At 47.1% G+C, this 56751-nt stretch carries 58 protein-coding genes and 1 other RNA gene (1 of these 59 only partly in view); 46 read left to right on the top strand and 13 right to left on the bottom strand.

Going from position 1 to position 56751, the window contains the following annotated elements; all coding sequences use genetic code 11:
- Positions 1–128: the end of a NanQ anomerase/TabA/YiaL family protein gene (locus ACZM6M_RS12770; protein WP_066543071.1), read on the top strand. 325 nt of this gene lie to the left of the window's left edge; 128 of the gene's 453 nt are visible here — the last part of the coding sequence; its start codon lies beyond the left edge, outside the window; the stop codon is at positions 126–128.
- Positions 129–143: 15 nt separating this feature from the next.
- Positions 144–1172: a zinc-binding alcohol dehydrogenase family protein gene (locus ACZM6M_RS12765; protein WP_066543070.1), complete on the top strand. Its 1029-nt coding sequence runs from the start codon at positions 144–146 to the stop codon at positions 1170–1172.
- A 50-nt stretch (positions 1173–1222) separates the two neighbouring features.
- Here the strand turns inward: ACZM6M_RS12765 and ACZM6M_RS12760 are convergent, their stop codons facing one another.
- From ACZM6M_RS12760 to ACZM6M_RS12750, 3 genes are read right to left on the bottom strand one after another with little or no spacing between them, the layout of a single operon-like run.
- On the bottom strand, positions 1223–1903 hold the full coding sequence (locus tag ACZM6M_RS12760) for a GntR family transcriptional regulator (protein WP_066543067.1): 681 nt from the start codon (positions 1901–1903) through the stop codon (positions 1223–1225).
- A gap of 27 nt (positions 1904–1930) precedes the next feature.
- Positions 1931–2620: a zinc-binding dehydrogenase gene (locus ACZM6M_RS12755; RefSeq protein ID WP_484074117.1), complete on the bottom strand. Its 690-nt coding sequence runs from the start codon at positions 2618–2620 to the stop codon at positions 1931–1933.
- Between the two features lie 30 nt (positions 2621–2650).
- Positions 2651–2953: an alcohol dehydrogenase catalytic domain-containing protein gene (locus ACZM6M_RS12750; protein ID WP_484074116.1), complete on the bottom strand. Its 303-nt coding sequence runs from the start codon at positions 2951–2953 to the stop codon at positions 2651–2653.
- Positions 2954–3212: 259 nt separating this feature from the next.
- Here ACZM6M_RS12750 and uxuA point away from each other — a divergent pair, with 259 nt between their 5' ends.
- From uxuA to ACZM6M_RS12705, 9 genes are all read left to right on the top strand, one after another.
- A complete protein-coding gene (gene uxuA, locus ACZM6M_RS12745; RefSeq protein ID WP_066543063.1) occupies positions 3213–4286 on the top strand; it encodes a mannonate dehydratase in 1074 nt (357 codons plus the stop codon).
- A 2-nt stretch (positions 4287–4288) separates the two neighbouring features.
- Positions 4289–5899 (top strand): mannitol dehydrogenase family protein, encoded by a 1611-nt coding sequence (locus ACZM6M_RS12740; protein ID WP_337433468.1) that lies wholly within the window; start codon positions 4289–4291, stop codon positions 5897–5899.
- Positions 5900–6050: 151 nt separating this feature from the next.
- Positions 6051–7040, top strand: coding sequence for a DNA polymerase III subunit delta' (gene holB, locus ACZM6M_RS12735; protein ID WP_066543061.1), 990 nt, complete (start codon positions 6051–6053; stop codon positions 7038–7040).
- A 26-nt stretch (positions 7041–7066) separates the two neighbouring features.
- A complete protein-coding gene (locus tag ACZM6M_RS12730; protein WP_317438443.1) occupies positions 7067–8002 on the top strand; it encodes a PSP1 domain-containing protein in 936 nt (311 codons plus the stop codon).
- The gene (locus tag ACZM6M_RS12725; RefSeq protein ID WP_066543054.1) at positions 7992–8762 is read left to right on the top strand and encodes a tRNA1(Val) (adenine(37)-N6)-methyltransferase; all 771 of its coding nucleotides are present in this window, start codon (positions 7992–7994) and stop codon (positions 8760–8762) included. Before ACZM6M_RS12730 ends, ACZM6M_RS12725 begins: the two co-directional genes overlap by 11 nt.
- A 14-nt stretch (positions 8763–8776) precedes the next feature.
- Complete coding sequence (rsmI, locus tag ACZM6M_RS12720; RefSeq protein ID WP_296037555.1) at positions 8777–9622, top strand: 16S rRNA (cytidine(1402)-2'-O)-methyltransferase; 846 nt, start codon at positions 8777–8779, stop codon at positions 9620–9622.
- Between the two features lie 33 nt (positions 9623–9655).
- Positions 9656–10447 carry a threonine/serine exporter family protein gene (locus tag ACZM6M_RS12715; protein ID WP_417045382.1) on the top strand — a complete coding sequence of 264 codons (792 nt, stop codon included), beginning with the start codon at positions 9656–9658 and terminating at the stop codon, positions 10445–10447.
- Entirely contained in the window at positions 10444–10926 is a 483-nt protein-coding gene (locus ACZM6M_RS12710; RefSeq protein ID WP_066543046.1) for a threonine/serine exporter family protein, read from the top strand. Before ACZM6M_RS12715 ends, ACZM6M_RS12710 begins: the two co-directional genes overlap by 4 nt.
- 5 nt (positions 10927–10931) lie before the next feature.
- Positions 10932–11285 carry a class Ib ribonucleoside-diphosphate reductase assembly flavoprotein NrdI gene (locus tag ACZM6M_RS12705; protein ID WP_066543044.1) on the top strand — a complete coding sequence of 118 codons (354 nt, stop codon included), beginning with the start codon at positions 10932–10934 and terminating at the stop codon, positions 11283–11285.
- An 83-nt stretch (positions 11286–11368) separates the two neighbouring features.
- On the opposite strand, the gene ACZM6M_RS12700 is transcribed toward ACZM6M_RS12705, so the two are convergent.
- Complete coding sequence (locus ACZM6M_RS12700) at positions 11369–11635, bottom strand: AbrB/MazE/SpoVT family DNA-binding domain-containing protein (RefSeq protein ID WP_066543042.1); 267 nt, start codon at positions 11633–11635, stop codon at positions 11369–11371.
- A gap of 318 nt (positions 11636–11953) precedes the next feature.
- Between ACZM6M_RS12700 and ACZM6M_RS12695 the strand changes: the two genes are divergently transcribed.
- The 12 genes from ACZM6M_RS12695 (at position 11954) to ACZM6M_RS12640 (ending at position 23496) form a co-directional block, all read left to right on the top strand.
- Positions 11954–12916 carry a beta-ketoacyl-ACP synthase III gene (locus ACZM6M_RS12695; RefSeq protein ID WP_337433470.1) on the top strand — a complete coding sequence of 321 codons (963 nt, stop codon included), beginning with the start codon at positions 11954–11956 and terminating at the stop codon, positions 12914–12916.
- 140 nt (positions 12917–13056) lie between these two features.
- The gene (gene acpP / locus ACZM6M_RS12690) at positions 13057–13290 is read left to right on the top strand and encodes an acyl carrier protein (protein WP_066543036.1); all 234 of its coding nucleotides are present in this window, start codon (positions 13057–13059) and stop codon (positions 13288–13290) included.
- A 97-nt stretch (positions 13291–13387) separates the two neighbouring features.
- A complete protein-coding gene (gene fabK / locus ACZM6M_RS12685; protein WP_066543034.1) occupies positions 13388–14314 on the top strand; it encodes an enoyl-[acyl-carrier-protein] reductase FabK in 927 nt (308 codons plus the stop codon).
- A gap of 3 nt (positions 14315–14317) precedes the next feature.
- Positions 14318–15244 (top strand): ACP S-malonyltransferase, encoded by a 927-nt coding sequence (gene fabD, locus ACZM6M_RS12680; RefSeq protein WP_337933655.1) that lies wholly within the window; start codon positions 14318–14320, stop codon positions 15242–15244.
- 2 nt (positions 15245–15246) lie between these two features.
- Positions 15247–15987 (top strand): 3-oxoacyl-[acyl-carrier-protein] reductase, encoded by a 741-nt coding sequence (gene fabG, locus ACZM6M_RS12675; protein WP_337433471.1) that lies wholly within the window; start codon positions 15247–15249, stop codon positions 15985–15987.
- A gap of 30 nt (positions 15988–16017) precedes the next feature.
- Positions 16018–17256 (top strand): beta-ketoacyl-ACP synthase II, encoded by a 1239-nt coding sequence (gene fabF / locus ACZM6M_RS12670; protein ID WP_337433472.1) that lies wholly within the window; start codon positions 16018–16020, stop codon positions 17254–17256.
- A gap of 19 nt (positions 17257–17275) precedes the next feature.
- Positions 17276–17806 (top strand): acetyl-CoA carboxylase biotin carboxyl carrier protein, encoded by a 531-nt coding sequence (accB, locus tag ACZM6M_RS12665; protein ID WP_296037572.1) that lies wholly within the window; start codon positions 17276–17278, stop codon positions 17804–17806.
- Between the two features lie 24 nt (positions 17807–17830).
- Positions 17831–18256 (top strand): 3-hydroxyacyl-ACP dehydratase FabZ, encoded by a 426-nt coding sequence (gene fabZ / locus ACZM6M_RS12660; RefSeq protein WP_066543024.1) that lies wholly within the window; start codon positions 17831–17833, stop codon positions 18254–18256.
- A gap of 14 nt (positions 18257–18270) precedes the next feature.
- Entirely contained in the window at positions 18271–19623 is a 1353-nt protein-coding gene (locus ACZM6M_RS12655; RefSeq protein WP_489490461.1) for an acetyl-CoA carboxylase biotin carboxylase subunit, read from the top strand.
- A gap of 26 nt (positions 19624–19649) precedes the next feature.
- On the top strand, positions 19650–21410 hold the full coding sequence (locus tag ACZM6M_RS12650) for an acetyl-CoA carboxylase carboxyltransferase subunit alpha (RefSeq protein WP_418762497.1): 1761 nt from the start codon (positions 19650–19652) through the stop codon (positions 21408–21410).
- Positions 21410–22546, top strand: coding sequence for an NAD(P)H-dependent flavin oxidoreductase (locus tag ACZM6M_RS12645; protein ID WP_418762496.1), 1137 nt, complete (start codon positions 21410–21412; stop codon positions 22544–22546). The genes ACZM6M_RS12650 and ACZM6M_RS12645 overlap by 1 nt, the downstream gene beginning before the upstream one ends.
- Positions 22547–22671: 125 nt before the next feature.
- Entirely contained in the window at positions 22672–23496 is an 825-nt protein-coding gene (locus tag ACZM6M_RS12640) for a MerR family transcriptional regulator (RefSeq protein ID WP_337933664.1), read from the top strand.
- Between the two features lie 359 nt (positions 23497–23855).
- On the opposite strand, the gene ACZM6M_RS12635 is transcribed toward ACZM6M_RS12640, so the two are convergent.
- Entirely contained in the window at positions 23856–24518 is a 663-nt protein-coding gene (locus tag ACZM6M_RS12635) for a YitT family protein (RefSeq protein WP_066543011.1), read from the bottom strand.
- A gap of 142 nt (positions 24519–24660) precedes the next feature.
- Here ACZM6M_RS12635 and ACZM6M_RS12630 point away from each other — a divergent pair, with 142 nt between their 5' ends.
- Positions 24661–25263 carry a nucleoside recognition protein gene (locus ACZM6M_RS12630; protein ID WP_337933668.1) on the top strand — a complete coding sequence of 201 codons (603 nt, stop codon included), beginning with the start codon at positions 24661–24663 and terminating at the stop codon, positions 25261–25263.
- A 36-nt stretch (positions 25264–25299) separates the two neighbouring features.
- On the opposite strand, the gene ACZM6M_RS12625 is transcribed toward ACZM6M_RS12630, so the two are convergent.
- The 3 genes from ACZM6M_RS12625 to ACZM6M_RS12615 are packed head-to-tail and all read right to left on the bottom strand — an operon-like array spanning position 25300 to position 28189.
- Positions 25300–25656 (bottom strand): cupin domain-containing protein, encoded by a 357-nt coding sequence (locus ACZM6M_RS12625; protein WP_066543009.1) that lies wholly within the window; start codon positions 25654–25656, stop codon positions 25300–25302.
- Positions 25657–25710: 54 nt separating this feature from the next.
- On the bottom strand, positions 25711–27273 hold the full coding sequence (gene lsrK, locus ACZM6M_RS12620) for an autoinducer-2 kinase (protein ID WP_337433479.1): 1563 nt from the start codon (positions 27271–27273) through the stop codon (positions 25711–25713).
- Positions 27274–27277: 4 nt separating this feature from the next.
- Positions 27278–28189, bottom strand: coding sequence for a sugar-binding transcriptional regulator (locus tag ACZM6M_RS12615; protein ID WP_337433480.1), 912 nt, complete (start codon positions 28187–28189; stop codon positions 27278–27280).
- A 284-nt stretch (positions 28190–28473) separates the two neighbouring features.
- Between ACZM6M_RS12615 and ACZM6M_RS12610 the strand changes: the two genes are divergently transcribed.
- The 5 genes from ACZM6M_RS12610 to lsrF all read left to right on the top strand — a co-directional run bounded on the left by ACZM6M_RS12610 (position 28474) and on the right by lsrF (position 34371).
- On the top strand, positions 28474–30042 hold the full coding sequence (locus tag ACZM6M_RS12610) for a sugar ABC transporter ATP-binding protein (RefSeq protein ID WP_489490460.1): 1569 nt from the start codon (positions 28474–28476) through the stop codon (positions 30040–30042).
- A 1-nt stretch (position 30043) separates the two neighbouring features.
- A complete protein-coding gene (locus tag ACZM6M_RS12605) occupies positions 30044–31072 on the top strand; it encodes an ABC transporter permease (protein ID WP_489490459.1) in 1029 nt (342 codons plus the stop codon).
- Entirely contained in the window at positions 31069–32085 is a 1017-nt protein-coding gene (locus ACZM6M_RS12600) for an ABC transporter permease (protein ID WP_317439449.1), read from the top strand. The genes ACZM6M_RS12605 and ACZM6M_RS12600 overlap by 4 nt, the downstream gene beginning before the upstream one ends.
- A 102-nt stretch (positions 32086–32187) precedes the next feature.
- On the top strand, positions 32188–33375 hold the full coding sequence (locus tag ACZM6M_RS12595) for a substrate-binding domain-containing protein (protein WP_418494241.1): 1188 nt from the start codon (positions 32188–32190) through the stop codon (positions 33373–33375).
- Between the two features lie 111 nt (positions 33376–33486).
- Positions 33487–34371 carry a 3-hydroxy-5-phosphonooxypentane-2,4-dione thiolase gene (gene lsrF, locus ACZM6M_RS12590; protein ID WP_337933679.1) on the top strand — a complete coding sequence of 295 codons (885 nt, stop codon included), beginning with the start codon at positions 33487–33489 and terminating at the stop codon, positions 34369–34371.
- Between the two features lie 85 nt (positions 34372–34456).
- Here lsrF and ACZM6M_RS12585 read toward each other — a convergent pair whose 3' ends face one another.
- Positions 34457–35803, bottom strand: coding sequence for a sensor domain-containing diguanylate cyclase (locus ACZM6M_RS12585; RefSeq protein WP_489490458.1), 1347 nt, complete (start codon positions 35801–35803; stop codon positions 34457–34459).
- A 236-nt stretch (positions 35804–36039) separates the two neighbouring features.
- On the opposite strand from ACZM6M_RS12585, the gene cysK reads away from it, so the two are divergent.
- From cysK to ACZM6M_RS12555, 6 genes are all read left to right on the top strand, one after another.
- Positions 36040–36978: a cysteine synthase A gene (gene cysK / locus ACZM6M_RS12580; RefSeq protein ID WP_340277275.1), complete on the top strand. Its 939-nt coding sequence runs from the start codon at positions 36040–36042 to the stop codon at positions 36976–36978.
- 86 nt (positions 36979–37064) lie between these two features.
- Complete coding sequence (locus tag ACZM6M_RS12575) at positions 37065–37592, top strand: spore maturation protein (protein ID WP_066542994.1); 528 nt, start codon at positions 37065–37067, stop codon at positions 37590–37592.
- A 149-nt stretch (positions 37593–37741) separates the two neighbouring features.
- Entirely contained in the window at positions 37742–39172 is a 1431-nt protein-coding gene (locus tag ACZM6M_RS12570) for a MurL-like N-terminal domain-containing (protein ID WP_417046099.1), read from the top strand.
- An 18-nt stretch (positions 39173–39190) separates the two neighbouring features.
- Complete coding sequence (murD, locus tag ACZM6M_RS12565; RefSeq protein ID WP_489490457.1) at positions 39191–40627, top strand: UDP-N-acetylmuramoyl-L-alanine--D-glutamate ligase; 1437 nt, start codon at positions 39191–39193, stop codon at positions 40625–40627.
- 86 nt (positions 40628–40713) lie between these two features.
- Entirely contained in the window at positions 40714–41172 is a 459-nt protein-coding gene (locus ACZM6M_RS12560; protein WP_417046101.1) for a MarR family winged helix-turn-helix transcriptional regulator, read from the top strand.
- Between the two features lie 16 nt (positions 41173–41188).
- On the top strand, positions 41189–41740 hold the full coding sequence (locus ACZM6M_RS12555) for an LptM family lipoprotein (RefSeq protein ID WP_340277281.1): 552 nt from the start codon (positions 41189–41191) through the stop codon (positions 41738–41740).
- 91 nt (positions 41741–41831) lie between these two features.
- Here ACZM6M_RS12555 and nagB read toward each other — a convergent pair whose 3' ends face one another.
- A complete protein-coding gene (nagB, locus tag ACZM6M_RS12550; protein ID WP_066542987.1) occupies positions 41832–42557 on the bottom strand; it encodes a glucosamine-6-phosphate deaminase in 726 nt (241 codons plus the stop codon).
- A gap of 192 nt (positions 42558–42749) precedes the next feature.
- On the opposite strand from nagB, the gene ACZM6M_RS12545 reads away from it, so the two are divergent.
- Positions 42750–44051 (top strand): DUF6128 domain-containing protein, encoded by a 1302-nt coding sequence (locus tag ACZM6M_RS12545; protein ID WP_081422789.1) that lies wholly within the window; start codon positions 42750–42752, stop codon positions 44049–44051.
- Positions 44052–44066: 15 nt separating this feature from the next.
- Here ACZM6M_RS12545 and ACZM6M_RS12540 read toward each other — a convergent pair whose 3' ends face one another.
- On the bottom strand, positions 44067–44762 hold the full coding sequence (locus tag ACZM6M_RS12540; protein ID WP_337933690.1) for an anaerobic ribonucleoside-triphosphate reductase activating protein: 696 nt from the start codon (positions 44760–44762) through the stop codon (positions 44067–44069).
- A 100-nt stretch (positions 44763–44862) separates the two neighbouring features.
- Between ACZM6M_RS12540 and tadA the strand changes: the two genes are divergently transcribed.
- Positions 44863–45444: a tRNA adenosine(34) deaminase TadA gene (gene tadA / locus ACZM6M_RS12535; RefSeq protein ID WP_337433491.1), complete on the top strand. Its 582-nt coding sequence runs from the start codon at positions 44863–44865 to the stop codon at positions 45442–45444.
- Positions 45445–45452: 8 nt separating this feature from the next.
- On the opposite strand, the gene ACZM6M_RS12530 is transcribed toward tadA, so the two are convergent.
- Both ACZM6M_RS12530 and ACZM6M_RS12525 read right to left on the bottom strand, forming a co-directional pair.
- Entirely contained in the window at positions 45453–46556 is a 1104-nt protein-coding gene (locus ACZM6M_RS12530) for a CdaR family transcriptional regulator (RefSeq protein WP_337433492.1), read from the bottom strand.
- Positions 46557–46569: 13 nt separating this feature from the next.
- Positions 46570–46749, bottom strand: coding sequence for a DUF6472 family protein (locus ACZM6M_RS12525; RefSeq protein WP_337433493.1), 180 nt, complete (start codon positions 46747–46749; stop codon positions 46570–46572).
- 184 nt (positions 46750–46933) lie between these two features.
- On the opposite strand from ACZM6M_RS12525, the gene ACZM6M_RS12520 reads away from it, so the two are divergent.
- From ACZM6M_RS12520 to ACZM6M_RS12480, 9 genes are all read left to right on the top strand, one after another.
- Positions 46934–48082: a glycerate kinase family protein gene (locus tag ACZM6M_RS12520; RefSeq protein WP_066542979.1), complete on the top strand. Its 1149-nt coding sequence runs from the start codon at positions 46934–46936 to the stop codon at positions 48080–48082.
- A 79-nt stretch (positions 48083–48161) separates the two neighbouring features.
- Positions 48162–48423, top strand: an RNA gene (ffs, locus tag ACZM6M_RS12515) — signal recognition particle sRNA large type.
- A gap of 206 nt (positions 48424–48629) precedes the next feature.
- Positions 48630–49709 carry a 6-phosphofructokinase gene (locus ACZM6M_RS12510; RefSeq protein ID WP_066542978.1) on the top strand — a complete coding sequence of 360 codons (1080 nt, stop codon included), beginning with the start codon at positions 48630–48632 and terminating at the stop codon, positions 49707–49709.
- A gap of 12 nt (positions 49710–49721) precedes the next feature.
- A complete protein-coding gene (gene dnaX / locus ACZM6M_RS12505) occupies positions 49722–51413 on the top strand; it encodes a DNA polymerase III subunit gamma/tau (RefSeq protein ID WP_418926395.1) in 1692 nt (563 codons plus the stop codon).
- A 58-nt stretch (positions 51414–51471) separates the two neighbouring features.
- Positions 51472–51828, top strand: a complete 357-nt coding sequence (locus ACZM6M_RS12500; protein ID WP_337434542.1) for a YbaB/EbfC family nucleoid-associated protein — start codon at positions 51472–51474, stop codon at positions 51826–51828.
- Entirely contained in the window at positions 51828–52424 is a 597-nt protein-coding gene (recR, locus tag ACZM6M_RS12495) for a recombination mediator RecR (protein ID WP_066542971.1), read from the top strand. The genes ACZM6M_RS12500 and recR overlap by 1 nt, the downstream gene beginning before the upstream one ends.
- A gap of 30 nt (positions 52425–52454) precedes the next feature.
- Positions 52455–54566, top strand: coding sequence for a hypothetical protein (locus tag ACZM6M_RS12490; protein WP_337933711.1), 2112 nt, complete (start codon positions 52455–52457; stop codon positions 54564–54566).
- On the top strand, positions 54563–55393 hold the full coding sequence (locus tag ACZM6M_RS12485) for a Cof-type HAD-IIB family hydrolase (protein WP_340277314.1): 831 nt from the start codon (positions 54563–54565) through the stop codon (positions 55391–55393). Before ACZM6M_RS12490 ends, ACZM6M_RS12485 begins: the two co-directional genes overlap by 4 nt.
- Positions 55394–55415: 22 nt before the next feature.
- On the top strand, positions 55416–56132 hold the full coding sequence (locus ACZM6M_RS12480) for a CvpA family protein (RefSeq protein WP_337434545.1): 717 nt from the start codon (positions 55416–55418) through the stop codon (positions 56130–56132).
- Positions 56133–56751 lie beyond the last annotated feature (619 nt).

Genomic DNA, 56751 nt, shown 5'->3' with positions numbered 1-56751 from the left:
TAAGCGGAACCGTTCTTTTGGAAGAGGGAGATATGATCATCGTTGCTCCTGAAGATGCTCATAAACCAAGATGCCAGGCTGGCGGGCCATGCTTTGTTAAAAAGGTTGTCGTAAAAGTCGCACTTTAATAATGGAGGAGAAAAATGAAAGGAATTAAACTGGAAGAGCCCAGAAATGTAGATTGTGTAGAGCTGGAAAAGCCTGTTCCGGGACCGGGCGAGGCGCTGATCCGTATTGTTACAGCTGGTATTTGCGGAAGTGATATAGGTGCTTTCCGCGGAACCAATACACTGGTATCCTACCCAAGGATCATTGGACATGAGCTGGCTGGTATCGTAGAGGAAATTCCGGCAGATAATCCTAAGGGATTAAAACCAGGCGATAAAGTTATTGTTGATCCATACATTTACTGCGGAGAGTGCTATCCATGCTCTATCGGACGTACAAACTGCTGTACAAGCCTTAAGGTTTTGGGTGTACATATTGACGGCGGCATGGCAGAGTATTTTTGCCATCCGGCAGATATGCTGGTAAAGATGCCGGAAGATATGGATTGGACAGATGCTGCAATGGCAGAACCTCTTACTATTTCTCTTCACGGAATCCACAGAGGCGGATTAAAGGCAGGGGAGTACTGCGCGATCATCGGAGCAGGACCTATTGGTCTGCTGGCAGGTATGATCGCACAGGCTTACGGTGCACATGCAATTCTTCTGGATCTTGTTCAGGAGCGTCTGGATTTTGCAAAGGAGCTGGGTATTGAGTATGTAATCAATTCCGGAGAAGAAGATGCGGCTGCAAGAGTCAGTGAAATTACAGGCGGAATGATGGCTCAGCAGGTTATGGAGTGCAGCGGATCCAATGCAGCAATTCGCTCCAGCCTTGATCTTGTCAGCAACGCAGGAAGAATTACTCTTACCGGCTGGCCTCCAAGAGAGACCTCAATTCCTACCGATATCATAACGCGTAAGGAAATTGATATTCGCGGAGCACGTACAAGTGCAGGAGAATTTGAAGAGGCGATCGAGCTGATTTACACAAAGAAGGTAGATGTGGCTAAGATTTTAACCAAGACTATTTCTCTGGATGAGGCACCGGAGACGATTCGGGATATTGAAAAGAATCCGGGTAACTACATGAAGGTAGTTGTAAAAGTAGATAAAACCGTATAAAACAGAAACGGGCGTGTGAGAAAACGTAAGTTTTTCACACGCCCGTTTTATTACAGCGTAAAGTAATCAGGATAACGTTTGGTCAGCTCTGCTTTTTCTACTTGAAACCGTGTCAAGTGGCGGGTGATAAGCATTTCCGCCAATTCAGAATCTTTTTGACGGATGGCATACAGAATATTCTGATGGTCTTTTACTACCCGCGCATCCTGCCAGGATTTTAAAGACAGAATACGGAGACGGTCAAAATGGATCATCTGGGAATAGATAATGTCAAAGGTTCTGGATTTTCCTACAGATTCAAAAAGAAGCTGATGAAAATGATTGTCAAGCTCCAGCTGGACTGAGAAATCCTGTGTATTGGACAGAGAAGATTCCTGTCGGAGATTTTTCTCTAACAGCTCCATATAATAGGATGAGATTCCCTGTTCGCATGCAAGCTTCACAATTGCTGTCTCAAGTACGAGACGCATAAAACGAGATTCTTCAATCAATCCATAATCGATTTTGGAAATAAAACTGCCCCGTTTGGGAAGAATATCTACAAGATCCATGCGGGAAAGCTCGATAAGAGCTTCCCGCACAGGGGTTCGGGATATGTTCATGACAGAAGATACTTCGTTTTCGCTGACGGAACTTCCCGGAGGCAGTTCCAGGGCAGTGATGTTGTAGAGAAGTACGCGTATAGCGTAGGAACGAGCCTTTTCAGAAGGCTGCCGTTCTAAAATTTTCATGATGTATCCCTTCTTTAAATGTGATAATTAGAAATCAAAGGTAAGGGCAATCTTGCGGATGGAAGGATCATGGCTGTCATTAAAGTCAAAGGCTTCCTGAGCGCGGATCAGAGGGAAGGTATGTGACACAGTACCGTTCAGATCAAGCTTTCCTTCGTTGATCAGTTCAATTGCTTTGCCGAACATATGATTCTGAAGTCTGGAACCGCGGACATCCAGTTCCTTGGAGGTGATCAGGAACTGATTTACCTCGGTAGGAGCTACTGAAAAGCCCATGGTAATTACTCTTCCGGCATTTCCAGTTGCCTTTAAAAGAGTAATGAGGGAATCCTTGGTGCAGGCAGAGTCGATGGAAACGGTGCTTCCATGGCCTTCTGTATATTCTTTTATTTTTTCTGTAAGATCCTCTTTCAGCGGATTGATGGTGTATTTAGCACCGTTCTGTCTGGCAAGTTCCAGCTTGTCATCCATGATATCAGCTACGATGATATGGTCGCAGAGAAGACGGGCTACCTTTAAGATCGTGCTGCCCAGTGCTCCGGATCCATAGATCAGAAGCATATCATCTTTTTCCAGCTGAGCCCGTGTACAGGACTGGATCCCGATGGTAGTAGGCTCGATCATAATGGCGTCCGTATCAGAAAGGGAATCGGGTAAAACATAGCAGTCGCTTTCAGGAACAGCTATAAATTCGCGGTAGCCTCCGTCAATATGCACGCCACGGATAGCAAGATTATCGCATACATTTCAGCGTCCTTTGCGGCAGGGATAGCAGTGGCCGCAGCTGGTTACCTGATTGATGATTACACGGTCTCCTACTTTCAGATTTTTGACATTTGATCCAACCTGGTCAACACGGCCTACCATCTCGTGTCCGATGATACGTGGATAGGTTGCTGCAGCATTTGTACCATGGTAGATACCCATGTCAGAACCGCAGATGCCGGCAGCGGTCATTTTTACAAGAACATTGTTTTTTTCGTCAATAACAGGCTTTTCAATGTCGATTACTCTCAGGTCTTCAGGCTTTACGATTTGTACAGCTTTCATTAACACACACTCTCCTTTTGAAATATAGCAGGTTTTATTAAACAACTTACATACTACCTATACTAAAACCCTATGGGACAAAAGTCAATATAAGAGAGGCATAAAAAATAATATGTACAGAATTAATAAACTAAAAGGTTAATTTTTATAAAAAATTACATATTGAACAAATTGAAATTTTATACTACCATACAAGTAAGAGCGTTATCAGGCCCAAAATGATGAAGCAACAAAATTTAACATATGGAGGTAGAACATTATGAACATGACATTACGTTGGTATGGACCAGGCTATGACAGTGTAACTCTGGAGCAGATCCGCCAGATTCCGGGAGTAAAGGGAGTTATCACAACTCTTATGGGAAAGATGCCTGGAGAGGTATGGGAAGAGGCAGAGATCGCAGAGTTAAAGAAGACTGTTGAGGATGCAGGCCTGTCTATTATGGGTATCGAGTCCGTGAACGTTTCCGATGATATTAAGATCGGAACTGAAAAGCGTGACGAGCATATTAAGAACTATATTACAACCCTTGAGAACCTGGGAAAAGCAGGCATTCACATGGTATGCTACAACTTTATGCCTGTATTTGACTGGACCCGTTCTGATCTTGCAAGAAAGAGACCGGATGGCTCTACAGTTCTCGCATATAATCAGGACGTAATTGATCAGATCGATCCTGAGCATATGAGAGAGTCTATTGAAAAGATGTCCAATGGCTTTGTGATGCCAGGCTGGGAGCCAGAGCGTCTTGAAAAGCTGAAAGCATTATTTGATGCATATAAAGATGTAGATTCAGAGAAACTGTTCAACAATCTGGTATACTTCCTGGAGGCAATCGGCCCTGTATGTGAGAAATACGATATCCATATGGGTATTCATCAGGATGATCCCGCATGGCCTATTTTCGGACTTCCAAGAATCGTGAGAAATAAGGAAACCATTGAGCGTCTGTTAAAGGCAGTAGACAAGCCATACAACGGCTTAACTCTGTGTACAGGTTCCCTGGGTTCCAATCCTGAAAATGATATCTGTGAGATTATCCGTATGGCAAAGGGCAGAATCCCATTTGCCCATGTAAGAAATGTAAAGTATAACAGCGACAGAGATTTCGAGGAGGCTGCTCACCTGTCCTCTGACGGCTCTAAGGATATGTATGAGATCATGAAGACCTTATACGACACCGGATTTGACGGCTGCATCCGTCCTGACCACGGAAGAATGATCTGGGGCGAAGTTGCTATGCCGGGATATGGTCTGTATGACAGAGCGCTGGGAGCCTGCTATCTTCAGGGTCTTTGGGAAGCAATTGACAAGAACGCAAAGAGGGGTTAAGAATGAAATTAACATTAAACGGCTTAAAAGAAAAAGAACAGTGGGAGAAAGCGGGAGTCGCTCTTCCTGCATATGACATTGCAGCAGTTGCAGAAGAAACAAAGAAGTCTCCGGTCTGGGTTCATTTTGGAGCCGGAAATATCTTCCGTATCTTTATCGGCGGCATTGCAGATACTTTAATTGCAAATGGCGAAGCTTCAAAGGGAATTACCTGTGTTGAAACTTTCGATTTTGATGTTGTTGACAAGATTTATGCACCCTATGACAATCTGGTTCTGGCCGTTACCTTAAAGGCTGACGGTTCAACTGATAAGAGAGTGCTGGGCTCTCTGACAGAGGCAATCAAGGCACAGTCTAATGACGCATCCCAGTGGAACCGTCTGAAGGAAATTTTTGTAAATCCTGGCCTGCAGATGATTTCATTTACCATTACAGAGAAGGGATATGCTTTAAAGGGAGCAGATGGCTCTTATTTCCCGTTTATTCAGGCAGATATTGACAATGGACCAGACAAAGCCGGTTCTGCTATGGCAGTTGTATGTGCTCTGCTTTATGAGCGCTATAAGGCAGGAAAGTATCCTCTGGCAGTAGTTTCCATGGATAACTGCTCTCATAATGGCGAGAAGCTTCAGAGCTCCATCGTAACTATGGCAAAAGAGTGGAGCAAGAAGGGCTTTGTAGAAGAAGAGTTTGTGGCTTATATCACAGATGAGGCACAGGTTTCCTTCCCATGGTCTATGATTGATAAGATTACCCCAAGACCTGCTGATTCTGTATGCCAGGAGCTGGAAAAGGCCGGAATTGAGGATATGGCTCCGGTTATTACTTCCAAGAAGACCTATATTGCACCTTTTGTTAATGCAGAGGGACCTCAGTATCTGGTAATCGAGGACAAATTCCCCAACGGAAGACCTGCACTTGAAAAGGCCGGCGTATATATGACAGACCGCGATACAGTAAATAAGGTAGAGCGCATGAAGGTAACAACCTGTCTGAATCCGCTCCATACTGCTCTTGCCGTTTACGGCTGTGTACTGGGATATGATCTGATTGCAGATGAGATGAAGGATGAGCAGCTGAATAAGCTTGTACATCAGATTGGTCCTGTAGAGGGTATGCCGGTTGTTACGGATCCAGGCATCCTTTCTCCTGTAGATTTTGTAAATGAAGTAATTCAGGTAAGAATCCCTAATCCATTTATGCCTGACACACCTCAGCGTATCGCAACTGATACATCCCAGAAGGTTGGTATCCGTTATGGTGAGACCATCAAGTCTTATGTAGCACAGTATGGCGATGCGAAGAAACTGACTGCAATTCCGCTGGCAATCGCAGGCTGGTGCCGTTACCTTCTGGCAGTCGATGATGAAGGCAAGGCATTTGAGCTGTCTGCAGATCCTATGGTTCCTGAGCTGACAAAGCAGCTGGAGGGAATTGTGGTAGGAAAGCCGGAGACCTATACCGGCCAGTTAAAGAGCATTTTATCAAATGCAAATATTTTCGGAATTGATCTTTATGAAGCAGGTATCGGAGAGCGGATCGAAGAGATGTTCTTAGAAGAAATTGCAGGCCCGGGAGCTGTCAGAAACGTTCTGAAGAAGTATCTGGCATAGTTTAAGGTTAATAAAAACAGTCGGAAAGCCGGTACAGGCCGCCAATAAGCGCGGCCTGTACCGGCTTTTGCCATATGAAAAGGCTATACATCAAAATTAACTTATGTTATACTGGTTAAAGCATAAAAAGCAACCAAAGGGGGTATGGCAGATGCTGGTTTTTAAGGATATTCTGGGACATGAGCAGATCAAGGAGCATTTTAAAAATGCAGTGGAAACAGGCAAGGTCTCTCATGCGTATATACTCAGCGGCGAAGCGGGAATGGGGCGAAAATCCCTTGCAAATGCCTTTGCACTGAGCCTTTTGTGTGAAAAGGGAAAGCCGGAGCCCTGTATGCAGTGTCATGCCTGCAGACAGGTGCTTTCGGGTAATCACCCGGATCTGATTTATGTGACTCATGAAAAGCCAGCTAGTATTGGCGTAGATGAGATCCGGGAGCAGATTAATAATACCATTATGATCCGGCCCTACAGCAGCTATTATAAGATCTACATCGTAGATGAAGCGGAAAAAATGACGGTTCAGGCTCAGAATGCCCTTCTTAAGACTATTGAAGAGCCGCCCTCTTATGCGGTAATTCTGCTTCTTACCACGAATCAGGACGCCTTTCTTCCCACTATTCTTTCCAGATGTGTGCAGTTGAAGTTAAAGCCCCTGCGTGATTCGGTGGTAAAAGAATATCTGATCCAGTCGCTGAAGGTGGAAGAAGCACAGGCTGAGATCTATGCTGCATTTGCCAGGGGAAATCTGGGAAAGGCGATTCATCTGGCAGATTCGGAGGATTTTAAGATTATGTATGAGGAAATTCTTCATCTCTTAAAGCATCTGAAGGATATGGATATCTCTGAGCTGTTAAATTATATCCGTAAATTAAAGGATGATAATCTGGATCTTCATGACTGCCTGGATTTTATGCAGATGTGGTACAGGGATATTCTGATGTATAAGACAACTAAGGACATTAACCTTTTGATCTTTAAGGATGAATTTTCTACTGTAAAGCAGGTTGCGGCTTTAAGCGGATATGAGGGTCTGGAACGGATACTGGCAGCCATTGACAAGGCCAGAGTACGTCTGGATGCCAATGTAAATATGGAGCTTGTGATGGAACTGATGCTCCTTACCATGAAAGAGAATTGAGAGTAAGCGTAAATACAGGAGGAATGATGTTGACAGTTATCGGCGTTCGTTTTCGGACTGCGGGCAAAATCTACTATTTTGACCCTGCGGGCCGTGATATAAAGACCGGCGATCATGTGATCGTTGAAACAGCCAGAGGGATTGAGTACGGCTATGTAGTGCTTGGAAACCGTGAGGTGGAGGAAGGAAAGGTTGTGCCTCCGTTAAAACCGGTGATCCGGATGGCTACCGATGAGGACCGGGCAGTGGAAACCCGGAACAAGGAAAAGGAAAAAGAGGCATTTAAGATCTGTCAGGAAAAGATCCGCAAGCACAAGCTGGATATGAAGCTGATTGATGCGGAATATACCTTTGATAATAATAAGGTGCTGTTTTACTTTACAGCAGACGGAAGGATTGATTTCAGAGAACTTGTAAAGGATCTTGCAAGCGTATTTAAGACAAGGATTGAGCTGCGCCAGGTAGGCGTGAGGGATGAAACAAAGATCATGGGCGGAATCGGAATCTGCGGAAGGCCCCTGTGCTGCCATTCTTATCTGTCCGAGTTTATTCCGGTGTCCATCAAGATGGCAAAGGAACAGAATCTTTCCTTAAATCCCACCAAGATTTCCGGCGTCTGCGGCCGCCTTATGTGCTGCCTGAAAAATGAGGAAGAGACATACGAGGTATTAAACAGCAGGCTCCCGGCCATTGGAGACTATGTGACAACGGCAGACGGCTTAAAGGGAGAGGTACACAGCGTCAATGTACTGCGTCAGCTTGTAAAGGTTGTGGTAGTGGTTGACCGGGACGAGAAGGAAATCCGCGAGTACAAGGTAGAGGAGCTGAAGTTTAAGCCCAGAAAGAAAAAGGGCAAAAACGGGGAGCGGCCGTCTAAAGACAGCGCAAATACGGATACAGAGCTGAAAAAACTGGAAGCACTGGAGAAAAAGGAAGGAAAGTCAAAGCTCAATGATAAATAAGGAGCATACCTGGACTGAAACAGGCGGGATCCGTCTGCGGGATGACGAGCGGATTGATGATCTGCAGAGGAATCATTATGGAATTATCCAGAGAAAAGGCGCATTCTGTTTTGGAATGGATGCGGTGCTTCTTTCTGGCTTTGCGGCGGTAAAGAAGGGGGAACGGGCTTTGGACCTGGGAACGGGAACAGGAATCATTCCTATTCTTTTAAGCGCCAAAACAGAGGGAGAACATTTCACAGGACTGGAAATCCAGGAGGAATCCGCTGATATGGCCCGCAGAAGCGTGTCATACAACCATCTGGAGGAACGGGTGGATATTGTAACAGGTGATATAAAGGAGGCCGGGACGCTCTTTGCCCGGGCTTCTTTTGATGTGGTGACCAGCAATCCGCCCTATATGAATGACGCTCACGGCATCAAGAACCCTGGAGATGCCAAGGCCATTGCCCGCCATGAGGTGCTGTGTACCCTGGAGGATGTGGTGCGGGAGGGAACCTGCCTGCTGCGTCCTGGGGGACGTTTTTACATGGTGCACAGGCCAAGACGGCTGATTGAGATCATTCAAACCATGAAAAAACACGGTCTGGAGCCCAAACGGATGAAGTTTGTCCACCCGTACAGGGACAGAGAGGCCAATATGGTGCTGATTGAGGCAGTCCGCGGAGGCGGCGCTCTCTTAAAGGCAGAAGCGCCGGTGATCGTGTTTGACGAAAACGGAGAATATTCCGAAGAAATACGGACTACCTACGGATACTGAAAGGAGCTGTGATCATGGCAGGAATTTTATATTTGTGTGCAACGCCTATTGGAAATCTGGAGGATATCACCTACCGGGTTGTGCGGACGCTGGAAGAGGCGGATCTGATCGCGGCAGAGGATACCCGCCACAGCATTAAGCTGTTAAACCATCTGGGGATAAAGACACCTATGACCAGCTATCACGAATACAATAAGGTAGACAAGGCAAAATATCTGGTGGAAAAGCTGAAGGAAGGGGTAAATATTGCCCTGATTACCGATGCGGGAACACCGGGTATTTCCGATCCGGGAGAAGAGCTGGTACGCCAGTGCTATGAGGCCGGGATTGCAGTGACCTCCCTTCCGGGACCTGCTGCCTGTATTACGGCTCTTACCATGTCGGGGCTTCCCACCCGCCGTTTCTGCTTTGAGGCTTTTCTGCCTGCGGAAAAGAGCGACAAAAAGGAGCGCCAGAGGATTTTGGAAGAACTGAAAAATGAAACCAGGACCATTATCCTGTATGAAGCGCCCCACCATTTAAAGAGTACCCTTAAGGATTTGTACGAGGCAATGGGAGACAGGGATATCACCATCTGCCGAGAGCTGACAAAGCGGTTTGAAAGTGCCTGGAGAACGTCATTTACGGAGGCTTTGGCCGTATATGAGGAGGAAGAACCTAAGGGTGAGTGCGTAATCGTTATCCGGGGGCGTTCTGTTCAGGAAATTCAGGAAGAAGTAAGGCAGTCCTGGGAAGCCCTGACGCTGGAAGAGCATATGGAGCATTATCTGGCTCAGGGGATGGATAAAAAAGAGGCCATGAAGGCGGTTGCAAAGGACCGGGGGATATCGAAAAGGGACGTGTATCAGGGATTGCTGTAACCGGAAGCTCGGCTGTCTGAGGATGATATAAAGATGAGCAGAGAAATGATTTTCAGTGAAAATGAGTATGACCGGATGAATTATCTTATGACAGCGATTATGGATGCAGGAGAACTGCTTGCCATGCACGGTGCAGAGGTAAGCCGGGTAGAGGATACGATTACCAGACTGTGCAAGGCATACGGCTTTGTGCGGGCAGATGTATTTACCATTACGTCCAGTATCATTGTCACAGCCATGCTTTCAGATGGAAGGACCATGACCCAGACAAGGCGCATCCGGACGAGAACCACAGATCTTGAAAAAGTGGCAAAGGTAAATGAGTTGTCCCGCAGAATCTGCGCCGATCCGGCAGGACTGAATGAACTGAAGGCAGGACTGGACGCGATAAAAAACGGAAAAAGGATTTCCGTAAGCCTGGAGCTGGCAATGCATATGATGATTGCTTCCTCCCTGTCAGTCTTTTTCGGAGGTACTCTGATGGACGGCATAGCGGCAGCTCTTTCAGGCGCCATTTTGTATGCTACCCTTCACGGAAGTGCAGTTTTAAGGCTGAATACCATTATTCAGAATATGTTCTGCAGTGCAGTAACAGCAATATCGGTACTTCTTTTGGTAAGGGCGGGAATCGGTGTGCAGCCGGATAAAATTATGATTGGCGATATTATGCTGGTAATCCCCGGACTTCAGCTGACCAACTCTCTGAGAGATATGATAAACGGAGATATGATCAGTGGGCTGCTGAATATGAGTGAGGCGCTTTTAAAAGCAGTTGCAGTAGCCATAGGCTTTGCCGGTGTTATCATTTTGGGAGGGGCAATATGAGCTTTTCGGTAATTCAGACCATTATGGGAATGATCGGTTCCGTTGGTTTTGCAGTCCTTTTTGGCGTCCGGGGCAGAAAGCTGGCTGTGATCGCCCTTGGAAGCGGCGCCGGCTGGGCGGTATACCTTGTATGCAGGGCGATGGGATGCAGTATATTTACCGGTCTTCTGGCAGCCAGCCTTTTTGTGGCGGCCTTAAGTGAGGTTCTTGCCAGAATGCTGCGCACGCCGGTCATTCTTTTGCTTGTGCCCATGCTGATTCCGGAGGTTCCGGGAGAAGCCCTTTACTATACCATGTATTATCTGGTGCAGGGATATCAGGAAGAATTTGGAACTTACTCAGGGCTGGTGCTCACAGAGGCAGGAGCCATTGCTCTGGGGATCATACTTGCTTCCCATATGGCAAGATTTTTTATAAGCCTGAAGAGTCATTTGCGAAGCAGGGGAAATAAAAAAAGAGAATCGAACAGGAGGATTTAGAATTTATGAAATACGTATATGCGTCACGCAGTGGAAATGTAGAGGAACTGGTTCACGTTCTTGGATTAGAGGCGATGAAGATAAAGGATGGTACGGAAACCATGGATCAGGACTTCATTCTTTTTACCTATACGGATGGCAGAGGCGTTGTGCCGCCTGTTGTGACAGCGTTCTTAAAAGAGAATCATTCTTATTTAAAGGGCGTGATCGTATCCGGAAATATGCAGCGTCACGGTGATACCTTCTGTGGAGCGGGCAGGATCATTTCAGAAATGTATGGTGTTCCTGTGATCGCTCAGGTAGATGGAGTGGGAGACTCCTACGACCATAGGGCGATCCGGGGGAAGCTTTCCCTGTAATTAACAAAATATCCCCCTGCATATCGCATTCAGCGTGCACAGGGGGATATTTTTATATAGTTTTGAAAGACTGCCGCTTTCTGTCAGGCTTCTGATACATTCAGCCCGGCCAGCTTCGCCAGAGCTAAAATGGAGCTTCGGGAAACTTTCTTTCCCTCGTATTCCAGCAGATCTTCGGTGCTGCCGGTAAAGATATCTGCGCTTTCCGCTTTTTTAAGGATAATACAGTCATCCTGAACGGTTATCTCAAGTCCATCTTTGACATCCAGGTCAAGACTTCTCCTTAATTCAATAGGGAGCGTGATTCTGCCCAGCTCATCCAGCTTGCGGATTACTCCTGTGGTTTTCATCATATGACCTCCTCGCTTTACAGGTATAATTTATAGACTTCTATGATTTTAAAGTAACAAAATACAGAAATAAAGTCAATAAATGGAAAAGTGTAAATTGGTAAATTGTGGTATAATATAGTAAATTTTCGGAATATTCTTTTTGAAGAAATGGGGTAAAATGCGACGATTTAAGGTATGTCATTGGAGAAAATTGCTTGACAAAAAACACGCAATCCTGTAGTATTACTTTGAGATTCAAAGTATTTTGGCAAAGGAAGGTACAGCCCTCAGGCAGCGGAGGTTTTGAACCGCTCATTCAGGGCCGGGTAAATAAAAATGACAACCAGAATAATAGGAACCGGCTCGTATGTGCCGGAGCAGATCGTGACAAACGATGATCTGTCAAAGATCGTTGACACAAATGATGAGTGGATCCGTAGCCGTACAGGCATAGGGGAAAGACGGATCGCCACAGAGGACAGTACATCTGATATGGCGGCAAAAGCGGCAGCCAGAGCCATTGAGCAGGCCGGAATTGCTCCGGAGGAGATTGACCTGATTCTCTTAGCTACTTCATCACCGGATTCCTGCTTTCCCAATGGGGCCTGTGAGGTACAGGCAAAGATCGGAGCCATTCATGCGGCCTGCTACGATATCAGCGCAGCCTGCACCGGCTTTGTTTTTGCCCTCAGTACAGCCCACGCCTTTATTTCCTCCGGAATATACCGGACTGCCCTTGTGATCGGAGCAGATGTGCTCAGTAAGCTGGTTGACTGGACAGACCGCGGAACCTGCGTCTTGTTCGGAGACGGAGCAGGTGCAGCTGTGGTAAGCGCAGACGAGACAGGCGTTCTGGGATTAAATATGCATTCAAACGGTGCAAAGGGTGAAGTGCTTACCTGCGGCTCCCGTTCCAATGGAAACTTCCTTCTGGGAAGAAAACCGGAGCTTGGATATATGGCTATGGACGGACAGGAGGTCTTTAAGTTCGCGGTAAAGAAGGTTCCGGAGTGCATCAGCCAGGTACTGGAGGACACGGGATATATTACCGGCGATATTGACCATTTCATTATCCATCAGGCCAATTACAGAATTATCGAATCCATTGCAAAACGCCTGAAGGTTGATATCGAAAAGTTCCCTGTGAATATGGAACATTATGGAAATACGTCCGGAGCTTCTGTTCCTATCCTTTTAGACGAGCTGAACCAGGCAGGTAAGTTAAAGCGCGGAGAGCGGATTGTATTATCAGGATTTGGAGCAGGTCTTACCTGGGGAGCTCTGCTTTTGGAGTGGTAAGACGGTAAAAAATCACCAAAATGCTTAAAAAAAGATAAAAAATGTAAAGCCCTGTAAAAAGGGCATGGACATTTCGTGAATATAATGGTAAATATTTAAATTGTAATATAAAACTTATATGTCAGAAGGAGACAAAGATTATGTTAGAGAAGATGAAAGAAATTATTGCAGAGCAGTTAAGTGTAGACGCTGAGTCCGTAACAGAGGCTTCCTCTTTTAAGGAAGATCTGGGCGCTGATTCCCTGGATCTCTTTGAGCTGGTAATGGCTTTAGAGGATGAGTATTCTGTAGAGATCCCGGCAGAGGAGTTAGAGAAGATGTCTACAGTTGGCGATGTTATGGAGTACTTAAAGAACCACGGCGTAGAGGCATAAGATCCTCAAGGTCAGAGTGTAAAATTGCATAAGCAAATGAGAGGGACGGCGTGTGGATGGATTGAAGTACGCTGTTTCCTCTATTGGAAGGAAGACAATGAAAACAAGAATTACAGAAATGTTAGGAATTGAATACCCCATTATCCAGGGCGGTATGGCCTGGGTGGCAGAGCATAACCTGGCAGCAGGCGTGTCCGCAGCAGGCGGCCTGGGGCTGATCGGCGGGGCAAACGCACCGGGAGAGGTGGTTCGTGAGGAAATCCGCAAGGCAAGAGCGCTCACAGACCGCCCTATCGGCGTTAATGTAATGCTTTTAAGTCCTCATGCAGATGACGTGGCAAGAGTTGTAGTGGAGGAAGGCATTAAGGTAGTCACCACCGGAGCCGGAAATCCTGAGAAATATATGCAGATGTGGAAGGAAGCAGGCGTTAAGGTAATCCCAGTGGTAGCTTCTGTGGCACTGGCCCGCCGTATGGAAAAATATGGGGCTGATGCAGTAATCGCAGAGGGAACAGAGTCCGGCGGCCACATCGGTGAGGAGACTACCATGACCCTGGTTCCCCAGGTAGTGGATGCAGTTTCCATCCCTGTCATTGCGGCAGGCGGTATTGGAGACGGAAGAGGCATTGCCGCGGCATTTATGCTGGGAGCAGAGGCGGTTCAGATGGGAACCCGCTTTGTAGTGGCAAAGGAATCGACCGTACATGAAAACTACAAGCAGCGCATCATCAAGGCAAAGGATATTGACTCCGTAGTAACCGGAAGAACCCACGGCCATCCCGTAAGAGGTCTGAGAAATCAGATGACAAGAGAGTATACAAAGTTAGAGCAGGAAGGAAAGTCCTTTGAGGAGCTGGAGTACCTGACGTTAGGAGCTTTGCGCAAGGCCGTACAGGAAGGCGATGTAATGAACGGTACTGTAATGGCAGGCCAGATCGCCGGAATGATCTCCAAAGAGCAGACCTGTAAGGAAATGATCGACGAGATGATGGAGCAGGCAAAGAAACTTTTAAACAGGGAGTAAAAAATGAGCAGGATCGCATTTATTTTCCCAGGTCAGGGCGCACAGACCTGCGGTATGGGAAAGGATTTTTATGAGCAGACAGAGACTGGAAGAAAGGTATTTGACAGAGCCTCAGATCTTTTAGGCTTTTCTGTTCCCGAGCTGTGCTTTGAGCCTAATGACCGTCTGGATATTACCGAATATACCCAGGCAGCTATGGTGACAACCAGTATTGCCATGATGAAGGTGCTGGAGAAAAGAGGGATCCATCCGGATGTGGCGGCAGGCTTAAGCCTGGGAGAATACTGCGCTCTGGCAGCAGCAGGCGTGATGAGCGAGGATGACGCCATCCGCACAGTGCGCCAGAGAGGAATCCTGATGCAGGAGGAGGTTCCGGCAGGAGAAGGCGCTATGGCGGCTGTTCTGGCATTGGATGCCTCTGTGATCGAGGAAATCACTTCTTCTATGGAAGGCGTATGGATTGCCAACTACAACTGTCCGGGCCAGATCGTTATTTCTGGTAAGAAGGCTGCGGTAGAGGAGGCCTGCGAGCGCTTAAAGGCAGCAGGAGCCAAGAGAGCCATTTTACTGAATGTAAGCGGTCCCTTTCACTCCGGTATGCTCACAGGAGCCGGAGAAAAGCTGGGAGAGGTACTTTCAGGAGTAGAGGTAAATGCTCCCAGGATCCCGTATGTTGCCAACGTAACCGCAGAGTATGTGACAGAGGCAGCTCCGGTAAAGGAGCTTCTGACCCGTCAGGTATCTTCTTCTGTAAAATGGCAGCAGAGCGTAGAGGCTATGCTGGCAGATGGCGTGGATACCTTTATCGAGATTGGACCGGGACGTACGCTGACTGGCTTTATGCGTAAGATCAACCGCAGTGTAAAGAGCCTGAATGTAGAAAAATTAGAAGATATTGACAAAGTAATCGAAGCTTTAAAGGAGAACTAGATATGCTGGAAGGAAAGATCGCACTGGTAACGGGCGCAAGCCGCGGAATTGGCCGCCAGATTGCAAAGACACTGGCTGCAAAAGGCGCTACAGTAATTGTAAATTATAACGGCTCTGCTGCAAAGGCAGAGGAAGCAGTACAGGAGATCCGGGAGGCCGGAGGCATCGCGGAAGCAGTGCAGTGCAATGTTTCCGATTTTAACAGCAGCAAGGAGATGCTGGACGGGATCGTGGCAAAGTACGGCCGTCTTGATATCCTTGTAAATAACGCGGGCATCACAAGGGACAATCTGGTGATGAAGATGTCCGAGGAGGACTTTGACGCAGTGATCCAGACCAACTTAAAAGGTGTATTTAACTGCATTCATCATATCTCCCGTCAGATGTTAAAGCAGAGATCCGGAAGGATCATCAATATCTCATCCGTATCCGGCGTTCTTGGAAATGCAGGACAGGCCAATTACTGTGCTGCAAAGGCAGGTGTGATCGGAATTACAAAAAGTGTGGCAAGAGAGATGGCAAGCCGCGGGATTACCGTAAATGCTATTGCTCCAGGCTTTATCCGCACAGAGATGACGGATGTGTTAAAGGATGACATTAAAAAAGCTCTGATGGAGCAGATTCCCATGAAGAACTTCGGGGAAGTAGAAGATATTGCCAATACAGTCGCATTCCTGGCATCTGAGGACGCCAGATATATCACAGGCCAGGTCATCAGCGTAGACGGCGGAATGGCTATGTAATTCAAACCGGAAAGAGAAGGAGCGGATCATATGAAGACAAGAGTAGTAGTAACAGGTATGGGAGCCATCACGCCCATCGGAAATGATGTGGAGAGCTTCTGGCAGGCCTTAAAGGATAAGACACTGGGCATTGGCCCCATTACCTATTTTGACACGGCAGATTTTAAATGCAAGCTAGCGGCTGAGGTAAAGGATTTTGACGCTAAGGCGTACATGGATCCAAAGACTGCCCGCCGTATGGAGCCATTTTCCCAGTTTGCGGTAGCTGCGGCAAAGCAGGCCTTAGACCAGTCCGGCATTGACATGGAAAAGGAGGATCCCTTCCGTGTGGGCGTCAGCGTAGGTTCCGGTATCGGTTCCCTCCAGGCCATGGAGCGCAGCGAGAAGAAGCTTCTGGAAAAAGGCCCCAGCCGTGTAGAACCTCTGTTAGTTCCTCTGATGATCTGCAATATGGCTGCCGGAAATGTAGCCATCCAGTTTGGGCTTAAGGGCAAATGCATCAATGTGGTAACTGCCTGTGCAACGGGTACCCACTCCATCGGAGAAGCCTTCCGTGCCATCCAGTACGGAGAGGCAGACGTGATGGTAGCAGGAGGAACCGAGGCCAGCATTACTCCCATCGGCATTGCAGGCTTTACCTCCCTGACTGCGTTAAATACAACAGACGATCCAAAACGCGCTTCCATTCCTTTTGATAAGGACAGAAACGGCTTTGTAATGGGCGAAGGCGCCGGCGTTGTTGTATTAGAGTCTTTAAAGCATGCAAAAGCCAGAGGCGCAAATATCTTGGCAGAGGTAGTGGGCTACGGCGCAACCTGTGACGCATACCACATCACCTCCCCTGCTGAGGACGGAAGCGGCGCTGCAAAGGCCATGGAATTTGCCATGAAGGACGCAGAGATCATGCCGGAGCAGGTAGATTATATCAATGCTCACGGCACCAGCACTCATCATAATGACCTCTTTGAGACAAAGGCCATCCGTCTGGCACTGGGCGATCAGGCAGAGAAGGTGAAGATTAATTCTACCAAGTCTATGATCGGTCATCTTCTGGGAGCAGCAGGCGGCGTAGAGTTCATTACCTGTGTAAAATCCATTCAGGACGGTTATGTTCATGCTACTCTTGGTCTTGAGGAGCCGGGCGAGGGCTGCGATCTGGATTACACTCAGGGTGACGGCGTAGAAATGAATGTAAATTATGCTATCAGCAACTCACTGGGCTTTGGCGGACACAATGCCAGCCTGATCGTAAAGAAATTTACAGAGTAAGGAACAGGAGGACATGAACATGAATATCGACGAGATCCTTACACTGGTTCAGGCGGTGTCTGATTCCAGTTTAACCAGCTTTAAGCTGGAGCAGGGAGATACGGTTATTTCCCTGAGAAAAGAAAAGGAAGAGGCAAAGATTGTGACCGTAGGCGCTCCCGCAGCCCCGGCTGTATTTGCGGCCTCCGCCCCGGCCCACGTTCTTCCGGCTCCCGAGACAGTGGCCGCCTCTGGCGTACAGGTTCCGGCAGGTGTGCCCGCAGGACAGACATCAGCTCCGGCAGAGGCGAAGGATGCAGGAACGGACATTGGTTCTGATAAAGTAATCACTTCTCCGTTAGTAGGTACTTTCTATAGCTCCTCTTCCCCGGATGCAGAGCCTTATGTTAAAGCAGGCGATACCGTGAAAAAGGGACAGATCCTCGGCATCATCGAAGCAATGAAGCTGATGAATGAAATTGAGAGCGAATATGACGGCGTAGTAGAGGCAGTTCTTGTAAACAACGAGGATGTGGTAGAGTACGGCCAGCCTCTGTTCCGCATTAAATAAAGCATACATCAGGAGGATTACGATATGTTAATGGGTATTAAAGAGATTCAGGAAATCATTCCCCACCGCCATCCATTCCTGCTGGTGGACTGCATTGAGGAGCTGGAGCCCGGCGTCAGAGCCGTAGGCTACAAGGCCATCACCTATGATGAGTCCTTCTTCAGAGGCCATTTCCCACAGGAGCCCGTTATGCCGGGAGTTTTGATGGTAGAAGCTCTGGCTCAGACTGGCGCAGTGGCTATCCTGTCTCAGGAAGGCTTTAAGGGAAAGACCGCTTATTTCGGCGGAATTGACAAGCTGAAATTCAAGCACAAGGTAGTTCCGGGAGACCGTCTGCGCTTAGAGTGCGAGATCATCCGCCAGAAGGGCCCGGTAGGCATCGGAAAGGCCACAGCTACGGTAGACGGAAAGGTAGCTGTTACCGGAGAGCTGACCTTTATGATCGGCTGATAGGGAGAAATAGAATGTTTAACAAGATTTTGATTGCAAACAGAGGTGAGATCGCAGTCCGCATCATCCGCGCCTGCCGTGAGATGGGGATTCAGACGGTAGCTGTGTACTCTGAGGCAGACAGAGACTGCCTTCACACTCTTTTAGCAGACGAAGCCATCTGTATTGGCCCGGCTCCATCTACTCAAAGCTATCTGAACATGGAGCGGATCCTGTCGGCAACTGTAGCCATGAAGGCAGACGCCATTCATCCGGGCTTTGGCTTCCTGTCTGAAAATGCCCGTTTTGCAGAGCTGTGCAGCAAGTGTAATATTACTTTTATCGGCCCCTCCGCAGAGATCATCAACCGGATGGGAAATAAATCCGAGGCAAGAAAGACCATGATCGAGGCCGGAGTTCCGGTGGTTCCCGGAAGCAAGGAGGCTGTATACACAGCAGAAGACGGACTTGTCATGGCAAAGGAAATAGGTTTTCCTGTGATGATCAAGGCATCCTCCGGCGGCGGCGGAAAGGGAATGCGCATTTCCAGAAGCGAAGAGGATTTTACAGAGTTCTTCAATGCTGCCCAGCTGGAGTCTGTAAAGGGCTTTTCCGATGATACTATGTACATTGAAAAATATATTGAAAAGCCCCGCCATGTGGAATTCCAGATTATGGCAGATAAGTTTGGAAATGTGATTCATCTGGGAGAGAGAGACTGCTCCATTCAGAGACGCCACCAGAAGGTTTTAGAGGAAGCACCCTGCAGCGTCATTTCTCCGGAGCTTCGCAGACAGATGGGTGAGACAGCTGTACGGGCTGCAAAGTCTGTTGGCTATGAAAATGCGGGAACCATAGAATTCCTTTTGGATAAGGACAAGAATTTCTATTTTATGGAAATGAACACCCGTATCCAGGTGGAGCATCCTGTAACAGAGATGGTATCCGGCCTTGATCTGATCAAGGAGCAGATCCGCGTTGCAGCGGGAGAACCCTTAAGCGTGACTCAGGATCAGGTAGAGATCCGCGGCCATGCCATTGAGTGCCGTATCAATGCAGAGAACCCCCAGAAGCATTTCATGCCCTGTCCGGGACGGATCCAGACCGTACATCTTCCGGGAGGAAACGGCGTCCGGGTGGATACCCATATTTACAGCGACTACAAGGTTCCGGCAAACTATGATTCCATGCTTATGAAGCTGATCGTATACGATAAAGACCGTGAAGCTGCTATTGCCAAGATGCAGAGCGCCCTTGGCGAGGTGATCATCGAGGGAATTGAGACGAATATCAACTTCCAGTATGAAATTCTGGAAAATGAAGCGTTCCGAAGCGGTGATACAGATACGGGATTTATCGAGAAATATTTTCCGGAGTATGTAAAATAATCAGAGATTAGAAAGGAAGTAGCCTTATGCTGCGTAATATGTTCAAAAAAACGTATACCAAGATCGATACGATCTACAGGCCGAAAGCCGGAGACAGCGAAGAGCCCTCCATTCCTCAGGGATTGTGGCGCAAGTGCAATAAGTGCGGGCAGCCGATCTATGTGGAGGATGTAGTGAACAATTATTACGTCTGTCCGAAATGTGACGGCTATTTCCGCATTCATGCATACCGCCGGATTGAAATGCTCGCCGATGAAGGCACCTTTGAGGAATGGAACCAGGAAATGCCCTTCTCCAATCCCCTGGATTTTCCAAATTATGAGAAAAAGGTGGCTGCTGCCAGAGAAAAGAGTCATTTAAACGAAGCAATCGTCACAGGTAAGGCCATGATTGAGGGAAATCCTGCCGTCATCGGCGTCTGTGACGCCCGGTTTATTATGAGCAGTATGGGCCATGTGGTAGGAGAAAAGATTACCCAGGCAGTAGAACAGGCTACGAAGGAAAAGCTTCCGGTGATCCTCTTTGCCTGTTCCGGAGGAGCCAGAATGCAGGAGGGGATCGTTTCTCTGATGCAGATGGCAAAGACTTCCGCTGCCTTAAAGCGCCACCATGAGGCCGGACAGCTCTTTATCAGCGTACTTACAGATCCAACCACAGGCGGAGTGACTGCAAGCTTTGCCATGCTGGGCGATATTATTATCGCAGAGCCTCATGCCCTGATCGGCTTTGCAGGCCCCAGGGTCATCGAGCAGACCATCGGACAGAAGCTGCCCGAGGGCTTTCAGAGAGCAGAGTTCCTTTTGGAGCACGGTTTTGTAGATATGATACTGGAGAGAAAAGATCAGAAGCGTGTGATCGGCCAGATCCTTTATATGCACAGAAAGCACGGGATGACCGCTGTGGAGCCGGGGATGCTGAGGCAGGAAAGTGAGCCTGAGGCGCAGAAAACTCATGCAGCCGGTTCTGAATCCTTTGGTCATCGTTCAAAAGCAGGAGAACACCATGAAAAAACAGCCTGGGATACGGTTCTTCTCTCCAGAAAAGCCGACCGTCCTACGGCTCTTGACTATATCAACGCTGTATTTGACGAGTTTATCGAATTTCACGGAGACCGTTATTTCAAGGATGACGGGGCGATCGTAGGCGGTATTGCCATGTTCCACGGTATGCCGGTTACGGTAATCGGTCAGCAGAAGGGAAAAAATACCAAAGACAATATTAAACGCAACTTTGGTATGCCTTCCCCGGATGGCTACCGCAAGGCCCTGCGTCTGATGAAGCAGGCAGAAACCTTTGGACGTCCCATTGTGTGCTTTGTGGATACACCCGGAGCCTTCTGTGGCCTGGAGGCAGAGGAGAGAGGACAGGGAGAAGCCATTGCAAGGAATCTCTTTGAAATGTCAGATCTGAAGGTTCCCATTCTTTCCATCGTGATCGGAGAAGGCGGAAGCGGCGGCGCTTTGGCTATGGCTGTGGCAGATGAGGTATGGATGCTGGAAAATGCGATCTACTCCATCCTGTCTCCCGAAGGCTTTGCCTCCATTCTCTATAAGGACAGCAAAAAGGCCCCTGAAGCAGCGGAGGTCATGAAGGTAACAGCGGCAGATTTAAAGCAGCTGGGGCTGATTGAGCAGATTATTCCGGAAAAAGATCCCGCAAGTACAGATACCCTGTATCGTATTGCCGGATTTATGGATCAGGCCATGGCAGGCTTCTTTGAAGCCTATCAGGCTATGACAGAAGAGGAACTGGCAGAACACAGATATCAGAGATTTAGGAGAATGTGATGAGTAATTTCAAACCATTGGTAATTGGTGATCTTAAAATAGAAAAACCGGTGATCCAGGGTGGAATGGGGGTTGGAATCAGCCTCCACCGTCTGGCCGGAGCCGTGGCAAAGGCCGGCGGAATGGGGATTATCTCCACTGCTCAGATCGGTTTTAGAGAGCCGGATTTTAAAACGAACTTTGTTGAGGCCAATCTGCGTGCGATCCGTAATGAGTTTAAAAAGGCCAGAGAAATTGCTCCTGAGGGAGCAATCGGCTTTAACATCATGGTAGCCACAAAACACTACGATATGTGGGTGAAGGAGGCCGTGAAGGCAGGAGCCGACGCCATTATATCGGGAGCAGGACTTCCCGTATCTTTGCCGGAATATGCAGAAGCAGCTTATGAGGAAATGAAGGCAGTGGGCAAAAAGCTCCTTCGCCGTACCAAGCTGGCTCCCATCGTATCGACTGCAAAGGCTGCTATGGTGATCTGTAAGATGTGGGACAGAAAGTATCACAGGGTTCCTGATTTTGTAGTGGTAGAAGGTCCTCTGGCAGGAGGCCATCTGGGCTTTACAAAGGAGCAGCTGACGCAGTACGGAGCGGACAGTGCAGATGTGGAGAAGACCTATGACCAGGCCGCTTATGATGAGGAAGTAAAGGCAATTATGAAGGTGGTAAAGGGATATGAGGAGAAATACGATACCCATATCCCGGTGGTTACTGCCGGAGGCATTTACACCCATGAGGATGTAAAGCACCAGTTTGAGCTGGGAGCAGAGGGAGTCCAGGTCGCTACCCGCTTTGTGACAACGGAGGAATGTGATGCGCCGGATGTCTATAAACAGGCGTATATTCAGGCTTCAAAGGAGGATATCGTCATCACTCAGAGCCCGGTAGGTATGCCCGGAAGAGCGATTTTAAATCCCTTCTTAAAGAAGATCAAAGAAGGAGAACGTCCTGCCATCAGAGCCTGCTTCCAGTGTCTGGAGCACTGTGATATTAAGACGATCCCATACTGCATTACCAATGCCCTTGTGAATGCGGCAGAAGGAGCTGAGGATACAGCGCTTCTGTTCTGCGGAAGCAACGCCTTCCGTTCCGAGCGGATCGAAACCGTAGAAGGCGTTATGAATGCACTGCTGATCGGATAGAATGGTATGAAAAGGAGTCGGAAAAGGATCCGGCTCTTTTTATTTGCCCCCCTCCGTTGACCTGCTTCCGATTTGCAGGTAAGATAGAAACGTCAAAAAATGTTAAAACAGCAAGGAAAAGAAAAATGGCAGATAAAAAGAAGGAATATCTCATCGGAGATGTGTCCCGCATCGTTGGATTAAGCCGGGATGCGCTGCGTTTTTATGAAAAAAAGGGCGTGATCCGGGCGAACAAAAAGGAAAATGGATATCGGTATTTTTCAGATGAAGATATCTATCGGCTGATGTGCATTGTTTACCGGAGAAAGATGAATGACAGTCTGGAGGAAATCCGGGAATCGGTTAAGGACAATAGAAGCGTTGCCGGTATGAGGAGGCATTTGGAGCAGAGGATCAAGGAAGAAGAGGAAGAAATCCTCAGGCGCAGGCAGAGTATCGCCAGGATGAGCCTGTCTTTAAAGGATATGGACTGTATCGAGGACTGTATGGGGAAATACAGCCTGAAGAAGTTTCCGCAGGCATATATTCTGGATACCTGCGAGGATATATATGATGGGCTGCGCCAGTGGTTTTCCATGTCCTCCGAGGTCAGCGGCCTGGATATGGCATATTTTTACAATATGTTCTCTGTGGAACATGAGTCTCTGGAAAACAGAGGGACGCAGCTTCTGGTGTACAGGGGACTGGAGCATTTTATCAGTAAAAGCTTTGATCTGTCCAGATATCCGCTTACGGATACGGTACCCTGTATCTATACTATAGAGTCGTCAAAAGAGCTGCTTCCGGATTATGCGGCTGCTGAAAAAATGACAGAGTGGGCAGAAAAACGGGGGATTACGCCTTCCGGGATGCTGTACTCCAACAACATGAGTTCTTTTTTGGGAGAAGAGACGGATACATATTATCTGGAGCTTTATATGCCCGTGATACAGTCCGATCAGACACCATAAAAGGGGGAAGACCCGCCGGGAGAAGCGTTTCTCCCTGGCGGGTCTGCGTCATTACTGACAGTGTAAGGATAAAGGATGGAGCTGCTCCAGGGTCAATAGGGTTTATAAAAACGTAAAGAAATGTAAATATTCTTACAGAAACAGGGAAAATTCGTCAAAAATGTGGATAAATATTTAACAATAGAAGCTATTTCCACATAAAAATACATATTTCCCCATGTTTTCCCTTGACTTTCCCCAAGGTATAAACAAGGTTATCCACAAAGTTATCCACATTATCCACCGATAAACACAACATATATGGTGTAAAATCGACAGAACACAACATTTAGGTTGTGGATAACCTGTAATACACAAAATTATACCTCGGCAGCCGTATTTTCCTTAGTTTGTCCAAAACGGGTGATAAAATCAATGAGATACGATGAAATTGTAACCGTGATCAAAGAGTAGATGATCCGTTTTAAGGGGATATAGGACAGGGACAAAATAAGAACCGTAAGATCGGTAAAAAGATAGGCTCTGGAAATCCGCCATCCGGTTATCTTGGAAATTACAAGGGCCAGCGCGTCATCTCCCGCACAGGAAGCGCCCTGGCGGACTACAAGGCCGCAGCCGATTCCGATAAAACAGCCTCCCAGGACTGAAGCGGCAAAAGGGATATCTGCCAGGCTGGGGAGGAGCGGAGGAAAAAGCTCCCATAAACGGAAAAATCCGGCCATACACAATGTGGCAAATATGGAAGTCTTTAAAAATTCTTTTCCAAGATACTTAAATCCCATGAGATAGCTGAGAAAATCAAGTACCGGGGACAGCAGAGAGGAGGACATGCCAAGCCAGAAATTCAGTAAAAGGATCAGTCCCAGGATACCGCCTTCGGTAATATCGGCCTGCTGGTGGACATTATAAAGTCCAAAGGTGGTAATGGCTGTGCCAATGATAATAGAAACCGTAGTTTTGGGAACGAAGGTTTCCTTCAGCTCCCGTTTGACTATGTGTGACAGCCTGTTCAGCTGCAACATATTAAAACATCCTTTCTTGATATGATGCTGTTATTATAGCAGGACAGTGGGGTGAGGTGTCAAGGGGAGGGGGATCTTAAAAGGAATATTTATGGATGTTCGGGCATAGAATATCAGGCAGGATAGAAAAAGGAGAACGCGTATGCTGAATGTCCTCTGGTCAGGAATGATCCTGTCGGGAATTTTGTGGGCGGCGGTCCATGGAAGGCTGGATCAGGTTACTCAGGGAGCGCTGGCCTCGGCAAAAGAGGCGGTATCCTTATGCATTACAATGCTGGGAGTTATGTCGCTGTGGACGGGAATACTGGAAATCGGCCGCGGAGCGGGACTGATCGAACGTCTTTCCAGGACGATGAGGCCGGTGCTGCGTTTCCTTTTTCCGCATCTTTCTCCGGACAGTGAGGCGGCCAGACAGATTTCCATTAATTTTATTGCCAATATATTAGGGCTTGGCTGGGCAGCTACCCCTGCGGGATTAAAAGCTATGGAAGAATTAAAAAAAGAAGCGGAGGGATCCGGTCATGGCGGCTTTGCAGGTGATCCGGTTACAGCAACCACGGATATGTGCACCTTTCTGATACTGAATATCTCCTCCCTGCAGCTGATCCCTGTAAATATGATCGCCTATCGGAGCCAGTACGGAAGCCCGTCTCCTGCGGCGATAACCGGGCCGTGTCTGGCGGCTACAGCCGCCAGTACAATTGCAGCTGTCATATTTTGTAAGATAATGGGAAGAAAAAAATGACGCCGGTGATGACACGCGGCGTCATTTGAATATGGTTTATTTTTCGTAAGTGTAATTTTCTACCTCCACCTTATCGACTTCCTGATAAGGAGCCAGAGTGGAGATCATTTTAACGGGAACGTCATAATTGTTGATGCAGTAGTGAACCTCAGATGGTTCGATATGGATCAGATCGCCGGCAGAGAGTGTGTTTACTTTGCCGTCTACAACAATATCAATTTTGCCTTCCAGAATGAAAAAGTTTTCTTCCATTACATTGTGGTAATGAGCAGTGAAATCCTGTCCGGGCATGAACTGTACGATGGCAAAATTCATACGCGGGCCCTTCATCAGGTATTTGGGACCGCTGTCACCGAAGCGGTATTCTCTCTCGTTTTCATTTATAATATACATAGAATCCTCCTTTTGTGCAGCAGCACAGTTTGATTTATCGTAATGAAACAGATACTAAATGCCAGGTGCGGTCCACATAGGGGTAGTAAGTCCCTCGTTTACCAGAGCTAGCTGGGCAGCATAGAGTTTTTTCCACTGCACATACATTTCACAGTATACTTTGTGATTTTCCATATTCGGTAGATAGGTGTGGTCGATCTTTACCAGTCTTTTAGCAGCAGCAGAGATATTCGGGTAAATTCCTGCGCCATAGCCTGCGATCAGGGCTGCGCCCAGAGCGGTAGCCTCTTTGACAGCAGGAACCTTTACAGGGATGCCAAGTACATCCGCCAGAATCTGGCTCCAGAGCGGGCTCTTAGAGGCGCCGGAGGCGAAGATAACCTCGGATGGCATATGTCCGGTAGATTCCTGTACCAGTTCCATGTGGCCTTTTGTAACCAAGGCGGTATTTTCTAGGATTGCCCGGTAAAAGGTATATCGGTTAAAATGAGCCGGATCCAGCTGGAAATTTGTAAACGTAGGAGCGGCGTGTTTCCAGTTGATAAAGTTCATTACATCGGAAAAGGTGCACATCATGCCATAGCAGCCGGCGGGGATTTTTTCGGCTTCCCGGTTCATCAGGTCATAGACATCACATCCGGATTTCTCGGCAAGCTGTTTTTCCAGCTGGCAGAAGCCATCCCGGAACCAACGCATCACCAGACCGGGCTTAAATGCCAGGGCTTCATACTGCCATATGTTTTTTACTGCATGGCAGTTGACGCGAACGCGGCACTGGGGGTCTGTATCAGCACGGTCTGTATTGTATTCGTACTGCCAGAAGCTTCCGCCGAAGATTGCGGCATCATTGGCATCTACAGCGCCTACGCCAATGCATCCCAGCTGGGCGTCGCCGCCGCCTACTACAACGAGCGTTCCTTCTGTGAGGCCTGTCTGTAAGGCTGCATTGGCAGTGACGGTTCCGGCGACTGTGCCGGATTCCTTTACCGGAGGGAAGATGCTGCTCTTTAATCCGCAGCGATCCAGAATTGACGGATCCCAGGTTCTGGTTTTCAAATCCATCAGACCGGTCGTGGAGCCGTTAGAAGGCTCTACCGCCAGGATACCTGTCAGTTTGTAGATCAGCCAGTCATTAAACATGCCGATACGGTCGATCTTTTCATAGATTTCCGGCAGCTTGTTCTTTACCCAGAGAAGCCTTGGAAGGGCGTCCAGTGCATAGGACTGGCCGGATTCCAGATAGAGTTCCTTTTCCAGGCCCGGATAGGAATGGATCAGTTCGGCTACCTCATCATTGGCTCTGGCGTCTACGTTGGCACAGGCCCAGATTTCATTGCCGTCTTTGTCATAGAGAACGATGCCTTCGCGCATGCAGGTAGTGGAAACAGCGCCGATTTCGGCTGGATCGATTCCGGTTTCTGAGATCACATCCTGGATGCAGCTTCTGGCCAGATCCCAGTTATGTACCCAATCGAAGTCCATGCTGCCGGGATATCTGGGGTTCTCAGCGTGCTCCCACTCCTGCTGGGAACATCCCAGCTGGTTTCCTTCCAGGTCAAAGAGGACAGCGCGGACGCTGCCGGTTCCGGCGTCGATCGCCATTAAATACTTTGCCATAGTTTTATTCTCCTATCAATTTTCTTGCAGTTTCTTCATCTGTGATCAGGGAATCAATGTAACCGCCCTTTAAAGCTGCCTTGATCACAGTAACTTTCTGTTCGCCTCCGGCAATGCCGATGACATTATTCAGCTCTTTTAGAGTGGACAGCGGGGTGCTGATCAGACGGTCTTCAATATTAGTGACAACAGGAGCACCGTCTTTATCGATAAAGTGGGTCAGTACGTCTCCTACAGCTCCCTTCATCGTCAGATAGGTAAAATCATTTTTGCTTAAAATGCCATTGGAAATGATGGTTGCATCATTATTCATGGCTCCGATTCCTACAATGGAAAAGGAGGAAAGTCCTACCATCCGCCGGATTTCCATCATACTTGGCTCCTGTAAGATAGCCTGGCAGACCTCTTTGGAGGAAAGAAGCAGAGGAGCGGGGTATAAATGGAGTCTTGCCTTAAACACATTTGAAGTGCTGTTAGGAAGATAGTAGCTGACGCCTCCGGTAAAGGATACGACAGAAACCGGCGTGTCAATGATATTGGCCAGGTGGTTTAACACCCGTGACGGCGTATCGCCGTATCCCATATTGATAAAGGTGTTTTCCGAGATACGGTCTGCCAGATAGTTGGCGGCAGCCAGAGCCAGGTATTCATTCAGCTGATTTCGGTCATCCGGTGTTGGAATGATGAGAACATCTTTCAGATCCCACTTTTCCCGCAGGGCCTGTTCAACCGGAAGGTGTTTCCCCAAATCAGGAGAGATCCGAAACTGGATTACTCCGGTTTCTCTGGCAACGTCCAGCAGGCGTATTACCTTCATGCGGGAAATCTCCAGCTTGGATGCGATCGCCTGTTGGGTCATGTTTTCAATATAATAATACCAGGCGGCCTTTAAGATCAGTTCATCATCATACTTCATTGTATTTACCCCTTAGTTGAATATTTTATAATTACAGTTAATTATGAACAAATGATATTATACATAACATATGTTCAATATGCAAATAAATATACCATAAAGGGAAAAAGGTGTCAATACAGCTTGTATAAATGAGCAAGATAATGAAAATAGCTGTATGATGTATAAAATATATAACAAAAAAATAAAAAAATCAATAGTATTATGCATTTTAAATATTAAAAAATAGAAACAACTTGACAAACATGGGCGATATGATTATACTGAGTATGTGGTAAAAATGTTTGAGAGTCAAACAAAAATACAAAATCGGAGAGGGGATTGACATGAGCCAGACCGTCCAGGAACAGACAGGACAAGAATTGCTTTCTGTACGCGGGATCACAAAGAGATTTGGTCTGAACGTAGTGCTGAAGGGAATTGATTTAAGTGTTGGAAGAGGAGAGGTTTTGACGCTGATCGGCGGAAACGGAGCCGGAAAATCGACTCTCATGAAGATTATTATGGGAATCTATCAGCCGGATCAGGGCGAGCTTTACATAGACGGAGAACGCATTTCCAGTTTTAAGCCCGTTGTTTCCCTTCAAAAGGGAATTTACATGGTTCCTCAGGAGCCCATGCTGTTTCCTAATATGACAGTAGAGGAAAACATCCTTATCGGGTTTACCGGAGTGAAGTCGGAGCTGCACAGCCGTCTGGTAAAAATTGTAAAAGATATCGGCTGGAATCTGGATCTTAGCAGAAAGGCGCTGAGTTTGTCTATTGCAGAGCAGCAGATCGTAGAGCTTCTCAGAGGTATGATGAGAAATGCCAAGGTGCTGATTTTGGACGAGCCTACATCGGCGCTGACCTTTGATGAGGTGGAAGCATTATTTAAGGTAGTGACAGATCTTAAAAGCCGCGGGATCGGCATTATTTATATCACTCATCGCATGGCAGAGGTATTTACCATTGGTACTCATGTGGCGATCATGCGGGACGGCGTGATCACACTGAAGGGACCCATTGGTGATTTTACAAGAGAGATGCTGGTGAAGGGGCTTTTGCCTCCTAATATGGAAGAGGTAGAGAAGCGCGAAACAGAAGAGATTACGATTGATTATACAAATTTAAAGCCCGTTTTAAAGCTGGAGCATTTTTCGGGTTATGGATTTGAGGATATCAATTTTGAGGTTTATCCAGGAGAGATCCTGGGTGTGGCCGGATTGGTCGGAGCAGGCCGGACGGAACTGGCAACTACGATTTTTGGCCGGGAAAAACCACTTTCAGGAAAAGTGCTTCTGGAGGGAAAGGATGTAAAAGGGCTTTCGACCAGAGAGGTGATTGCGGCAGGTATTAACTATGTACCTGAGGATCGTCGGCAGAACGGTGTGTTTGGAATGAGCAGCGTAGCAGCCAACACGACATCCTCTCTGCTGTTTAATATCGCGATGGGAAAGGTGTTTCTTAATAAGAAGAAAGAGCAGGAAATCACTCAGAAATATATTGATGATTTCAGGACAAAGGTAACCGGGCAGGAGCAGTCCTGCGGCAGCCTTTCGGGTGGAAATCAGCAGAAGGTAGTGATTGGGCGATGCCTTTCCTCTCTTCCTAAGCTGGTAATCTTAGATGAACCGACCCGTGGTATTGACGCAGCAGCCAGAGGTGATGTATATTCGATTATCCTGGAACTGAAGAAAAAAGGCGTGGCGATCATGCTGATTTCTTCGGATATGGAAGAGATTATTGAACTGTCTGACCGGGCGGTTGTCATGTTCCAGGGGCATGTGACAAGAACGCTGTCAAAGTCTGAAATCGATCAGAACACACTGATGAATGCATCGTTTGATGTAAAAGAAGAAGGAGAGGGCTGACATGAATAGAGTAAAGAAAATGATGAAGGCCCGCGAAGCAGGAAGCTTGCTTTTCCTGGTGCTGCTGATCCTGCTGGTAGGCCTGGTGAATAAGGATTTCTGGCAGCCTGCCAGTCTGCTGAACTGTTTAAATGATTCGGTCGTATTTACGCTTCTGGCGGTAGGAATTGCTTTTGTGATCCTGACAGGAGAGATTGACGTATCCATTGGTGCGACTCTGGGAATGAGTGCCGCTGTCGGCGCGACGATCCTGCGGGATGGAGGAAGTGTGGTAACAGCCGTACTGGCAGCCGTTTTTGTCGGAGCAGTGATCGGACTGGTAAATGGCTTTGGTGTTTCCATATTAAATATTCCTTCCCTGATTTTTACACTGGGTGTCAATGGTGTGGTACGAGGATTGATCTATGTATATACCGGCGGTGCGTGGGTAGAGAACCTGCCGGCATCCTTTACCAAAGCTTCCAATATTAAGATCGCAGGAGAGCTTACCCTGTTTTATGCAGTGACAATTGTGCTGGTATTGATTGCCAATTACATTGTGACAAAGACAAGAAAAGGAAGATACTTCACTGCTGTGGGTGACAATATCTCCGGTGCTATGCTGGTAGGTATCCCTACGATTCAGACTAAGATCCTGGCATATGTGATTTGCGGCATTATGGCAGCTGTAGCGGGTATGGTATATGCTTCCCGTATCGGTTTTATCACACCAACCGCAGGAAACAACTATGAAATGAAGGCGATTGCAGCCTGTGTATTGGGCGGTGTTGCATTGACGGGAGGCCAGGGAAGCCTTTTCGGAGCAGCAATCGGTGCGATCATCATGTCCTCGATCAGCCGTATCCTTGTATTTTTGGGCTTTTCATCTGATTATGACAATACCATTACCGGTATTATGCTGATCGTGATCGTGGTGGTAACGACAGTGGCTCAGAACCATGGGATTGTTAAGAACCGTCATGAGATTTTAAAGGCCAGAACCAATAAGGCAAAAAGTAACGCAGGGCAGAAAGGAGATCAGAAAGTATGAAAACCACTTTTCCTGAAAAGGCAAAAAAGTTTTTTACGAGCTGGGAATTTGTTCTGCTGCTGATTTTGTTTGCTGAAATTGTGATATTTGCGACAAAGAATCCCAAGTTTTTAATGCCAAGAGTACTGTTTGGCAGTTTAAATGACATTATTTCTATCTGTATCATTTCCCTGTTCGTGACCTTTGTTATGATCACAGGCGGAATTGATATCCAGGCAGGCTCCATTGTAGGTTTATCCTCTATTGTTCTGGGTGTGGCATGGCAGGATGGGGGCATGAACATCTGGGCGGCTGTAGCTTTGGCTGTTGTTGTTGCAGGTGTATGCGGCGCTCTTTCTGGTTATTTTGTAGCGTATTGCGGCGTACAGCCAATGGTAGTGACGTTAGGAGGCAGCTTCCTGTTTACAGGTGTGGCGCTTCTGGTATCGAATTTATCTGCGACTGAGAGTTATAAGGGAATCAGCGGATTTCCGGACAGCTTTCTGCAGATTTCCAAATTTAAACTGTTCGGAGTCATTCCGTGTCAGGTTATTATCTTCCTGGTGCTGGCAGTGATCGCCTATGTACTTCTGAATAAGACCAAGTACGGGCGTATGGTTTTCCTGATCGGTGTGAATAAAGATGCGGCAGAGTTTTCTGGTATCAATACCCGGCTGATCACCATGACTACATATATTCTGTCCGGCATCAGCGCAGCGATCGCGGGAATCATCCTGACTTCCTATATTGGAACGGCTAAATCAGATATCGGTGTGACATTTACTCTTCCAATCATTACAGCCGTAGTTCTGGGCGGCACGCTTTCTACCGGCGGCAAAGGCTCTGTAGTAGGAACAGCTTTGGCAGCTGTGGTAATCGGCGTATTAAAGTTTGGACTTCCCCTTTGCTTTAAGGTTCCGCAGCAGTATCTGGATATTCCGGTTGGTCTGCTTCTTCTGGTAGTTGTAATCGGCCGGTCTCTTTTGACCAATCCAAAGGTAGTAGCTGCCCTTCACCAGAAGGACAAAAAATAGTATCTTAATGGAATGCTCCATTAAAATAAAGACGGCGGTTCTAAAACGTTACAAACAAAGATCATATGCAGCAGATGCATAACAAAAAGGAGGATTTTATTTATGAAGAAGAAACTGATAGCAATGGCACTTGCAGCTTCCATGGTAGCTTCCTTAAGCGCATGCGGCTCCAAGCCGGCAGAAGCACCGGCAGAGACTGAGGCGAAGACAGAAACTGAGGCAAAGGCAGAGACTGAAGCCAAAGAAGAAACGGAAGCAAAAGCAGAAGAGTCTGCTGAATCATCCGGTGATGTAAAATCCGTTGAAGGACTGAACGTTGCATTCGTTCCGAAACTGACCGGAAACGCATTCTTTGAATCCGCTAACAACGGTGCGCAGAAGTATGCTGAGAAGTGGGGCTTTACTGTAGATTATCAGGGATCCTCTAATGCATCTGTTGCAGATCAGGTTCAGGTAATCAATAATGCCATTGCATCTGGCGTGGATGGAATCTGTATTTCTTCTGTAGATGCTACCGGTTTGGATTCTGCTCTTACAGATGCGATTTCCAGCGGTGTAACCGTAGGAACCTGGGATTCTGATGTTTCTGATACTGCCCGCAGCCTGATGGTATCTCAGGGTACTCCTGAAATTCTGGGCCAGATGTTGGTAGATATGGGTGCAGATTCCCTGACAAAGAGAGGCAAAGATCCTGAGAAGGATACAATTAAATACTGCTGGCACTATTCTCAGGCAACTGTAGCTGATCAGAACTCCTGGCAGGTAGCCGGAGAGGCTTATATTAAAGAGAACTTCCCGAACTGGGAGAATGTTGCTCCGGATAACTACTATTCTGAGCAGGATGCAGAGAAGGCTGTTTCCATCGGAGCATCCATTCTTGAGGCACACAGCGATATCGACCTGATCATCTGTAATGACTCTACCGCTCTTCCGGGACAGTGTAAGGCAGCACAGAACAAGGGTCTGACCAAGAATGATGTAACGATCACCGGTTTTGCATCCCCAATGTCTATCAAGGATTACTGTGAAGCAGACGTGATCGAGCAGTGGGGTCTGTGGGACTGCGGCGTACAGGGCGCTATGGGCTGCTACCTGACCGCTTATCTGGCAGCTGGAAATACTGTAAAAGTCGGCGATAAGATCAACATCCCTGAGATTGGTGAGGTTGAGGTAATGCCGAATGACTGTCTGGTAGAAGGCGCAGAAACTGCACCAGAAAACAATGGTGTTGTGCTGATGCCAGAGAGACTGATTTTCAACAAAGATAACGTAGCTAATTACGATTTCTAAAGAATACGAACCGCCAGTCAGGCCGGATGTCACAGTCCGGTCTGGCATTGCAGATTCAATGGAATCTGGATTGAACCCCAAAAAGATGAACAAAGACAGGAGAGTAATATTATGGCAGATCTTGAAGGTGTAAAAGTTGCAAAAAATTATCATCTGGACGCTCCATTTGCCAACCAGGAAGGATTTTATGTAAAAGGTGCAAATGCGCTGGACTGGGGCATGAAAAAACATATGTCCAATATTTTTGATGCGAAGAGCGGCAATACGGTAATGTTCGCATTTGACCATGGCTATTTTATGGGTTCCACAGCAGGCCTGGAGAGACTGGATCTTATCATTCCAAAGCTCATTCCTAACATTGATGTGCTGATGGGTACCAGAGGGGCGCTCAGAAGCTGCGTAGATCCGGCGCTGATCGGCGGAAAGGGTGTTGCACTCAGAGCTACCTCCGGTTCCTCTATGCTGAATGATGACCTTTCTCATGAGGTACTGGCTGTAGATGCTGCAGAGGCCTGCAGAATGAACGCAGACTGTCTGGCAATCCAGACCTTCGTAGGCGCAGACGGACAGCTGTCCAGTCTGGACAACCTTTCCAAAGCGGTAAATCTGGGCCAGCAGTATTCAATCCCTGTGATGGGCGTTGTTGCAGTAGGCAAGCAGATGGAGCGTACAGATCGTTTCTTTAAGCTGGCTACCCGTATGGTGGCTGAACTGGGCGCCAATATTGTAAAATCCTATTACTGCGATAACTTTGAAGAAGTTGTAGCTGCCTGCCCTGTTCCGATCGTGGTTGCAGGAGGAAAGAAGCTTCCTGAGGATGAAGCTCTGACACTGGCTTACAGATCCATTCAGGGCGGAGCAAAAGGTCTTGACATGGGAAGAAATATCTTCCAGTCCAATCATCCAGTAGAGATGAGTGCAGCGATTCGTAAGATCGTTCATGAAGGCTTTACCGATAAAGAGGCATATGAGTTCTACCAGGATGCGATCCACTAAGCGCGCAGCCTGACGTGTTTACTGTTATATTATAAAAAAGCCGCTGCGGAGATTATTTTTCCGGCAGCGGCTCATTTTTTATGCCTTACTCTATGCGCTTTCTGCGGTCGTGACCCTTGGACTGGTAGTAGGCTCTTTTATTTTCATACATCCGGCTGTCCGCATCTGAAATGTATTTTTCTACATTTTCATCACAGCATGGAAGCCACACGGAGCCGACAGCCATAAAGGACACGCCCTCTATCATATCATTTTTCAGGCAGTTTACTGCGTGTTCAAATTCCATCTGAGACCAGTTCTCACACAGGATCAGAAATTCATCGCCTCCAACGCGAAAGACGGTATTTTTAGGAAAATGCTCCATCAGACAGCGGCAGCATCGGATCAGCGTCTGATCGCCGGCCTGATGCCCCTGGGTGTCATTGATCTGTTTTAGGCCCATTACATCGGCGTACAGAATACCCAGGCTTGTCTTGATTGGGAGGACGCTTAAAAACTCGTTCATGGCATGACGGTTTTTGGCGCCGGTGAGCTGATCATAAAAGCTCAGGTTTTCAAGCCGCTCCACCAGATCCCGCCGCTTTAGAATAGAAGAAATAAAATGGCCGAAGAGCTGCAGTGTAAAGGAAATATGGCTCATCAGCTCCAGCGGTGGATTGTCAATTCCATAAAAACCAATCAGCCGGCGTCCATCCATTATGGGACTGACAACCAGAGAGTGTATGTTTTGCGGCTTTAGCAGAGAATAAACATCTGGATCCGCTGTACGGATTGCTTCAATATCTGTAATCAGGACATTTTCATTTCGATTAAAGGCCTGTACCCAACTGTTTAAGTCCTGTTCAGGAATATTTATGAGGATATTTTTCTGAGGCAGCACCTGGTCAGAACACCATTCAAAGGTATTGTCAAAGGAATTCTGGCTGTTCCGCTCAAAGATGTAGGCCCGTTCTCCGCTGAAGCTCTGTCCCATATATTGAAGCAGGATATCAATAGAACAGATCGGTGTTTCTGCGGCTAACGCAAAGCGAAGCCCCTCGTTGATCAGCGCTTCTGTATCGGTTTGATCCTCAATTGTCAGCTTTTCCCGCTGGTGGACGTTCATATCGATCGTAATTTCAATCCGTAATCTTCTGCCGTCCCGGATTACCATGGTATCTTTCAGGATATAAGCTCTTTTTACAATGGGATTATACCGGGACCATTCAAAAAATTCTCCGGGGCAGAGCTTGCTGTTGGTACACATGGCACAGGGAGAAGAACAGCTCTGGAGCAGTTCGTAGCATTTGCGGTTCTGATACTGTTCAGGTGATGTAAGTGCGTATTGTGCCATTGCCCGCCGGTTCATATATACCATATCGTAGGTATCCATATCGGCTACATAAACAAGTTCATCCATATTTTCAAAAAAATCCCATATATCTGCCATCATACAACTCCCCTCCATTATGATTTTTTGTACATGGAAGAATCTTTCTATATTATATCGGATTTTTCGGTAAAATGGCATCTTTTTTTGATTTTTGTTAAAAACATTGGAGAATAAATATTCCGCTTCAAACGGATCGGTTCACGTATGCCTTGACAAAAGGAATGGTGGGTTCTATAATCCAACCAAATCAGACTGGCACCAAACGATGGAACGCCGAAAAGGAAAGGATGAGGTTTATGGCAGGTATATTAAACGGAATCACGGAGTTGGTGGGAAATACGCCTTTGATGGAGGCCGTAAATCTGGAAAAGAAGGAAGGATTAAAAGCAAGGCTCCTTCTGAAGCTGGAGTATTTAAATCCAGCAGGAAGTGTAAAGGATCGTGTTGCAAAGGCCATGATAGAGGATGCAGAGGCAAAGGGATTATTAAAAGAAGGTTCTGTTATCATTGAACCTACCTCAGGAAATACAGGGATTGGTCTGGCAGCGATTGCGGCCTCGAAGGGATATCAGGTGATCCTAACCATGCCCGATACCATGAGTGAGGAACGCAGAAATATATTAAAGGCATACGGGGCAAAGCTTGTTCTTACGCCAGGCGCCAAGGGAATGAGCGGAGCCATTGAAAAGGCAGAGGAGCTGGCAAAGGAAATTCCCCAAAGTATGATTGCAGGCCAGTTTGTAAACCCTGTAAATCCCAAAGCCCACAGAGAGTCTACGGGGCCTGAGATCTGGAGAGACACAGAGGGACAGGTGGATATTTTTGTGGCCTCTGTAGGAACTGGGGGCACGATTACAGGAACCGGAGGATATTTAAAGGAAAAGAATCCGCACATTCAGGTAATAGCAGTGGAACCGGCTGCTTCACCAGTGCTGTCAGGCGGTGCTGCCGGAGCGCATAAGATTCAGGGGATCGGAGCGGGATTTGTGCCGGAGGTGCTGGATACAGAGGTATATGATGAGATCATTGCCGTGGATAATGAAATTCCCTTTGAAACAGCCCGTATGCTGGCTAAAACAGAGGGAATCCAGACGGGTATTTCTTCCGGCGCAGCGCTGTATGCAGCCTTACAGGCTGCCAAGCGGCCTGAAAATGAAGGAAAAACCATTGTTGTACTGCTGCCGGACAGCGGAGACCGGTATTATTCTACGCCGCTTTTTCAGGCAGGTGAATAATACCAGGCATTGGGAGACAGCCGTCATATAACATAATCACCGCCTTACAGGAATAAGCTGTATAAAAGTCCTGTGGGGCGGTTTTTATGTCTTTTCTGCTTTTTCTCTCAGATGCTATGGTGCCTCTTATGATCTTCTATATCGTAGGCTTTGGTATTTTATCCGGACGTCCTGTACTGGATGATTTTATCCGGGGAGTAAAGGATGGGGTGAAAACAGTAGGGGGGATCTTCCCTACACTGATCGGCCTGATGGTATCGGTAGGTATATTGCGTTCCTCCGGCCTTTTGGATGCGTTTGGAGAACTGTTAAAGGCGCCGGCTTCCTTTCTGGGACTGCCTCATGCCGTTATCCCCACAGCGCTGGTACGTCTGGTGTCAAATTCTGCGGCAACAGGCCTGGTTTTGGATCTTTTTAAGGAATACGGCACGGAGTCCAGAGTGGGATTGATGGCTTCTATTCTCATGGGAAGTACGGAAACGGTTCTTTACTGCATGAGTATCTATTTCGGGTCTGTGGGAATTCGGAAGACCCGGTACACGCTTGCCGGGGGGCTTCTGGCGTCCGCTGTCGGTCTGGCAGCCAGCGCCGTTTTGTCAGCCATGATGGTTTAGAGGTTATTTGCAGGGAAATATTCATTGCAAAATAACCGTTTGCACACTATAATTGACCGTGTATACCCCGGATTTCCGCTTGGGACAGGCGGGTTTGATTCCGGAAAACGCTTCTGTTTGTCAGAGGCATACAGCAGAAAGAGGTTTTTATGGAACGATATCAGAAATTTCGGAAGGAATTTCCGCGTTTTTATTATCACGGATATAAGACAGAAGAAACAGAATTTACATATAAGATTACATATGATTTTGAGATAGAGGGATTATCCTCCTTTGCGCCCACCTGGACGTTTCCCAAGACGGTAAATGATGGGAAAATCTGGAAGAAGGACGGTCTGTTCCGGAAAATGATTTTTTCTCTGGGTATGGTCGAGCTGGTAAGCTACTGGAAGATTACCTGCTCACCGGAGGTGATTGTGGAAGCAGGTGTGTTAAATGACCGTCAGATTCTCTGGTGGAAGGATCTGTATTTTAATGGACTGGGAGAGTTTTTCTATGTGAATGATATTTCTGAGGCCAATGCTCAGGATTTTATGGAAATCCACTGCAGGCCATCTGAAACGGAAGACGCATCCGATGTTGTCTGTGATGATCCGGAATTTATTTTTAAACAGGGGCGTCTTTCCTCCGTCAGCGGTTCGGAAAAGGGAGTGCTGGTTCCTGTCGGAGGAGGCAAGGATTCCGCAGTGACCCTGGAACTTTTAAAGGGCGCAGGCGTTCCTGTATATGCTTATATTATCAATTCCAGAGGAGCCACAATCCATACCACAGAGGCAGCCGGACTGGATGAGGATCATGTGATTTATGTAAAGCGTACGCTGGATCAGAATATGCTGGAATTAAACCGTCAGGGCTATTTAAACGGCCATACTCCGTTTTCTGCGCTGGTAGCTTTTTCAGGCATTATGGCAGCCAGAATGGCCGGACTTTCCTATGTGGCACTGTCAAATGAATCCAGTGCAAATGAGAGCACCGTAAAGGGAAGTACGGTCAATCATCAGTATTCCAAGAGTTTTAAATTCGAGGAGGATTTTCACCGCTACGAGGCAGAATATCTTCCAGGAAGCGCGTACTATTTCAGTATGCTGCGCCCCTTAAGCGAGTTTCAGATTGCCCGCTTTTTTGCACAGCAGAAGCAGTACCATGCCATTTTCAGGAGCTGCAATGCAGGCAGCAAAACAGACAGCTGGTGCGGACACTGCCCCAAGTGCCTCTTTGTATATCTGATCCTGTCCCCGTTCCTTTCGGAGGAAGAGGTGGAGAAGATTTTCGGAAGAAATATGCTGCAGGATGAGGAGATGAAGCCTCTTTTGGATCAGCTTACGGGTATTCAGGAGGAAAAGCCCTTTGAGTGTGTGGGAAGCCGGGATGAGATCAATTCTGCCATTGTATTAACGATTGAGCGGATGGAAAAAGAGGGGAAGAAGCTTCCGCTTTTATTTGAACATTATAAAGAAACAGGCCTGTATGAGCGGTATCAGACAGAGAAAAATAAGTTTTCTGCTTATTTTGACAGCAGCAATCTGGTGCCTGAACCCTGGGAAAAATTTGTCAGGGAAAGGTGTACAAAGGAAGCATAGGAGACGAGGAGACGGACTGTGATAGAGAAAATTGATCCCTGGGTACGGGGGAAAAAGATACTTTTGCTGGGCTTTGGAAGAGAGGGGAAATCCACATGGGAGGTGCTGCGGCGTCTGGGAACCTTTCAGTCCGTGGATATCGCGGATCAGTCGGCGCCCGGGGAGCTGCCGGAAGGGATTGGAAAATGGATCAGCGGGCCGGATTACCAGAGCTGTCTGAATGATTATGATGTGGTTTTCAAAAGTCCCGGAGTGGTACTGGAAAAGCCGGTGCAGGATTACAGCTGTCAGATCCTTTCCCAGACAGAGGTGTTTTTCAGGTGCTTCCGCGATCAGATTATCGGTATCACGGGCACCAAGGGAAAGAGTACGATTACCACGCTGCTGTATCATTTGCTCAAACATGCAGGATACGATACGGTTCTGGCAGGAAATATCGGAATTCCCGTGTTCGATCTTATGGAAGAGATCGTACCGGAAACAAAGATTGTGTGTGAGCTTTCCTGCCATCAGCTGGAATACATGACCGTTTCACCCCATATTGCCATTTTATCAAATATCCATGAGGAGCATCTGGATCACTATGGTACGATGGAAAAATATGTACGGGCCAAGGAGCACATTTTCTTAAATCAGACCCCGGAGGATGTGCTGATCTGCAGCGTTCAGTGTCTGCCTGAGCCGGGGGAGTGTGTTTCCAGACTGATTACTGCAAAGTCCTCCTTCCCTGAGCCGCCGCTTGAGCGTTTCTGGAAAACAGAGGGGAATCTGGCAGACAGAAAAAAACGGGAAGAAGCCCCTGTTTTGTATGTGGAGGAGAAGGATGGAGTTACATCCATCTGCTATGAGGGCCGTCGTTATAAGATCCCGACCGGTCAGATCCGCCTTTTGGGCCAGCATAATTATTTTGATATTGGTATGACTTATGCAGTGTGCAGCCTGCTGGGAATGGCAGAGGAAACGTTTACAGAAGGCCTTAAGGAGTATGAGCCCCTTCCTCATCGCTTACAATTTCTGGGAGAAATACAGGGCGTTAAATATTATGATGATTCCATTTCTACAATCTGTGAGACAGCAATTCAGGCGTTAAAAACTCTGAAGGACACGGATGCCATCTTAATCGGCGGCATGGACAGAGGAATTGATTACCGAGAGCTGATCGAATATCTGTCACAGTCGCAGGTGCCCCATATTATATTGATGGAGGCCACAGGAAAGAGGATTTTTGAGGAAATCGCGGCAGATTATCCTGATTTTGAAAATCCGTCCAGACTGCTGTTGGCAGAGCATCTGAAGGACGCAGTTTGTCTTGCCAAGAAGGTTACAAGGCCTGGCCGCAGCTGTGTTATGTCGCCTGCAGCTGCCAGCTACGGCATATTCCGGAATTTTGAAGAGCGCGGCGAGGAATTTAAACGTCTGGTGCTTGAAAATGAGCAGCAGGACACAGTTTTTTAAGAATTTTATAAGCATTTTAGGACTTGTATGACACAGGAAAATACTGTACAATCAGTAGAGCGTATCTGAGAAGGATACTGAGGAAAGTGAAAGGAAGAGACGTGGAGACTTACGATACACTGAACGATGTATTGGTAAATCTGTTCCGGGATATCAATGATATCGAAGAGAAGGCCATTACCAGCTATGAGAACAAGGATCTGACCAGTAATGATATGCATGTCATCCATGCGATCGGCGTTGGAACGAAGAAAAATATGTCATCCATCGCAAAGGAGCTGTCAGTGACTGTAGGAACACTGACCATCTCTATGAACAGCCTTGTAAAAAAAGGCTATGTGGTGCGGAGCCGCAGCACAGAAGACAGGCGGGTGGTTCATATTTCACTTTCTGAAAAAGGAATCAAGGCATACGAGCACCATAAGTATTTTCATGAACAGATGATACAGGGAGTGATGGACGTTCTCACAGAGGAAGAGATGAACGCTCTTGTAAAAGCGCTGACAAAGCTGACCTCCTGGTTCCGTAGCTTTGAGAAGAATTAAAGGAGGCAGTTTTTAAATGAAAAAATGGTTATTGGGTATGATGGCGGCAGTTATGGCAGTTTCTCTGGCAGCCTGCACGCCTACTACTGAGAAGCAGAAGGAGGAGACAACCACAGTATCTGCAGAAAATCCGGAACCGGCAGTCGTTCCGACTACTGGCGGGGCTTCAGACAAGGTTCCCGATCCAAATGTAGAACCTGTAGCTGTTATTTCTATTTACCACAAAGGCGACGGAGACAGCCTGGTTCAGGAGATGGATTCTCTTGACGACGACGACCTCAATGCTCAGGCACTGGTAGACAGGATGATCGGATACGGCGTTTTCACTGAGGGAACAGAGGTTATTTCCTTTGATAAAACCGGCGAAGAGGAAAATGCAAAAGGCGTTCTGAACTTAAATCAGGCGAAAAATAACGAAGGTGTTACAGAAACTCAATTTTTGGTAGAAATTGGAAATACATTTATAGAGAATTTTGAGCTTTCCACACTTACAGTCCAGATCAATGGACAGGATATGGAAGGCGCGTCCGCGCTTGAATATGTGACGGCGTTTGAGGATGTGGAGTAAATAAGCTTCAAATAAAACAGATAAAATAAAACTGACAGGAAGCGGCTTTAGATGAACCGTTTTCTGTCAGTTTTTTAGTGCTTTTTAATGATTAAAACTCAGCCATAGCCGCTTCGTCAGCCACTACGATTACATTATTGTGAAGCTGTAAGATAGAAGCGGGAACCTGAGGGGTTACAGGGCCACAGAGAGCTTCGCGGAGGATGCGAGCCTTATCTGCACCGCTGGCAATCAGAAGGATTGTCTTTGCCTGCATGATGGTCTTGATACCCATGGTATAAGCCTGTCTGGGAACATCATCGATAGAAGCGAAGAAGCGCTTGTTTGCCTCAATGGTGCTCTCTGTTAAATCAACGCAGTGAGTCATTTTTGCAAATTCAGAATCAGGCTCATTGAAACCGATGTGGCCGTTGTGTCCGATTCCTAAAAGCTGCAGATCAATGCCGCCGATATCATCGATCACACGGTTGTAGCGGGCACACTCAATGGCGCTGTCCGGCTCTGTTCCATCAGGAATATTTGTGTTATTTAAGTCAATATTGATATGCTTAAAGAGATTATTATACATAAAATAATAGTAACTCTGATCGTTATCCTTTGTAAGTCCCTTGTACTCGTCCAGGTTTACTGTTTTTACATTGGAGAAATCCAGATCGCCCTTGTTGTACCATTCGATCAGCTGCTTGTAGGTACCGATCGGTGAAGAACCGGTAGCCAGTCCCAGCACGCAATTAGGCTTCATGATTACCTGTGCGGAAATGACATTGGCAGCTTGGCGGCTCATTTCATCATAATTTTTTGCTTTGCAGATTCTCATAATAATATCCACCCTTTCCGTAAAATGAAAATTATTTTTGCAATTTTCTCCATATAGAATAGCATTTTCTGGACATACTTTCAAGGGGAAAAACATATAAATAATGGTAACAGCGGAAACCGGGCTGCCATCTGGGGACAGGCAGACAGGTCTGGGGTGGAGCGATTTGGAAATGGTGCAAGGAGTAGGAAAATGGTGAATTATAGAAGATTGATTTCTTATATTTATGCATATGAAGGAAGCGCAAAGGGGAAAAATATAGGATTTGCCAAGCTGGAAACCAGAAGCGGCCAGTGCAGGTTGAATGTAAATGTAAAAAAGGTTTATTCAGGAGGAAGCGATCTGGGGGTGTATCTGCTGGCGCCTGATAAAGAGATTTTTCTGGGTAATATTTTTATTCACAATGGAGCGGGCGAGTTCAGAGCTGTGATTCCGATGGAAAATATTGGAGGATCTGGCTGTGCTATGGAAATCTGCTATGGCCTTTCCGTCCATGAAAAGGAAGAAGACTGGCGGGTGTATAAGACGATTTGGGAGGATGCAGTTACTCAGGCCGCAGAGGTAGATCTGGCAGAGGTAACGTCTCAGAATGTAGGGGATGAGAGCGAGCAGATCCATAGAAAGCTGACGGAACTGAATCAGGAAATTCAGGCAGAGGAGGAACGTCTGGAGGCGGAGAGAGCGAAATTAGTTTTAGAAGAAAAGGAACGGGAAGCGGCCAGGGAGGAGACGAAAGAGCCGGAGGAAGATGAAATACAGATTGAAAAGGCAGAGATGGCTTTAAAAGATGAAAAGGAAGGATCAGAGGCCCCGCATAGCGAAGAAGATGTGGAAGCAGGCGGTCAGGATCATCCGGAAGATAATCAGAGAATGGGAAGCGGTACCCAAATGCTTTTGCAGAACCTAAATAAAGTAGGAAATATATTGGGAATACTGCCGGCCGGACATGAGAAGCCTGTGGAAGAAAAAGAACAGGCCAGAGAGGAGGCAGCGCAGGAGCCATCAGAGCCATTAGCCTCCCATCCGGCTCGCGTTTCTTTGCCTCAGGAGGAGGAATTTCCTTTAGAAAATCCCGAAAAGCTGGCGCGTCTGGAGCAGGAAGAAAGCGCCGGCAGTCCGGAGCTTTTGTGGGAAGCCTTCCGAAAGCGCTATCCCAAGATACAGGCTTTTGACAGTCCGGGTACCATCGAGATTCTCACCATCCGTCCTCAGGATATCGGCCTTTTACCGAGGGAAAACTGGACGTATGGAAACAACAGCTTTCTGCTTCATGGCTATTATAATTACCGGTATCTGGTATTTGCCCGTGTAGGCGATGAGGCGCGCAAACGGGTACGCTATATTCTGGGGGTTCCGGGCCATTATTACAGCAGCGAAAAATATATGGCTTCCATGTTCGGGTTTCCGCATTTTGTTCTTGCCAAAAAACAGCCGGTTCAAAACGGCCGGTTCGGTTACTGGTATGCAGATGTCAGTATGGAAAATACGGACTGACAGGCCATGCATGGATCAGTCGATTCCACGGAGCCTGACGATTCCGGCATAGGGGGATACAATCCGGGCAAATTCCTCCATTTCTTCCCGGGAAAAGCTTTTGCAGGAATCGGGGGACAGTACCTGGCCGGACTCCTGATAAGACTGCAGAAAGTATTGTCCGCACCCCTGGATCCATGGCCCGATTTCCTCAAAATCACTTTTATCATGGAGGCCTTTTACAACGGTCGTACGAAATTCAAAGGGGACAGAACCATTTAAAAGAAAACGGATACTTTGGTCGATTCGTTCCAGATTCAGCCCGGTGCGCCCGCTTACATGCGCATAATGGCTTTTTCCTGCTTTGATATCCATAGCTACATAGTCTAAAAGCCCTTTTTTGCAAAGATTAATGAGCACATTCGGCTGGTATCCGTTTGTATCCAGCTTTACTGCCAGCCCAAGACTGCGGACAAACCGTATAAAATCCTCCAGATCTGGCTGCAGAGTTGGTTCTCCTCCGGTGATGCAGACACCCTCCAATATGTTCTTTCGTTTCCCTAAAAATGTCATTACTTCTTCCTGAGAGCAAAGTGCCTCAGTATCGCGTCCAAGCAGCTCGCTGTTGTGGCAGAAAGGGCAGGCAAAGCTGCATCCGCCGGTAAAGATCGTGGCAGCTACCTTTCCCGGAAAGTCCAGAAGCGTTGTTTTCTGAAGCCCGCATAATTTCATATTGATTGATCCTTCCTTTGCAAAATTTATGATTTTATTTATAATAGGATATTAGGGTCACAAGTCGTTTGACCTCAACGCATATAAGGAGATTGATCGTATGACAGAACAGGAAATTGCTTTGGCAAATGCAAAGGGACTTGAAACCCGCAGACGCCGCTGGGAGCAGAGGAATGAGAAAAAACGTCTGGCTGCCCTTGCGGCAGAGGAGGCTGCAAGAGCAGCCCGCCGGGCAGATGAAGCCTTTATGAAGGAAGCGGTTCGTCAGGCAAAAAAAGCGGCTGCGATTGGAGACGTCCCAATCGGCTGCGTGATTGTAAAAGAGGGCCGTATCATTTCCAGAGGCTACAACCGTCGGAATGCAGATAAAACGGTTCTTTCCCATGCAGAAATTACAGCCATAAAAAGAGCCTGCAAAAAAGAGGGAGACTGGCGGCTGGAGGATTGTACGCTGTATGTCACGCTGGAGCCCTGTCCCATGTGCGCCGGAGCCATTGTACAGGCCAGGATTCCCCGTGTTGTCATTGGATCCATGAATGCGAAGGCGGGCTGTGCCGGTTCGGTATTAAATATTCTTAAAGAGCCGGGATTTAATCATCAGGTAAAAGTAGAAACAGGTATTCTTGGGGAAGAATGTTCCTGTCTGATGACGGATTTTTTTAAAGAACTGAGGCGCGGATAAGGATTTGTTTACCGGGAGGCACTGTTTTTCTGCCATATTTTCAGACCCAGATACAGGGAAACTGCGTCCCGGAAGATCCGGGGATCGTATCCGGTTATTTTCGCAATGCGTTTCAGCTTATACTGAAGCGTGTTTTTGTGGAGAAACAGCCGTGATCCGGTATTTGTCAGTGACATATTCTCATCATAATACACCTGGAGGAGACGAAAATCATCCTCGTTCAGTCCGGAAACAGTCTTTTGCAGGTAATCTTTCTGACAGTCCGGATTTATGCTGTTTAACAGGATTTCTATATCCAGCTCTTCAAAACAGCAGAAGGGAATTTCTGAAAATTGTGCTGCTCCCAGAGAGGTCAATGCTTCCCGGTAGGAGTGGTATAGATGCGGCAGATTACAGGCAGTTCCCAGACCTGCTGAAAGAATGTCTTTTTGAATGGAAGCAAAATGCATTAATCGTTTTTTGCATTTTTGCTGCTCATCTTCAGGAATAAGAGCAATATATTCTCTGGGGTATTCAAAACAGCTGAATGCAATTCCAACGGACTGAAGAAGCTGTCTTAAATCCCGTTCAAACATGGAGATATTAGCCGGATGATACCGTTCGTTCAGCCGGATGCAGCACACCAGAAAGCGGCTGTCAGCTGAAAGCTGAAATTCTTCCAGACAGTTTTCTAAAAAACTGGGATCTGTTTCTTCGCAGTGGATCAGAGAATGAACCAGATACTGAATTTTCTCCTGTCTGGAACGGGTAGCGGCAGCCAGTTCCTGCTCACGGATTAAGAGATCTGTAATCCGCAGGGCAAGATAGCCGAATTTGCGTACCTCCTCCGGCGGTCCGCTGATCCCGATGACTGCAAGAAGGATTCCCTGATGAAAAACGGGAATATTTATGCCTTTTTGCGTTCCCTGAAAGCTGCCGTCATTCTGTACCTCGATTGTAGTTTTTATTTTGGCGGCTCGCTGCCCGATCTCATGAAATTCTCCGATCCGCTGTTTGTCTGTACTGGCGAAAATAGTGCCTGAAGGGGCGATGAAGTTGATATCTCTGCCGCATACATCCTTTACCGTATCCACAATCTGCTGTGCCAGACGGCGGCTTACTTTTGTGATCATCCATATCCTCCTGTCAGATCTGCTTTTTTACAATCTGGTACTCGTCTCCAAATCGATAGAAAGGACAGTCTTTGAATTCTCCCCGGATAAACCGGACCATTTCATCCTCATCCAAATCCTTTGTACAGATATAGCAGTCGTAATCTTCGTCGTATTCATAATTCATGCAGGATTCGCAGTTTGTTTGTGCCATGGCCGTTCCTTTCTTTGAATGTTTCTGTAATTTCTGCCATATTGTTACTGATAATATATTATAAAGCAAATTATAACATAAAATCAGTATATATAACATATCTATTTCCCTGTTTTACAGCTACAATAGAAGAGAAAACAGAGATTAAAACAGAAAATTCAGGTCCGTAAAGGAGGAAGTTCATATGAAGGTAACAATTGCAATTGATTCATTTAAAGGAAGTCTTTCATCTATGGAGGCGGGAAATGCGATCCGGACAGGAATTCATCGTGTTTATCCTGACGCTCAGGTAGAGGTGCGTCCTCTTGCGGATGGAGGAGAGGGGACTGTAGATGCCCTGGCAGCAGGAATGAATGGGGTGATTCACGAAATTTCCGTAACCGGCCCTTTGGGAGAACCCGTTACAGCACGTTATGGCATGATTGAAAGCACACAGACGGCTATTATGGAGATGTCCCAGGCTGCGGGCATTACATTAGTGCCTCCGGAAAAGAGAAATCCTCTTTATACTACAACCTATGGAGTTGGTGAGATGATACGGGATGCCATGGACAAAGGCTGCCGGCGTTTTATCATGGGAATCGGCGGAAGTGCAACCAATGACGGCGGTGTGGGAATGCTTCAGGCGCTGGGTTATGATTTTCTGGATGAAGAAGGAAAACAGGTACCCTATGGCGCGCGGGGACTGGAGCTTTTAAAAACCGTTTCCGGAGAAAATGTGCTTCCGGAACTTGCAGACTGCCAGTTCTATATTGCCTGCGATGTAACCAATAAGCTTTGCGGTGATCTTGGCTGCAGTGCAGTTTACGGCCCTCAGAAGGGGGCTGATCCGGAGATGATCCGCCAGATGGATCGGTGGCTGGAGCGGTATGCCCTTCTGGCCCGTCAGTCCTTCCCGAAAGCAGATCCCAATCAGCCGGGAACGGGAGCGGCAGGTGGTCTGGGATTTGCATTCCTTTCGTTTACAAATGCAGTGCTGGAATCCGGGATTAAGCTGGTATTAGAGGAAACTCGGCTGGCAGATTATATTAAGGATGCGGATATTGTAATTACAGGAGAGGGACGCATGGACGCTCAGACTGCTATGGGAAAAGCGCCGGAGGGTGTTGCCCGTCTTGCCAAAACCTTTGGAAAGCCGGTTTTGGCTTTTGCGGGTGCTGTAACCAGAGATGCAGCTGCCTGCAACAGTGCCGGAATTGATGCCTTTTTCCCCATTCTCCGCTCCGTTGTGTCCTTAGAGGAGGCCATGGATCTGGAAACGGCCGCATCCAATATGGCGGATACGGTGGAGCAGGTGTTTCGGGTGATCCGGGCGGCCGGGTTTGTGGGATGAGGCTTAAATCTCCTTGACAAACCCGCCCCCCAACGCTATACTAAATAGGCAATTCATTTATAACCCAGTCATAAGCTTTCCACGCAGCCGGGGAGATAGCGGTGCCCTGAACCTGCAATCCGCTCCAGCAGGGGTGATACCTTGCCTCGGGCAGAACATTGCGGAGCTGCCTTATGTAAGTGGCGTTGACGTTTGGGTCTTACGCAACGGGAATCTGTGAACCGTGTCAGGACAGGAATGTAGCAGCACTAAGCAGAAGCTCTCGTGTGCCGTAAGGCAGCCTGGATCGAGCTAACTGCATGAGTAACGTCCGTGATGCCTGCACAAAGCAAGGTGCGTGGATTTTATAATGAATATATGAGACCTGAGAAAAAGCAGCGCGGATCTGGCGGTGTATTCTCAGGCCTTTTTCGTTTTTATTTTACACTTGCCCCAATATTCCCTTTGCGCTATAATTACAAAATGGGTATAATATAACCATTCCTGCGTATCAGTGCCCACACGGCCGGTATGCAGAGTCTGACACTCTGAAATGGAGGAACGCAATATGAGAAGAATAGGAATCTTAACCAGCGGTGGCGACTGCCAGGCATTAAACGCTACTATGCGCGGTGTGGCAAAATCCTTATATAATATGCTGGATGATGTAGAGATCATTGGTTTTGAGGACGGTTATAAGGGGCTGATGTATGCAGATTACCATATTATGAAGCCATCCGATTTTTCCGGTATTCTCACTCAGGGCGGAACGATCCTGGGAACTTCCCGCCAGCCTTTTAAGCAGATGCGTGTGCCGGATGAGAATGGTCTGGATAAGGTAGAATCTATGAAGCATACCTATAGAAAGCTGAAACTCAGCTGTCTGGTCGTTCTCGGCGGAAACGGAAGCCAGAAAACAGCCAATCTCCTCAGCGAGGAGGGCCTTAACGTGGTTTCCCTGCCCAAAACTATTGATAATGATCTCTGGGGAACGGATATGACCTTCGGATTTCACAGTGCAGTGGAGATTGCGACCAATGCCATTGACTGTATCCATACCACAGCCGCTTCCCATGGCCGTGTATTTATTGTAGAGGTTATGGGGCATAAGGTAGGCTGGCTTACCCTTTATGCAGGCATTTCTGGCGGAGCCGACATTATCCTTCTTCCTGAAATCCCATATGATATCAACGTAGTCTGCGATGCGATCACAAAGCGTTCCAAAGCAGGCAAGCGTTTTTCTATTCTGGCAGTGGCAGAGGGGGCTATTTCAAAAGAAGATGCCGGCATGACGAAAAAGGAATTAAAGGAAAAGAAAAAGAACGGAGTGGTTTATCCGTCGGTTGCCTATGAGATTGGAGCAAGAATCCAGGAGGTGACAGGAAGCGAGGTCCGCGTCACTGTTCCAGGACATATGCAGCGAGGAGGAGAACCTTGTCCTTACGACCGTGTGCTTGCTACCAGACTGGGTGCGGCTGCAGCCAGACTGATTGCAGATGAGGAATATGGCTATATGGTGGCTTTAAAAAATAATGAGATTACCAAGGTGCCTCTCTCTGAGGTGGCGGGTAAATTAAAGACCGTGGATCCTGGATGCTCCATGATAAAGGAGGCAAAAATGGTCGGGATCAGTTTCGGAGACGAATAAGGAGCAGGCCCTATGTCATATATGGCTTTATACCGGAAATGGCGGCCGGTGTCCTTTGAGGATGTTAAGGGCCAGGATCCGGTAGTACAGACACTAAAAAATCAGATTACTTCAGATCGGATCGGTCATGCCTATCTGTTCTGCGGAACCAGAGGTACGGGAAAAACCAGTATTGCAAAAATCTATGCCAGAGCAGTAAACTGTGAGCATCCGATCGATGGAAGTCCATGCAACCAGTGTGCTTCCTGCCGCGCCATTTTAGAGGGAAGCTCTATGAATGTGGTGGAGATTGATGCGGCTTCTAACAATGGCGTGGAAAATATCCGGGATATCAGGGAACAGGTACAGTATCCGCCGACAGAGGGAAAATACAGAGTTTACATCATTGATGAGGTTCACATGCTTTCCATTGGAGCTTTCAATGCTTTGTTAAAAACATTGGAGGAGCCGCCGGCTTATGTGATTTTTATTCTGGCGACTACAGAGGTTCATAAGATTCCTATTACGATTTTATCCCGATGCCAGAGATATGATTTTAAGCGCATTTCTCTGGAAACCATTGCAGACCGGTTAAGAGAGCTGACTCAGGCAGAGCAGATCCAGGCAGAAGATAAGGCGCTAATGTATATTGCAAAGGCTGCTGATGGCTCTTTGCGAGACGGCTTAAGCCTGCTTGATCAGTGTGTTGCCTTCCATTACGGCAAACTTCTGACTTATGAAAATGCCCTTGAGGTTCTGGGGGCAGTGGATTCCAGCGTATTCAGCCGTATGTTCAATGCGGTTGCAGATGGGAGAACCCGCGACTGTATCACAGAACTGGAAGAAATTGTAATTCAGGGCCGGGAGCTGGGACAGTTTGTTACAGATTTCATCTGGTATCTGCGAAATCTTCTTCTGGTTCAGAGTGCAGATGATCCGGAGGGGTTAGTGGATCTGTCGGAAGAGAATCTAAAGCAGCTGAAGGCAGATGCTGTTAGGACAGACGGAAATACCCTTATGCGCTATATACGGGTATTTTCAGATTTGTCCAGCCAGCTGCGCTATGCCAGCCAGAAACGTGTTTTGCTGGAAGTTGCTTTGATCCGTCTGACACACCCGGCTATGGAGCCGGATCTGGATTCTGTTTTACAGAGGATTCATCAGCTGGAGGAACAGTTAGAGGATATAGAGGCCAGAGGAATCAGCGCAGGCCAGGGGACTTATGGAGCGGCAGGCAGTATGGCTGCCTTTGGAACTTGTGGCCTTCCGGGGCAGCCGTCAGCCGGCTCCGATCCTGCAGGCAGTTTGCAGCAGTCCCCTTCCGGTGATTCGGGACAGACGTCTGCCGGAATTTCAATGGGTTCAGCGGCAGAAACCATTTCCCTTCCCAAAGCGCAGCTGGAGGATTTAAACCTCATACGCAATGAATGGGCCAAAATTGTCCGCAGCATCGGCGGCGGAGCCAGATCCTATCTGCGGGATACCGTAGTAGAACCCGGAGGGGAAGGCTGTCTTACCATTGTATTTTTAGACCCTATGAGCTATGATATGGGCAAGCGCCCTACGGTGATTGGAGAATTGGAGCGGAAAGTAGAGGCTGCCTACGGCAAATCCATTTATTTTAAAACAAGACTGGCAGGCCGGGGTGAACGTCTGGATACTATTTACGTTACAAAAGAGGATCTGGAAGAAAAGATCCATATGGATATTACTTACGAAGACTGATATATTTTCATATAAAACAGGCCTGTAAAGGCCAGACAGAAAGAGGAGGAACATCACCATGGCAAAACGTGGCGGATTCCCGGGCGGTATGCCGGGAAATATGAATAATCTTATGAAGCAGGCACAGCGTATGCAGCGCCAGATGGAAGAGACAACAAAGGCATTAGAGGAAAAGGAATATACAGCAGCAGCAGGCGGCGGAGCGGTAACAGTAACGGTTTCCGGCAAAAAGGAAGTAGTTTCTATTAAGCTGGCAGAAGAGGTAGTGGATCCGGATGATATTGAGATGCTTCAGGATCTGATCGTGGCAGCTACCAATGAGGCCTTCCGCCAGATGGAGGCCGACAGTGCAGAGGCCATGTCCAGACTGACCGGAGGACTGGGCGGTGCTTTAGGCGGAGGCTTTCCTTTCTAATGGATTATTACAGCAGTCAGATCAGCAGACTGATCGAAGAATTGTCCAAGCTCCCCGGAGTAGGCGCAAAATCTGCTCAAAGACTTGCGTTTCATATCATAAATATGCCTAAGGAGCAGGTAGAACAGCTGGCAGGAGCCATGACCGGCGCCAGAAATAATGTCCGCTACTGCAAAGAGTGCTTTACGCTCACAGACAAGGAGCTTTGTCCAATCTGCAGCAGTACAAAACGCGACCACAGTACGATTATGGTAGTAGAAAACACCCGCGACCTGGCGGCTTATGAGAAAACCGGCAAATATAACGGAGTCTATCATGTGCTCCATGGAGCGATTTCTCCCATGCTGGGGATTGGCCCTAATGATATTAAGCTGAAGGAGTTAATGCAGCGCCTTCAGTCGGATGTGGAGGAAGTTATTATTGCAACCAATTCCAGTCTGGAAGGCGAAACGACAGCAATGTATATCAGCAAGCTGATCAAGCCGACCGGGATCAGAGTTACACGGATCGCCAGCGGTGTGCCCGTAGGCGGAGATCTGGAATACATCGACGAGGTAACGCTGCTTCGGGCGCTGGAAGGAAGGACCGAGCTTTAAAATGCCGCTTACGGCAGGGAGATGCATAAGATGGATAAATATGAGTTTAATTTAAGGATTGATCAGATTAAGAAGAAAATTGCCTCAGAAGATTTTGAGACAGCGATGAAGATCGCGGATACCATTGACTGGAGAAGAGTTCGCAATATCAATATCCTGTCTATGGTTTCTGGGGTTTATGAAAAAAATGGAGAATATCAGGAAGCAAAGGATATTCTCCTTCTGGCTTTTGAACGGGCCCCTATGGGAAAGCGCCTTCTGTACAAGCTGGCCGAGCTGGCAATTAAAGAAGGAAGTCCGGATGAGGCAGAGGATTATTACCGGGAATTTTGTGAGCTGGCTCCGGAAGACCCCAGACAGTACGTTCTGCGCTATTTGATTTTGGGAGCTAAGGGAGCGCCGGTAGAGCAGCTGATCCATACTCTGGAGCAGTACTGCAATGTAGAACTGGATGAGAAATGGCTTTATGAGCTGGCAGAGCTTTATAATGCGGCCCATATGGAGCAGCTTTGTGTGATGACCTGTGACAAGATTATGCTTATGTTTGGGACAGGAAAATATGTAGACAAGGCGATTGACTTAAAGGTTCAGTATGCTCCCCTTACAGACTATCAGATGGATCTGGTGGAAAATAAGGATAAATATGAGGCCCGATTGAAGGCTGTAGAAACAGAATATAATAAGAAAAAGCCTATGGTTCTTCCGATTGATGAGGAAGATGCACAGGAAGAGCAGGAAGCAGAGGATGCTTATGTGTATCAGCAGGAAGCAGCCTATACAAAAGAGCCTGAACCGGAAGAGAAAGTTTTAGAGGAGCAGCCAGAGACGGTGTTTGACGACGAAGAAACAGGGGAAGAAGAAGCCTTTTCCAATGCTGTACAGGAGCCTGAAGAGGAACAGGAGCTGTCCTGTGAGGAAGAAGAATCAGAAGCGGACAGTGAGCCGGAGGTGTCTTCTGAGCCGGAAGTTGTTTCCGGCTCATCAAAAGAAGACGAAACTCTCCGTGCACAGCTTCACGAGGCCGAAGCTCAGGAGGATCTTGCGAAGGAAATGTCCCGGCTGGCAGAGGAGCATGGATACAGCGAGGAAACTCAGGCGGCCCAGACACAGGTGCTGGCGGATATACGTCATTTGAAAAAAGGACCGATGTATAGCGGATCAAATCATCTGATGATTGAGGCAGATGAACCGGAAAAGGGTTTTGAGCTGGCGGTAAAGACATTAAAACGGATTCATCAGGAAACAGGCGCTAAAAATCAGGCTGCAAAGATTACAGGAGCCCGTTTAAATAACAGAGGAATTTTTACTCTGTCAGACAAGCTTACGGGAAAAGACCTGATTATCGAACAGGCCGGAGATATGAATGAGTCGATTCTTCAGGAGCTCAATCAGCTTATGGCAAGAGATGAAACCGGTATGAGTGTGGTGCTGATCGATACCGCAGAGCGTTTGGAGGAGCTCCACAAAACCTATCCGGGACTGGCTAAGAGGTTTGAGTGCATTGGGACCTCTGTGAAGGAGCAGGAGAAAGAAGCAGAGCCGGATAACCGTCCGGTTCGTGCGGTGAGGCTTCATGAAGCTCCTGCATCTGCGGCACCTGTCCGCATGAAAAAGATGGTTGAGCAGGAAGCGATAGAGACGAAGGGAAATGTTCTTCCGTCCCGTCCTGCGTATCAGGCAGCTTTTCACCCTTCTGAAACGGAAGAAGAGAAGAGGCCGGCAGCACCATCCGAAAAAGCTGGAGAAACAAGAGAGGCTGTACAGGCAGCTAAGCCGGCTGCGGCGAAACGCAGACAGGTAATTCCTCTGGTTCCCGAACCTCCGGTACAGACTGAGAAAGAGCCTGTTTTGGAAGAACCTGAGCAGGAAATGGATATTGATGAGTTTGCAAAATATGCCTGTGAATATGCCGGCAGTATTGACTGCAGTATTTCAGGCAAGAGCATGCTGGCTCTTTATGAACGAATCGAAATTATGGAAGAGGATGGGGAAAAGCTGACAAAGGCTGCTGCAGAAGCGCTGATCGAAGAGGCTGCAGATAAGGCAGAAAATCCGTCATTATTCAAAAAAATGACAGGGCTTTTCTCTTCCAAATATGACAAAGCAGGACTTCTTATTCTGAAAGAGGAGCATTTTATATGAAGAAACAGATTCGTTTGATTGCCCTTGATCTGGATGGTACACTTTTAGATGATCAGAAACAGCTGTCGGAAAATAATATACAGGCTCTGGCGGAATGTGCCCGTCGGGGCATACAGGTTGTACCAGCTACTGGACGCCCGGCAGATGGGGTTCCAAAGGAGCTTTGTGCGATCCCTGGAGTTCGTTATGCCATTACGACCAATGGCGGTGCAGTGGTGGATCTGGAAACCGGAAGGCGGTTAAGCCAGTGCGTTCTTTCTAATGAACAGGCACTTCAGATTTTGGACATAGTCAGACAATACCATGTGATGTATGATCCATATGTACAGGGACGCGGTATTACACAATCCAGTTTTTTTGAACATATGGAAGAATTTGGAATCAGTCCGGCTGTTCAGAAATTGGTGAGAGCTACCAGAGATGTAGTGCCGGATATTTATCAGTATATGGTTGAAACAAAAAACTGTGCTGAAAAGATAAACGTTTTTCTGGCAGATCTTTCAGACAAAGAGAGTTTGCGGGAAGAGCTGTCTTCTGTTGAAGGCCTTGCAATCAGCTCCTCCATGTATAATAATCTGGAGATAAATGCAGAGGCGGCGACCAAGGGAAATGCACTCTTGTGGCTGGCAGATCATCTTGGTATCCCCAGGGAAGAAACAATGGCTTTTGGAGATGGTGAAAATGATATTTCCATGCTGAAAGCGGCTGGAACTGGGGTTGCTATGGGAAATGCTTCTGACCATGTTAAGGCTGCTGCAGATGAGGTAACACTTACAAATGAGCAGGACGGAGTGGCAGCTGCCATCCAAACCTGGATACTTAAATAATAAATACCGAAAGAAGTAAGGCATGATAATGGAACACTGGCTGCCCATTGCGGCAGCCGTATTTTTGATAGGAATGGTTTTATATGGCCATCATAGAGGATTTTTGAGACAATGCGTTTCAGTGGGCGCACTGGTACTTACCATTTGTCTTGTGAAGATAGTCACGCCATCAGTGACAGAATTTATTGAGAGCAATCCTCAGATCCACAGCCGGGCAGCCGAGATTATTTTGACAATATCCGGTTGGAATGAATCGGGGAAGGACAACATACAGGCGCCGGCCTCTCAGAGAACAGTCATTGAAGGATTGAAATTGCCCCAGTTTATAAAGGATATGCTGATAGAAAATAATAACAGCGAGTTTTACAATATTTTGGGAGTGGAGCAGTTTGCAGAATATATTACAGCATGTCTGGCTGATATGGCAATCCATGTTGTCTGCAGTGTGCTTATTTTTATTTTAAGTTATGTCCTGATTCGTTTTTTGATTTACTGGCTGGATCTGATTGCGAGACTTCCCATTATATGCGGTTTAAATCAGCTGGCGGGAGCCTTTCTGGGATTGGCTCAGGGGCTTTTGATTTTATGGATTGCAGGCATAGTGCTGAAATTTTTTGAAGCCGCACCCATAGGACTGATTCTTGAACAGCAGATTCGCGCCAGCAGCTGGCTTTCGTTTCTGTATCAATACAATCCCCTGGATTTTCTGTTCAGCGGTTTTATAAGAGGAAATTTTTAATAAAGGCTGTATATTTGTGCGCTGCCGTATATTTACGGAAGCGCATATTTAATATATTCACATAATAATATCTTCAATTTAAATAATTCAAGCGTAAACAGCAAGTTTATGCTGCGATCGGCTCTGTTTTTTAAATCACTATATATAGGAATATGTTTGTAAAATGCGCATATATTGTGGTTTGGGCTTGGGCGTAAACTTTCATTAAAAATTGTTGAAAAAAATGGAACAAATTCCCTTGACATTTAAACGGTAAAATGCTATATTATAATTCCACTGCGAAAACAGTGGAAATGACTTTGAAAAAAGTTAAAAAAGTTGTTGACAGATACAGTTGCTTGTGATAAGATATAAAAGTTGCTGTTGAGAACAAAAAACAACAACGAAAAATAAAATAAAAAAGTTGTTGACAAGCAAAACGACTTATGATAGAATGTCAGAGTTGCTTGCGAGCGACAACAAAGAAGTTCCTTGAAAATTGAAGATTAAACAGTATGTAAAACCCTGAAAATTCTAATAATTCAAAAGGTTTGGTTTAGACCTTAGGATTTGAGAAAATTCAGAACAAAAACCAAGTAAAACGGTTTAAGATAACATTAGCCAAGCTAAGTAATCTTGA

The sequence above is a fragment of the Enterocloster sp. genome, from assembly GCF_057861365.1.
This window is presented reverse-complemented; position numbering and strand designations above follow the sequence as displayed.

Excerpts from the sequence above, each read along its gene's own strand:
- ACZM6M_RS12710 (WP_066543046.1), top strand. The coding sequence starts at position 10,444 with ATGAGCTTTTCGGTAATTCAGACCATTATGGGAATGATCGGTTCCGTT.
- fabG (WP_337433471.1), top strand. The coding sequence starts at position 15,247 with ATGCTGGAAGGAAAGATCGCACTGGTAACGGGCGCAAGCCGCGGAATT.
- ACZM6M_RS12500 (WP_337434542.1), top strand. The coding sequence starts at position 51,472 with ATGGCAAAACGTGGCGGATTCCCGGGCGGTATGCCGGGAAATATGAAT.
- ACZM6M_RS12605 (WP_489490459.1), top strand. The coding sequence starts at position 30,044 with ATGAATAGAGTAAAGAAAATGATGAAGGCCCGCGAAGCAGGAAGCTTG.
- accB (WP_296037572.1), top strand. The coding sequence starts at position 17,276 with ATGAATATCGACGAGATCCTTACACTGGTTCAGGCGGTGTCTGATTCC.
- ACZM6M_RS12695 (WP_337433470.1), top strand. The coding sequence starts at position 11,954 with ATGACAACCAGAATAATAGGAACCGGCTCGTATGTGCCGGAGCAGATC.
- nagB (WP_066542987.1), bottom strand. The coding sequence starts at position 42,557 with ATGAGAATCTGCAAAGCAAAAAATTATGATGAAATGAGCCGCCAAGCT.
- ACZM6M_RS12765 (WP_066543070.1), top strand. The coding sequence starts at position 144 with ATGAAAGGAATTAAACTGGAAGAGCCCAGAAATGTAGATTGTGTAGAG.
- ACZM6M_RS12700 (WP_066543042.1), bottom strand. The coding sequence starts at position 11,635 with ATGAAAACCACAGGAGTAATCCGCAAGCTGGATGAGCTGGGCAGAATC.
- fabF (WP_337433472.1), top strand. The coding sequence starts at position 16,018 with ATGAAGACAAGAGTAGTAGTAACAGGTATGGGAGCCATCACGCCCATC.
- ACZM6M_RS12510 (WP_066542978.1), top strand. The coding sequence starts at position 48,630 with ATGAGAAGAATAGGAATCTTAACCAGCGGTGGCGACTGCCAGGCATTA.
- rsmI (WP_296037555.1), top strand. The coding sequence starts at position 8,777 with ATGGCAGGAATTTTATATTTGTGTGCAACGCCTATTGGAAATCTGGAG.
- ACZM6M_RS12600 (WP_317439449.1), top strand. The coding sequence starts at position 31,069 with ATGAAAACCACTTTTCCTGAAAAGGCAAAAAAGTTTTTTACGAGCTGG.
- fabD (WP_337933655.1), top strand. The coding sequence starts at position 14,318 with ATGAGCAGGATCGCATTTATTTTCCCAGGTCAGGGCGCACAGACCTGC.
- ACZM6M_RS12575 (WP_066542994.1), top strand. The coding sequence starts at position 37,065 with ATGTCTTTTCTGCTTTTTCTCTCAGATGCTATGGTGCCTCTTATGATC.
- fabZ (WP_066543024.1), top strand. The coding sequence starts at position 17,831 with ATGTTAATGGGTATTAAAGAGATTCAGGAAATCATTCCCCACCGCCAT.
- ACZM6M_RS12570 (WP_417046099.1), top strand. The coding sequence starts at position 37,742 with ATGGAACGATATCAGAAATTTCGGAAGGAATTTCCGCGTTTTTATTAT.
- ACZM6M_RS12625 (WP_066543009.1), bottom strand. The coding sequence starts at position 25,656 with ATGTATATTATAAATGAAAACGAGAGAGAATACCGCTTCGGTGACAGC.
- ACZM6M_RS12640 (WP_337933664.1), top strand. The coding sequence starts at position 22,672 with ATGGCAGATAAAAAGAAGGAATATCTCATCGGAGATGTGTCCCGCATC.
- fabK (WP_066543034.1), top strand. The coding sequence starts at position 13,388 with ATGAAAACAAGAATTACAGAAATGTTAGGAATTGAATACCCCATTATC.
- ACZM6M_RS12540 (WP_337933690.1), bottom strand. The coding sequence starts at position 44,762 with ATGAAATTATGCGGGCTTCAGAAAACAACGCTTCTGGACTTTCCGGGA.
- ACZM6M_RS12705 (WP_066543044.1), top strand. The coding sequence starts at position 10,932 with ATGAAATACGTATATGCGTCACGCAGTGGAAATGTAGAGGAACTGGTT.
- ACZM6M_RS12585 (WP_489490458.1), bottom strand. The coding sequence starts at position 35,803 with ATGATGGCAGATATATGGGATTTTTTTGAAAATATGGATGAACTTGTT.
- uxuA (WP_066543063.1), top strand. The coding sequence starts at position 3,213 with ATGAACATGACATTACGTTGGTATGGACCAGGCTATGACAGTGTAACT.
- ACZM6M_RS12725 (WP_066543054.1), top strand. The coding sequence starts at position 7,992 with ATGATAAATAAGGAGCATACCTGGACTGAAACAGGCGGGATCCGTCTG.
- ACZM6M_RS12750 (WP_484074116.1), bottom strand. The coding sequence starts at position 2,953 with ATGAAAGCTGTACAAATCGTAAAGCCTGAAGACCTGAGAGTAATCGAC.
- ACZM6M_RS12650 (WP_418762497.1), top strand. The coding sequence starts at position 19,650 with ATGCTGCGTAATATGTTCAAAAAAACGTATACCAAGATCGATACGATC.
- cysK (WP_340277275.1), top strand. The coding sequence starts at position 36,040 with ATGGCAGGTATATTAAACGGAATCACGGAGTTGGTGGGAAATACGCCT.
- ACZM6M_RS12525 (WP_337433493.1), bottom strand. The coding sequence starts at position 46,749 with ATGGCACAAACAAACTGCGAATCCTGCATGAATTATGAATACGACGAA.
- ACZM6M_RS12490 (WP_337933711.1), top strand. The coding sequence starts at position 52,455 with ATGGATAAATATGAGTTTAATTTAAGGATTGATCAGATTAAGAAGAAA.
- ACZM6M_RS12520 (WP_066542979.1), top strand. The coding sequence starts at position 46,934 with ATGAAGGTAACAATTGCAATTGATTCATTTAAAGGAAGTCTTTCATCT.
- ACZM6M_RS12595 (WP_418494241.1), top strand. The coding sequence starts at position 32,188 with ATGAAGAAGAAACTGATAGCAATGGCACTTGCAGCTTCCATGGTAGCT.
- ACZM6M_RS12555 (WP_340277281.1), top strand. The coding sequence starts at position 41,189 with ATGAAAAAATGGTTATTGGGTATGATGGCGGCAGTTATGGCAGTTTCT.
- ACZM6M_RS12635 (WP_066543011.1), bottom strand. The coding sequence starts at position 24,518 with ATGTTGCAGCTGAACAGGCTGTCACACATAGTCAAACGGGAGCTGAAG.
- lsrF (WP_337933679.1), top strand. The coding sequence starts at position 33,487 with ATGGCAGATCTTGAAGGTGTAAAAGTTGCAAAAAATTATCATCTGGAC.
- recR (WP_066542971.1), top strand. The coding sequence starts at position 51,828 with ATGGATTATTACAGCAGTCAGATCAGCAGACTGATCGAAGAATTGTCC.
- ACZM6M_RS12645 (WP_418762496.1), top strand. The coding sequence starts at position 21,410 with ATGAGTAATTTCAAACCATTGGTAATTGGTGATCTTAAAATAGAAAAA.
- tadA (WP_337433491.1), top strand. The coding sequence starts at position 44,863 with ATGACAGAACAGGAAATTGCTTTGGCAAATGCAAAGGGACTTGAAACC.
- ACZM6M_RS12715 (WP_417045382.1), top strand. The coding sequence starts at position 9,656 with ATGAGCAGAGAAATGATTTTCAGTGAAAATGAGTATGACCGGATGAAT.
- ACZM6M_RS12630 (WP_337933668.1), top strand. The coding sequence starts at position 24,661 with ATGCTGAATGTCCTCTGGTCAGGAATGATCCTGTCGGGAATTTTGTGG.
- ACZM6M_RS12545 (WP_081422789.1), top strand. The coding sequence starts at position 42,750 with ATGGTGAATTATAGAAGATTGATTTCTTATATTTATGCATATGAAGGA.
- ACZM6M_RS12485 (WP_340277314.1), top strand. The coding sequence starts at position 54,563 with ATGAAGAAACAGATTCGTTTGATTGCCCTTGATCTGGATGGTACACTT.
- ACZM6M_RS12740 (WP_337433468.1), top strand. The coding sequence starts at position 4,289 with ATGAAATTAACATTAAACGGCTTAAAAGAAAAAGAACAGTGGGAGAAA.
- lsrK (WP_337433479.1), bottom strand. The coding sequence starts at position 27,273 with ATGGCAAAGTATTTAATGGCGATCGACGCCGGAACCGGCAGCGTCCGC.
- acpP (WP_066543036.1), top strand. The coding sequence starts at position 13,057 with ATGTTAGAGAAGATGAAAGAAATTATTGCAGAGCAGTTAAGTGTAGAC.
- ACZM6M_RS12655 (WP_489490461.1), top strand. The coding sequence starts at position 18,271 with ATGTTTAACAAGATTTTGATTGCAAACAGAGGTGAGATCGCAGTCCGC.
- holB (WP_066543061.1), top strand. The coding sequence starts at position 6,051 with ATGCTGGTTTTTAAGGATATTCTGGGACATGAGCAGATCAAGGAGCAT.
- ACZM6M_RS12730 (WP_317438443.1), top strand. The coding sequence starts at position 7,067 with ATGTTGACAGTTATCGGCGTTCGTTTTCGGACTGCGGGCAAAATCTAC.
- ACZM6M_RS12760 (WP_066543067.1), bottom strand. The coding sequence starts at position 1,903 with ATGAAAATTTTAGAACGGCAGCCTTCTGAAAAGGCTCGTTCCTACGCT.
- ACZM6M_RS12480 (WP_337434545.1), top strand. The coding sequence starts at position 55,416 with ATGATAATGGAACACTGGCTGCCCATTGCGGCAGCCGTATTTTTGATA.
- ACZM6M_RS12530 (WP_337433492.1), bottom strand. The coding sequence starts at position 46,556 with ATGATCACAAAAGTAAGCCGCCGTCTGGCACAGCAGATTGTGGATACG.
- ACZM6M_RS12615 (WP_337433480.1), bottom strand. The coding sequence starts at position 28,189 with ATGAAGTATGATGATGAACTGATCTTAAAGGCCGCCTGGTATTATTAT.
- dnaX (WP_418926395.1), top strand. The coding sequence starts at position 49,722 with ATGTCATATATGGCTTTATACCGGAAATGGCGGCCGGTGTCCTTTGAG.